Source organism: Actinomadura sp. NPDC023710, from assembly GCF_040639875.1.
GTDB lineage: Bacteria > Actinomycetota > Actinomycetes > Streptosporangiales > Streptosporangiaceae > Spirillospora > Spirillospora citrea.
In genome coordinates, this window is sequence record NZ_JBFAGB010000001.1 from 115,344 (window position 1) to 173,014 (window position 57,671).

The following is a 57,671-nucleotide window of genomic DNA, read 5'->3' on the forward strand; positions in this document are numbered from 1 at the left end:
CGCCACGTTGCGGTCCGCGCTCAACAAGGCGATCCAGCAGCGCCTCATCGAGGTCAACGTCGCCGCCCTGGTCGAGCTGCCGTCAGGGAAGGCGCCCAAGGCGCTGGTGTGGACCGACGAACGCGTCACCGCGTGGGAGAGCGACTTCGTCGCCCACATCGAGAAGATGAACGCCCGCCGCAAGCACATGTCCAAGCTGGAGCCGCACAAGCGGATCGGGGAGAAGATCAATCGGCTGGACGCCTACATCGGTGCCCCACGCCCATCTCCGGTCATGGTGTGGACCCCAGCGCTCACCAGAAAGTTCCTCGACCGGGCACGCGGTCACCGGCTGTATGCCCAGTACCACCTGATCGCGTTCCGCGGCCTACGACGAGGCGAATCCTGCGGCCTGCGCTGGGTCGACCTCGACCTGCGCAACGCAACCGCGGCGATCCGGTGGCAGATCACCCAGATCGGCGCCGAGACCTTCGAGGGCAAACCCAAGACCGAGGCCGGAGAGGCTTCCGTCAGCCTCGACACCGCCACCATCAGAGAACTACGGGCCCACAAGGCCCGGCAGAACACCGAGCGCCTCGCAGCCGGAGACGCCTGGACCGAAACCGGATACGTCTTCACCGCACCCACCGGAGAGCCGGTCAACCCGGCCGAAGTCACCGAGCAGTTCGAGCAACTGTCCATGGAAGCCGGACTGCCGCCGATCCGGCTGCACGACCTACGCCATGGCGCCGCGACCTTCCTACTCGCCGCCGGATACGACATGAAGGTCGTCCAGGAGACACTGCGACTGTCCTCGATCACCATCGCCGCCGACACCTACACCAGCCTGCTCCCGCAACTGGCCAGGCAATCGGCCGAAGACGCCGCCGCCATCATCCTGAACGCCGACCGGCCTACGCCCAAGCGCCACTGCAAGACCGTCGTGGTCCTGCCCGACCACATACGGTCCGGCACCGAACCCGGAAGGGCGCGATCCGGCGACTCCGCACCCCCGCGTTCGGACTAACACATCCGCTGATCGATGTTAAGACCGATCATCAGAGGCTTGCGGTCACTTGAAGTAGCCCTTCAAAGCGGCGACGCAGGCTGACTGGCGGGTGCCGTCGTGCGGGAACCGGCGACGGCACTCGCCAGTGACCCACGCCGGCGGCTGGTGCACCTTCCGGGGCTTACGAGTGTGTTGCGGAGCGTGCGAGCGCCCGTGCTGCGGCCTACCGTGTTCGTGATGTTCAGTCGGGCGCGGCCGTGGGGCCCTGGCCTTCGGTGTCTGCTGGGCCGCTATCCCAAGGCGTGGTCTGGCAGCAGGCTCATCTACGGCGCGCGGGCCCCGGCCATTACCGGAAGGTTTCCGGCGAGGAGCGGCATGCCCTGATTCCGCAGGCGCCGGTCGCTGGCCAACGGCGGACGGAGCCGGACTCGCGCCGTGCTGCATCCCGGCATCTCCCGCCCCCGTGCCCTGCGTCGGGTGCGTCGGCTCTGAAGCTGACGACCCCCTGAACTGCAGTATCGCGACAGTGCAGGCCGCGCCAAGGACGCCTGCCACTAGCGGGAACAGCCACCGGCGGCACCGTTCCGGACGGCGTCGATGCCTACGGCGGGGCTTCACGCGCCACGGTTCGTCCGGATCTGCGGGGGCACGCGCCCCAGTGGCTGATGAGAGATCGTTCATCACCCACCGTGACTACCAAGAGTAGTGTCAACGTCGCAATCAGCCCCGCCGTCATGGGGGAACTGAAAGATGGAACGGACAGCGCCAGCTGCGACTGCTCGACGAGAAGCTCTAGCCGCAGCCTGTGCGTGACGGTGCGACGCAGTCTCGGGGAGAGCTTTTGTCGTTATGAAGGACTCGACCAAGCTCGTCATCTCCACCGACCAGGGCCTTACGCCCGGGCTGCGGGGGCGAGACCTACGATCGGCAACGTCGTCGAGGATGGACGGCCTATCCGAGGCGGAGTTCGCCGGAACCTGCCTAATCCTTCGTTGCGCCGTTCTGTGTCGGCCCCCTCCGCTACGGTGCGGGCAGGCCTAACATTCCGCTTGACTCACCGCCTACGTGAGACCGGGGCGCGCGAGGATGGCTTCATGACGCCCCGTCAGCGGACGTATGTTGCCTTGTGGGGGAGTGACTACCCAGTAGGGCTGGCGTAGCCATGCATGTTGAGTGATTCTCGTGAGGAGCCTTGTGAGCACGCTCGGTAGTTTTATTTGGTCGATCGCTGACCAGCTTCGGGGTCCCTACCGCCCCAACCAGTACGGGAACGTGATCCTGCCGTTCACGATCCTTCGGCGGCTAGACTGCATCCTGGAGCCGGACCGCGAGACCGTCCGGGACCTGGCTGCGGCATACGAGAACCCGAACCGGCTCCGGATCGAGGTCAAGAAGGCCACCGGCCGTCCGTTCTACAACACCTCGAAGTACAGCTTCGCCAACCTGCTGCAGGACGCGGACGGGCTCGAAGACAACCTCGTCGACTACGTCGACCGGTTCTCCGCTGACGTCGATGTATTCGAGTACTTCGACTTCAAGAAGGAGATCATCGCCCTGGAGAAGGCCGGTCTCCTTCGCGAGATCGTGAAGTCCTTCGGCGCCGTCGACCTTCACCCCGATGTCGTGTCCAACGCCGACATGGGGGACGCGTTCGAGTACATCATCCGCAAGTTCAACGAGGCGGCGAACGAGACCTCCGGTGATCATTACACGCCGCGGGATGCGATCCGGCTGCTGGTCGACCTGCTGTTCGCCGAGCAGGACGCCGACCTGACTGAGGCCGGGATTGTCCGCACGCTCTACGACCCCACTGCCGGCACCGGTGGCATGCTCGCCCTGGCTGAGGAACACCTGCTCGCGCAGAATCCGGACGCTCGGCTGAGGCTGTACGGCCAGGAGTACAACCCGCAGTCGTACGCGATCTGCAAGTCCGACCTCCTCGCCAAGGGCCACGACGCATCCAACATTGCCTTCGGCAACACGCTCACCGACGACGCCTTCAAGGGCCGCCAGTTCGACTTCTGCATGTCCAACCCGCCGTACGGCGTCGATTGGAAGCAGTATGCCAAGGCCGTCACTAAGGAGCGTGACGAGGCGGGGCCGTACGGCCGATTCGCGCCGGGCTTGCCCTCCACCTCGGACGGGCAGATGCTGTTCCTGCTGCATTTGGTGCACAAGATGCGCGCCCCTGAAGATGGCGGCGGCCGGGCCGGAATCGTCATGAATGGCTCGCCACTCTTCAACGGTGCCGCCGAGTCCGGTCCGTCCAACATCCGCCGGTGGCTGCTGGAGAACGATCTGGTCGAGGCGATCGTTGCGCTGCCGACCAACATGTTCTTCAACACCGGCATTGCCACCTACATCTGGATCCTCGACAACACCAAGCAGCCCGACCGCAAGGGCTTGGTCCAGCTCATCGACGGCACCTCGTTCTGGACAAAGCTGCGCAAGAACCTCGGCAATAAGAACCGTGAGCTCAGCGAAACTGACCGCGCCGAGGTCCTCCGACTGCACGCCGACTTCACCAACGCCGACCTCGACTTCTCGAAGGTGCTGCGTAACGACGAGTTCGGCTACTGGGCGATCACTGTTGAGCGCCCCTTGCTGAACGAGGACGACAAGCCGGCCGTCGACCGCAAGGGGAAGCCGAAACCGGATTCGAAGAAGCGCGACACCGAGATCGTTCCGTTTATGTACGGCGGCTCAACGGCCGGTGTGACAGGCAAAGTCGAGGTCATCCAAGCCTACTTCGACAAAGAGGTGAAGCCGCACGTTCCCGACGCCTGGATCGACTGGGGCAAGGTCAAGACCGGCTACGAAATCCCCTTCACCCGCCATTTCTACAAATATGTCCCGCCGCGGCCACTTGCCGAGATCGACGCTGACCTGGAGAAGCAGGTCGCCAAGATCCTCGATCTGCTGCGGGAGGTCGAGCAGTGACGGACAGGTCCTGGCCCATAGAGAAGCTCGGGCGCACGGCTCGCATCGGCAATGGGTCGACTCCAAGGAGGGATAGCGTCATCTATTGGGGCAGCGGGAACGTCCCATGGCTGAACAGCTCCGTCGTCAACGAGTCTCGTGTCACTCAAGCCGAGCAGTTCGTGACTGACGTGGCGCTCCGGGAATGCCACCTGCCCGTTGTTGCTCCCGGCTCTGTTCTGGTAGGTCTGACTGGCCAGGGGAAGACACGCGGCATGGCAACCATCCTCGACATCGAGGCCACGTTGAACCAGCACGTTGCGTACGTGACTCCTGATCGGAGTCGGTGGTTTCCGGAATATCTCTTGTGGTCACTCAGGGCGGCTTACAGCGAGCTTCGGTGTCTCAGCGAGGAGAACGGAAGTACGAAGGGCGGCCTTACGTGTGAAGCGCTGAAGCAGTTTCGGCTCATCGTGCCTCCCGTCGGGTATCAGCGCGCTATCGCCAACTACCTCGACCGCGAGACTGCCCGCATCGATACGCTCATCGATGAGCAGCAGCGCCTGATCGAGATGCTCCGCGAGCGACGGAGAGCGCTGGTCACCCATGCCGTCTGCTTTGGAGTCGATGAAAGTGTCGAACTCCGTGACAGTGGGGATCCCACGCTTGGCCGAGTCCCGGTGCACTGGACTGTAAAAGCGGTCCGGCGGTGGCTGGAAAGCCTCGACAGTCAGCGAGTGCCTCTGAGCGGCGAGGAACGCGCTAATCGCCGGGGCGAGATCGACTACTACGGGGCGTCAGGGGTCATCGACCATATCGATGATTACCTGTTTGACGAGCCGCTTGTGCTGGTGTCCGAGGACGGCGCGAACCTACTGATGCGCTCTACGCCGATCGCTTTCGCGGCGAAGGGGCGCTACTGGGTGAACAATCACGCTCACGTTCTCCGCCCGTTGTCCGGCGGTGACGTTGATTTCTGGGCCAATCGTCTGGAGGTGCTAGATGTGACTACGGTTGTTTCCGGAGCTGCGCAGCCCAAGCTGACAGCCGGGGCGCTTATGAGCCTTCGGGTAGCTGCCCCGGACGACACCGACGAGCAGCGTCACATAGCCACCTATATCAACGAGAAAACCTCGAAGATCGACTCGCTGATTTTCGAGTCCGAACGGCTCATTGAACTGTCAAGGGAGCGTCGCTCCTCACTCATCACGGCAGCTGTTGCGGGTCAGGTCGACGTACGTGAGGTCGCGTGATGGCCGATCATAATGAGGTCGTCTTCGAGGCTGATATCTGCCAACACCTTGCGCATCATGGATGGTTTTATTCGGCCAATGACAGTGGTTACGACCGGGAGCGAGCGCTGTTCCCCGAGGACTTGTTCACGTGGCTCGAGACGACGCAGAGATCGGCGTATGAGAAGGCGTTAAAAGCGGCGGGGTCGCAGGCAAAGTTTCTCGACGTACTGTCGACGGCTCTGGACAAGCCGCTGGAGCACGGCGGTGGGATGCTGAATATCCTACGCGGCGGGGTGCAGTATATCGGCGGTGGCCGGTTGAAGATGGCGCAGTTCCGGCCCGAGACGACGCTGAACGAGACGACGAACGCCGAGTATGCGGCGATGCGGGTCCGGGTGATGCGTCAGGTGCACTTCTCGACCGCCGACCAGCGCAGCATCGACCTGGTGTTCTTCGTCAACGGGCTCCCGGTCGCGACGGTGGAGCTGAAGACCGACTTCACCCAGTCGCTGAACGAAGCGATTCAGCAGTATCGCAAGGACCGCAACCCGCTGACGAACGGTCGGCGTGAACCGCTGTTGTCGTTCGGTCACCGGGCGCTGGTCCACTTCGCGGTCTCCAACGATCTTGCCGCGATGACCACTCGCCTGGAGGGCGAGAAGACGCAGTTCCTGCCGTTCAACACCGGCTTCGATGACGGTGCTGGGAACCCGCCCGGTGTGGACGGGAGGTCGGCGACGGCGTACCTGTGGGAGCGAGTCTGGGAGAAGCACGCTTGGCTCAACATCATCGGCCGGCTGATGATCGTGGAGTCCAAGGAGGAGTGGGACGTCGCCACCGGCACGTCGGTGCGCCGTACGAGCATGCTGTTCCCCCGGTTCCACCAGTGGGAGGCGGTCACGAACATCGTGTCCGCAGTGGCCGTGGAGGGGGTCGGCCAGCGCTACCTGATCGAGCACTCCGCTGGGTCGGGGAAGACGAACACGATCGCTTGGACGGCGCACCGTCTCGCCCGTCTACACGTCGACGATGAGAAGGTCTTCGACTCGGTTATTGTGGTCGTGGACCGCACGGTGCTCGACGGGCAGCTCCAGGACGCGATCCGGCAGATCGACGGCAGCAAGAAGATCGTCGCGACAATCAGCCCCGAGGACGTGCGCAAGGCCGGTGCGAAGTCCAAGTCCGGCCTGTTGGCCCAGGCACTGAAGAACGGCGAGTTGATCATCGCGGTGACGGTGCAGACCTTCCCGTACGCGATCGATGAGATTCGGGCCGATTCCGGCCTGAAGGGCAAGCGGTTCGCCGTCATCGCCGATGAGGCGCATTCCTCACAGTCGGGGCAAATCTCCTCGAAGCTGAGGCAGGTCCTGACCGCCGAGGAGATCACGGAGATTGAGGAAGGCGGCTCGGTCGACGTCGAGGCGGTCTTGGCCTCGGAGATGGCCGAGCGGGCCGAGTCGGAGAACATCTCCTACTTCGCCTTCACCGCGACCCCAAAGAACAAGACCCTGGAGCTGTTCGGCCGCAAGGGGCCGGACGGCAAGCCGGTCGAGTTCCACCTGTACTCGATGAAGCAGGCGATCGAGGAGGGCTACATCCTCGACGTGCTCAAGGGCTACCAGTCCTACGACACCGCGTTGAAGATCGCCGGCAAGGCCGAGAGCGGCGACGGCGGCAAGGTCGAGGAGTCGGCAGCGCGCAAGGGGCTGATGCGGTGGGTGCAGCTGCACCCGACCAACATCAGCCCGAAGGTGCAGATCATCGTCGAGCACTTCCACGCCAACGTCGCCCACCTGCTGGAGGGCAAGGCGAAGGCGATGGTCGTCACCGACTCCCGCAAGGCCGCGGTGAAGTACAAGAAGGCGATCGACGCCTACATCGCCAAGCGGGCCGCCAAGGACACGTCCTACAACTACCGGACCCTGGTCGCGTTCTCCGGGTCGGTGCCGATGACCGAGAACGACCAGTGGAGCAAGGACTGGGGGCCGGCGCCCTCGGAGGGCGACGAGTTCAGCGAGGCCACCATGAATTCCGGAGCGGGCGCCGACCTGGCCGCGGCGTTCAAGGGCGACACGTACAAGATCATGCTGGTCGCCAACAAGTTCCAGACCGGCTTCGACCAGCCGCTGCTCTCTGCGATGTACGTCGACAAGAAGCTGTCCGGGGTCACCGCCGTCCAGACGCTCTCCCGGCTCAACCGCACCCACCGCACCGCCGGCGGGGAGCAGAAGGCCAAGACGTTCGTCATCGACTTCGCCAACAAGCCTGAAGAGATCAGGGCCGCGTTCGAGCCGTACTTCACCAACGCCACCCTGGAGACCGAGACCGACCCGTACATCGTCGTCCACCTGGCGAACAAGCTCGCCCAGGCGGGGATCTACACCGAGGAGCAGGTCCGCCAGGTCGCCGAGCTGTGGGTTACCCGCAAGGGCAACAACGTGCTCTCGGCGGCGATCAGCCCTGCCCAGCACGACTTCCGGCGCCGCTACGCGGCGGCGATCGAGGCCGAGGACAAGGTCACGCTCAACACCCTTGACCTCTTCCGCAAGGACGTCTCCACCTACGTGCGGCTGTACGACTTCATGAGCCAGATCGTCGACTACGGCGACCCGTACATGGAGATGCTCTCGATCTTCCTCCGGCTTCTGGAAAAGGTCATCGCCGAATCCTCTTGGAGCGCCGACGTCGACCTGTCCGACGTGGTCCTGGTCGGGGTGAAGCACACCAAGAAGATCGCCGTCGACATCTCCCTGACCGGCGACGGCGAGTTGAAGGCGATCAGCTCAGCAGGCACCGGCACCAAGAAGGAGCCGAAGTACGTCGCACTCCAGGTCGTCATCGACAAGATGAACGATCTCTTCGGCGCCGATTCGTTCGCCGAGTCCCAGATCCGGGAGTTCGTGCAGGGCCTCGTGCAGCGCCTGCTCGCTGACCCTGACCTGGTCCAGCAGACACGGGTGAATTCGAAGAAGCAGTTCATGGAGTCACAGGACTTCCAGTCCGCCGTCACCCAGGCCATCACCGACAACCAAGAAGCGCACAACACCATGGCTGACTACTTCTTCACCGACGGCCCTGCGATTCCCGGAGTCATCGTGGCACTAGCCGACGCGTTCTACGAGGCCGCGATCGACGAGCAGGTCGACTCTGAGCTGACCACAGAAAGTGGCGGTGAATAGGAGAATTCCCCCATGCCTGATGAACATGTGAGCTCCGACGACTCGGGCTCCGAGCGCTCCGCACTGGACACCAGGATGGTCCCTCTCGGGGAGCGTGCCCTCCGGAGCATCCTGGGCCACGTGATCGCTGTCGGCGACGAGGCCGAGACCACCTACCTGGAGGTCAAAAGCGGCCTCGACGTCAAGAGCAAGATCGGCATTGCGAAGGTCGCCAAGTTCCTGCTCGGCGCTGCCAACCGTCGCCCGCAAGAGGCCGCTCGGCACTTCCACGGCTATGCAGTGCTCGTCATTGGGGCAGAGAAAGGCAAAGCGTCTGGGGTGGCCCGAGGCGCCGAGGCCCATGAACTCGAGGATCGACTCCGCCCCTACCTCGGGCCGCAGTTCCCGGCGTTCGAGTTCGGGAGGATCGGCGTGGGCGCCGACAAAGAGGTGTTGTTCGTCATTGCCCAGCCACCGCAGGAAGGTCAAATGATCTTCCCATGTCATAAGAACTTCCAGGGAGAAGACCGCCGCGACAACCTCGAGGACGGCGCGATTTACGTGCGGGGCTCCAGCAACACGAGGCCTGCTCGCTCCGGAGAAGTCTTGGGCCTTGTCGAACGCGCCCGCGGCGGCGGGAAGCCGCCGATCGATCTCGAGGTTGAAGTGCTCGGCTCGATCTCCAGGATCTATCGCGTGGAAGAGATCTTGAAGAGCATGCGCGACTGCGAAGAGGAGCAGTTCAGCAAGCAGCCGGAGCCCGCCGAGGAGGCCTTCGCCTTGACAACGCTCCGGCTGGCAGGCGTCTTCGGAAGCTCAGGAGCGCTGTCGGCTAAGGACCGGGAGGAAGCCTTGGTCGCGTGGCGGAATGGGAAGACCGAGCACATCGCGAAAGGTCGCGAGCACTTCTTGGGCGTCGGGCTGTCGGGCGCTGGTGTCCGCGTGGTCAGCCGGGACAGGTTCGTCGCCAAGCCGCACCTGATCGTGACTTTCCACGGCTGCGAACTGCTCGATCACCTCGATCCGGACGACGCCGACTTCGAGAAGGCAGTCGAACCCGTACTGCGATCGCATGATCCTTTTCAGCCCGCGTTCGACTACTCCACCCTCCGACCCCTCCCACGCGACTACCCCGTAGCTTGGAGCAATCGCGGCGAGGACGCCGAAGTCGTGCTCACTCCGGAGTCGTTCCGTCCGAACGTGCCATGGACGAGCGACCAGGACGACTACGTGATCACCACGAGAGATCCCCAGGCCAGCTCAGTGGAAGTCACCTGGGCACTCACCGAGGACGGCAACGATGCCGTGACCAGCGGCGAGTTCCGGGTGCCGACTGGGGAACTCATCGACGCAGTCGACCTGTTCAAAGCGGTGTTCCTCAGCGGAGACTGACGCCACGAACCTGACCGTCCAGTCAGCCGTGGACAGGAGAATGGGCGGTGAACGCCGACGACAAGATCCGCTTCTTCCGAGAGGGATGGCGACTGCTCGGCGGCGACCTCCAGGCGGAACGCTCTCGCGCGGCGGGGCCGTCACGGCCTCGAGGTCAGCGATGACGAGCCGCTGGCGTTTTTCTGGCAGCCCACGGTCCCTGTCGACCACGGCGGCCACACGGCGTCGACCGACGAGGCCACACGAAAGCGACCGCGGAGGCACGGCCACCACCAGACGCCTGGACGCGGCCGACCCGGATCGCTCGGCCAGGGGCGTCATGAACGGTCGAGTGCGGAGGCGATCGCCCAGCAGGCTGACCCGCTGCGGGAGCACGCGGACGACGAGTCGCTGCTCGCCGACCTCGAGCGCATCGAATTCCAGCCGACTGACGTCGAGGAAACGCACAGGATCCGTGCGGCGAGGATCGTCGAGTTCGTTGTGGTGATGGCGCACGACCAACACTACTGGGCGCGTTCCCGACGGAATCCTACGCGTGCCGATTGGGGCCGAGGAGCCAGCCAGGTGGTTCCACCGCCCGGGCCGGAGGCGAGGCTGGGGTACCGACGCCCCGAAACGAGGGACGAGGCTACGTCCCCCTCGTGTTGCTGATCGGCACGTCGATGCGGTCGCGAGCGACGACGACGCCGTCCTTGACGACGAAGCACTCCACGACGTGGTCGCCTCTGAAGTCGGAGTGCTCCACCCGGGTGTTCGGACGGCTCGCGTCGACGATCTGGCCTCGGACCATGTTCCGACGCTCGGCCTCCGGGCCGCGGTTCAGCACCTTCCACTTCAGTGTGTATGGCGGCTCGACGCTGCAGCTGGTAACGATGAACTTCAGGCTCTTGTCCGCCCTGAGCGGCGCCCTGGTGCGCAGCATCTCCCGCAGCCTGGTCGGCCTCCAGCCGCTCTGCGTGACCTCGCAGTCGATGTCGACCGACTCCGTGATGTCGACCGGGTACAGGTCCTCAATGAACTGCTCGGTGTCCCTGAACGCCCGGGACGCCTCGCTGACGGCCAGCGGCACGGACATCCCGAAGACCTCGCGCCACTTCTTGTTGGCGGCGGCCTTGCCCTCGTCTGCGATCGCCTCAAGGACCTTGTTGTACGCCTTCTTGGCCTTCGGCTGGAACCGGGCCTTGACCTTCACGCGCTGGTTGCTGCCTAGCGCGAGGTAGTACTCCTGGTCGGGCTCGTCCTTGAGGAGCTCGAAGAAGTCGCGAACCATGAGGTCGAACGAGCCCGTCCCCGCCGAGTCGTAGTCGTCGGTCTGTGAAAAGAACCTGTGTACCAGGGTGTCGATGAGCAGGCCGCCCATGTTCACTCCGTTCGCGTTCTTCCACGCTCGGGTCAACCTCGCCAGGTGGCGCATGTTCGTCGAGGTGCGGTCGTTGCACTCCTTGGTCGCGCTGATCTCGGCGCGCGGCTTGGTGACCTTCCAGCTCTCGGCGACCGTGTCCGGGTAGTCGAAGCTGCCGTCGTCGTTCTGGAAGGCCGGCTGGACCTCGAACTTGAAGGCGTTGCTGGTGAACTTCACCCGCACGACGCACTGGTCGACGCGGATGTCAGTCTTGGGGTAGCGCGCCTTCAGGTCGTCCCTGACTCTGTTGAGGATCCTCCGCGGGCCTGTGTCGCTGGCGTAGGCGGAGCGGAGCCAGGGCGGGAGTATGAAGATCATGTCCAGGTCCGACACGCCCCTGACGGCGGTGTGCCTGCCGTATGAGCCCACCATGAGTCTGTAGTCAGTGCATCCGTCCTTGGCCCTGAAGTCCTTGTTCAACGCTTTTGTGATCTCGTCCCTGCGGGAGGCGACCGCGGCGACGGCATCGCCGACCTTGAGGTTTTCGAGCAGCGTGTCGAAGATCTCCGAGGTCTTCATGATCAACCCTCGCCTTCGTCGAGCCGGAGCACCTCGGGGAGGAAGAGGTCGATCTCGCGGGAGGTGAACGTCATCTCCTCGTGGCGCTGCAGTCCCTCGCTGGCCCGCTCGAAGGCCTTCGGGCTCGTCCTGGGCGCGTCGGTGTAGGCGTCGCGCGTGGCCCGCTGGAGCTTGTCGCGGCGTTCCCTGGCCTCCGCGTCGGAGGCGGTGCCGGACATCAGGTCGGTGATGAGCGAGATGTAGGACTCCCGGACGTCCCACAGCCGAGAGGCGATCCCGCGGTGGGCGTCGGACTCCTCCTCGAACTTGAAGGTCTTCGCGCCGAGGCTCATGGCAGTGACCAGGAGCGCGATGAACGAGGTCGTGAGGCTGGTCAGCGCCGGGTTCCCCAGTGCGCCGACCACCGCGGCCAGGAAGGTGCCGGAGCCGATCGCCGTGAGGACGGTCAGCGCGGCATGCTGCAGCCTGTGGCGGCGGAAACAAATGTCTGCCTGCTTCTCGTGCGTCTTGTGGCTGTACACCACTCGCCCGAATGCTTCGCGCACTTGCGCGAGCAGGTAAGGATCGCAGTCGGGCGCCGCTTCCGGCTCCTCGTTCAACACGCTCCGATCACTCGACTCTCGGGTAGGTGCACCAGTCAGCAGTCAATCGGCCTGCCGACTCCGCAGTGCACAGGCTCTGAGTATGACGGTGACCTCCGACAATCGAAGCGGCGCGAACGTCGGCTCACCGAGGTGCAGGCTCAGGTCAGATCCCGCATTGCCTTGCGTCCTCGGAGCGGGAGCCGGGCAATCTGGCCACGCGCCGGAGCCGTGCCATCACCAGTGTCACGTTCTTGATTGCGACTGCTCCTTAGGGCGGCTTGGTGGGAAGCGCTCGATGGTGCCGCCTGCACCGGGATACGTGCCTGCGGACTCACGCCGACGGCAGTGCGTTGCTTACTGCTCTGGTGGGTCTGATCGCCGGCTCTGTGGGCGCCATGACCGGCTTGAGGGGGTGACGAGTCCCCGGTTTCGGAGCACTACCAGGGCGGATCTAGAGCCCGGATCGGGCCGCCGAGCAGCTATCGAGCAGCCACGGGGACGAACCGGGGCATGTCCGGCAGGGGACGAACCAGGCATCTTTTGTGTTTGCCCTGGTCGGGCTAGGTGGGTCGCGTGGGACTCGAACCCACAACCTACGGATTAAAAGTCCGAAATTGTCGTATCAGGATGGTGTTCTGGGTGTCATTTTGTGCCAGCCTGTCCGCATCGAGCCCAACTTATATGTCGGCAAATGCCGCCGCGTGTCGATCCGTTTCGAAACCGCCGAGCCGACAACGAGCCGACACGGTCTTTGACGATCTTGCGCTCCCTCGTCGGGGGCCTGCCCGCCCTGTGCGTATGGGATCATCGGGATGCGCAGGCCCGGGTTCAGGTGCCAGAGCAGGGTCTCTGATGCCGGCCTGACCGGACGGCGCTTACCGTCGGGGCAGTCGCCGTTGAAGATCGGTGAACGTGACCGCCAGCGAGACCGGCTGGGTCAGCACGAGGGCATCACGGTGCACCTGATACGGAGCGTAACGGACACCCGACCAGTCCAGACGTAGTTCCTCGACCTCGCTGATCGTTTCCCAGTCCTTGTCGAAGTAGACGATCAGGTAGGTCGGGATTCCCGCTCGGGCGTACAACCGGCGCTTGATGGTCGTGTCGGCGTCGATGGTTCCTTCCGAGGTGACTTCGACGACCAGTAGCGCTCCTGAAGACACCGTTGCGGCGTCATAGGGTTCAGAGGAGTCACGCACCATCACGTCCGGGAAGCGGACGTTGAGCCTTCGGGAAGCGTCAACCGAACCGCCGTCCGCCAGTCGCACGGCGGTGTCAGAGTTGACCTCACGACAAGGCCCGTCCGGGTCGATCGCTCGCTCCAGCGCATCCGCCAGACGGCGCACCACCCGGTCATGCGCAGGAGACTGCGCCATCGCGTGCACGACCAGACCGTCGACGATCTCGTACCGCGCCCCGAACGCGTGCGGATCAGTCGCCAGAAACTCCTCCAGGGCGACATGTCGCGAAGGAGAAGGCTCAGCCGTGGTCATCGACTTCCTGCCAGGTCCGGCCACCGGACGGTGGCGGGGGTCGGTGGACTCAACCAGGTCATCATACTTGCTGGGCGAAAGCCGGGAGTGTCGAGTGGACCGAGGCCTTCGATGCCGCACTCGCGGTGATTCGTGATGGTCTGGGGTTGCTGGCGCACTGCGAACTCACCCCGGATTTGCACTCGATGCTCCTGTACGAGACCGGCCAGTTCTTCGTCACCCACCAGGACTCCGAGAAGGACGACACCCAGGGTCCGGACCTTGGTGGTGACGCTGCCATCAGTGCACACCGGCGGCGAACTCGTCATCGAGCACCTCGGCGACACCGCTGAGTACCGAGGATCGAAGGTCGCGGTCTCCCTTCCTGATCCCGCGCACCACAGGTCACCACTTGACCGGCCCCGCTCCTTCAGGATGACCTGCCCAGTGTGCTGTACTGCATCTGTCTCTTTCCGTGTGCGTCCGTGCCATCTCGCTATACCGTGCCCGTCGGCCAACGGCGGTGCCGCCGTAGGTAGTTAGGCAGTGGGTGTGCCGAAGTGCGCCCCAAGGTTGTAGCGGACCCAGGTATTCGAGATGGTTTGGCACACCTGATGGTGATGGCCAGGACCGAATCGCACCAGCGCCACATGTCCTTGGATCGGGTAGGCGATCTGAGCGGCGCCGCTGTTTGCCTCCACCACCAGTTCCCCTCCATCGCCCAGTGTCCAGCCACCAGACAGGAAGAAGATCATCGCGAAGTGTCGGTCGTCGAAAATGTCCGAGTGCCGTCGCAGGAAGTGGCCCTTGGAGTAGCGGTTCATACCGACGCCCCTCGCACCGAGTGGCGCCCCGTACGCCTGGCCTAGGGCGGCAGCCACCTCAGGGCTCTCCACCGCGGAGAACAGCGCTCGCACTGGGTAGGCGTCCCGCGGCAACTTACGCAGGCAGTCGTTATAGGAGAAGCGTTGTTCCGGCGGCGCCGCTGCAAACTCCTCGTCGTTGCATATGCGCACAGATTCGTCAGGCAGGATCAGCCACTTCTCCATTGCCCAGGCCTGCTGTTCCTGCATGCTGAGGTGAAAATAGGCAGCCAACTCCGGCGACAGCAGAGGAATAGTGGTGAGCACGCTCTCGCCGCCGGGCCGCATTTCCGCGACTGCGGTACGGATGGCGTCACCTGTCAGGAGGTCGATGACCCGCCTGCGGTACGCCACGGCCTCCGACTTCGCAGCGTCGGCGGTGTTCTGCGCATTGGTGGTTGGCATTTTGAATCCTTCCTTTGTCGGTTGGGTGAAGCTAGTTTGGTGTGGCAGCCAACTCCGGTTCACCGGGGCCTGATAACTCGCGTCTCATCCCAAACGGGTTCGGCAGTCTCATAGATTCGACCGTCGGATCCGAACACCACGAATCGGTCAAATTCCCGCGCAAACCAGCGGTCGTGAGTGACGGCGAGAACGGTACCTTCGAATGCGCGTAGACCCGCTTCGAGGGCCTCCGCGGACACCAGATCCAGGTTGTCGGTCGGCTCGTCCAGCAGGAGCATCGTGCAGCCCGAGAGTTCCAGCAGCAGAATCTGAAAGCGGGCCTGCTGTCCTCCGGAGAGCGACTCGAAGCGCTGGTCGGCGGCTGCGTCCAGTTCGTACCGGCGCAGCCCTCCGATGGCAGCCCCGCGGTCCATGCCTTGCCGGCCGCCGTCACCGCGGTTCAGAAGCTCGACCAAGGTACGGCCGAGGAGTTCGGGTTGTTCGTTCGTCTGCGCGAACCAGCCCGGCACGACGCGGGAACCGAGCCGGGCGGTTCCCGTGTGGTTCACCGGTTGTCCGGCGAGCAGGCGGAGGAAGTGCGACTTACCAGATCCGTTGGAGCCGATGACGCCGACCCGCTCGCCGTAGTCCACCGCCAGATCGAACGGCTTCATCAGGCCGGTCAGTTCCAAGCCTTCACAGACCAGGGCCCGCACACCGGTGCGGCCGCCACGAAGCCGCATGACGACCTTCTGGCTGACGGGCAGCTCCGCCGGCCGCGGCCCTCGCTCGAAGCGGGCCAGCCGGGTCTCGGTCGCAGCGAGCTTGGCGCCCATCGCTGCACTGATCTTGGCCTGCTCGCGCAGGGTGAAGACGAGCTGCCGGAGCCGTTCGTGCTCCTCGTCCCAGCGCCGGTGAAGCTCGGCGGTGCGCTCCAGCCGGGCCTGGCGGGCCTCCGGGTAAGTCGACCAGGTGCTCTTGCTGTTCGCACCACCATGAACCCAAGCTCCGTGCGCCTCAAGGGTGACCAGGCGGGTGACCGTGTTGGAGAGCAGCTCGCGGTCATGACTGACGAGCAGCACGGTCTTGGACGTGCTCGCCAGCTCCGTCTCCAGCCACCGCTTGCCGGGTACATCAAGGTAGTTGTCCGGCTCGTCGAGCAGCAGGACGCCATGCGGGCCGCGAAGCAGCACTTCCAGCGCCAAGCGCTTTTGCTCGCCACCGGACAGCTCCGCGACCTTCCGATACTGGCAGTGCTCGAAGGGCATGCCGAGTGCTTGGACGGTGCACTTGTCCCACATGGTCTCGGCTTCGTAGCCGCCGGCGTCCCCCCAGTCGACCAAGGCTTGAGCGTAGGCCATTTGTGTCGATTCCTCGTCGCGCTCCAGCATCGCCATTTCGGCTCGAGCGAGGGCTCGACCGGCGTTGCGGACGGCAGGCGCGGAAAGATCCAGCAGCAGGTCGCGAATTTCCGTCTCGTCCCGCACTGAGCCGATGAACTGGCGCATGACGCCAAGGCCGCCCTTGTGCGTGACAGCGCCTTCAGTGGGTTTGAGGTCGCCGGCGATCATACGCAGCAGCGTGGTCTTGCCGGTGCCGTTAGCGCCAATGAGGGCGGTCTTACTGCCCTCGCCCACCTGGAAGGAGACCTCCTGGAAGAGGACTCGGCCATCGGACAGGGCGTAACTCACGTTATGCACATCAATGAACCCCATGTCAGAGCTCCTTGCCGGTGGTAGGGACCGGGAGGGGGGCGCCTTGATCGGGCTCTGCCGGAACGGCCACCTGGCGCAGCCGGTGCACTCCGGCGGCGATGACCCACAGGCAACTGGCGCCGAGGCCGACCGACGCCAGGAGCAGGGTGCCGGCAAGGCCCAGGCCCAGTGCGACCAGCCCGGAAGCGACCAGTGCGCCGATGGGCTCCACGCCGAAGCTGACGAACTTGATGATGGAGGTAGCGCGGCCCAGATAGGCGTGGGGCACCACGGCTTGCTTGACCGATTCGCTGAGGATGAGGTTGATCACCACGGCCCCTGACCACACGGCATTGGACAAGGTGACGAAGACTGCGCCGGGCACGAGGTCTACCTGGCCGGCCAGCGGAAACAAGAGCCCGGCACCGCCGGGCAGCGCGTAGGTGACGGCGAGCACCGGACCGTAGCCGAAGCGTCCGGCGAGCCGGGCGCTGATCGCGGCGCCGGCGAGCCCGGCCGCCCCGCCCGCGACGTTGAGCAAGCCGATCAGCAGGGGGCTGAATCCGAGCGAGCGAACCAGGTACAGGATGTAGAGGGTGAAGAATATCGCCGTAAAGAAGTTGAAATGGGCTGCGGCCAGAACCAGCGGGCGCTGCACCGGGTCCCGGAGCACCGTCCGCAGTCCATGCCGGATGGCCTGCCAGTGGCCCTCCTCGCCATGTTCGTCGCCGCCTTCGCCGACCTTGCGGGGAGAGGTGACGAGCGCGAAGGTGCTGGCGAGGTAGCTGAGTGCGTCCACGGCCACGGCCAGAGGCGCACCGAGGATCTGGACGATGACGCCGGCGAGGCCCGGACCGGCGGTCTCGGAAACCGAGGCACTGCTCTGCATCCACGAGTTGGCTGGTATCAGCCGGTCCTTGCCGACAAGCGCCGGAACGTAGGACGCCATGGCGCTGTCGAAGAGTAAGGAAAGACCGCCGACTCCGAATGCGACCACGAGCAGCAACGGCAGGCTCAGTTCGCCGAGGAGCCAGGCCGCGGGTACGGCGGCCAGCAGGAGGCAGCGGACGAGGTTCGCGACGATCATTGTTGTGCGTCGTTCCCACCGGTCGGCCCATACCCCGATCGACGGACCGAGGAACAGTACGGCCAGCGAGCCGCAGGCGCCGAGTAGGCCCATGTCGAAGGCGTCCGCGTGCAGGGAGATCACGGCCACCAATGGCAGGGCGAAAAAACTGATCTGGGTGCCCGCCAGGGAGACCGACTCAGCAGCCCAAATTCGGTGGAAGCCCGTTCCCGCGAGGGAGGACCGGCGCATATCAGAGTTCCTTTGCAATCGCGTGCGCAACACCCGCTGTGGTGCTCTGGTCGTACGGTGCGGCGCCTAGTCTTCCATCTCGACCACCAGGTCGAATAATTCACCCTGCACGGCGCGGACGACGGGGTACTCGCCACAGGCCAGCCGCCTGGCATCCGCGAGTCTGCGCTCTGCCCAGTCGTCCCCGCCGCATGGCCATCGCACTTCGATCCGATTGACGCCGTCTCGCAGGAGCCCGGGGCGCACCGTCAGGTCGGCGGAGGCCCAGGACGGGACGGGCGGCAGGTCGCCGAGGTGGTGTCCGTTGAGGACGACGGCCACCGAGTCGCTGGAGCGGATCCCCGCGCGGACGCGGTACGTCAGCCGGACGACCGCCGTGCTGGCCGCCGCCCGGAACCCCAGGTGCGTTACTGGGCCGAACCCCTGGAAGAAGGCCCGTTCCGGCCGGTGGTCCACAGACTGGAAGGCGCCGTCGATCAGACCTTGTTCCGCGGTGCGCAGGACGTCGACCGTACCGCGCACGGCCGCGGCGGCGTCCCGCGGGCCGACCACCTCGTGCAGCGTCTCCTGCAGGCTCCACATGCCGAGGGTCTCGGTTGACCGGGACAGCATCGGGGCGAGGTAGCGGGCGGCGTGGGGGCGGGCGGTGAGCTCCGGCACGGTCGCGGAGGCCCAGACCGGCCCGGTGCCGTCCAGAAGCCGCAGCAGAGACGTGGCGAACGCACGGCCTTCGGGCACCGCGACGGCCGTGTCGACCAGCGCCGCGACCCGTTCCCGCCGCTGGCCGTAGTAGCTGTTGTGGACCGCGGCGAGGATGTCGCCGATCGCCCGGTCGGCGGCCGGCAGATCGTCCTGCGGCGGGGTGTGACCTGGAGCATGCCCGTTGATGACGTCGGCGACCGCGGCGGCCGTCTTCTCAATACCGCTCGAACTGAGGTGGCAGTAGTCGAGGAAGTGAGCCGTGTCAGGAAGCCCGTCGTCCGCGCGTAGCAGTTCGGCGAGATCCAGGATACGGAACCCGCGCCGGGCGGCGGCCTCGGTGAGGACGGTGCGCACGCCCGTGGTGATCCGCGGGGTGTGAGTGGCGAGGAGGCCGCAGACGGCGTCACGGGAGTGGAGCAGAGCGGCGCGAACGGTTTCCCGGTCGTTGACACGGCCTGCGGCCCGGGCCCGCAGGTATCCGGTGACAGGGCTGGTGCCGGCGTCGAGTCGGGCCATGTCCGCGGTGATGGCGAGGACCCGCTCGTCGTCTCCGGCGGCGAGGGCGGCCTCCGCCTCGGACCGCAGGTCGGACCAAGCGAGGAGGTCCTTTGCGGGCAGCGGGGGGAGTTCGAGCTCTGGATCGTGAGTCCAGTCTCGAAGGTTGAACTCGGGGATGACGATGACTACGTCACTGCCGCACGCGTGGGCGGTCTGGGTCAGACGGTCGAGAAACTGCTCGATTCGGGGAGTGACGATCCGGTCCAGATAGGTGCGGCGCATCTCGATGTAGTCGCCGGCTCGCAAGGCTCCGGCCAGCAGGTCAAGGGTCGCCGGGGTGTGGCGGTAGCGGACCCAGTTGTTCCCGGCGTAGACGACCACGATGTCAGGCTCAGCCTGCGGGAGCTGTTGGAGCGTCTGTGTCAGGTCGCGCAGGTCGGCGCCGGTGTGTGCAAGGTCCACGACCTGGTGGCGAGCGCCGGTCGCGTCCAACTGCCGCTGGAGCGCGGAAGCAGGTGTGAGCAGCGGATCGAGGAGGAAGCCCCGGGCGCTGGACTCGCCGAGCAGCACCACCCGGGAGGCATCGCGGGCGGCCGGAACGTGCTCGACGTCCGCCCAGCTTCGCAGTTCCTCCGGGGGGAGGTCACAGCGGTGCAGTTCTGGACCGTCGGCGGTCGGTTCTACCCGCCAGGCGCCCAGCACGCCGCCGGCCAACGCCGCGGCGTGGACGGCGGCGGCTGGCGGGGTGACGGCGGCGGTCTGCGTGGCGCCACGGGTCTCCAGAGCGAGCTTCTGCAGTTCGGCGAGGATCTCGGTGCCTCGTCCGTCTGCGAGGAGGCGCGCCAGGCTGTCGGCGCGGTGTCGCAGGGAGTCCTTGGGCATGGTCGGCTCCTCGCTGATCTCAAAGGAAGGTGTAGACGTCGCGGCTGATGGCGGGGCGGCGGAACGGCTGCTGCCGGTCGACCTCGGCGAAGAAACGTTCGGGGAGGTCGGAGGAGCGGACCGCGATGTCGTCGAGAACGAGCACGTCCAGCCGTGAGCGGACGAAGCAGGCGAATGCGTCCGCCGGGCTGGACACGATCGGCTCGCCCCGCATGTTGAACGAGGTGTTGAGCAGGATCGGGTAGCCGGTGCGTCGGCCGAAGGCGGTGAGCAGGCCATGGAAGCGCGGGTTGTCGGCGCCGTCGACGGTCTGTACCCGGGCGCTGCCGTCCACGTGGGTGACGGCGGGGAGGGCGGCGGGCTCCCGGACTGACGCGGTGTCGAGCATGAACGGAGAAGGGACGGGCAGGTCGAAGAAATCGCCGCACCGCTCGACGGTGACCGCGGGAGCGAACGGACGGAACGCTTCCCGCTTCTTCACCAGGGCATTGATGTGGTCGCGCATGTCCGCACGCCGTGGGTCGGCGAGGATCGACCGGCCGCCCAACGCGCGCGGACCGAACTCCATGCGCCCCTGATACCAGCCGAGGACGAGACCCTCGTCGAGCCATTCGGCCGCCTGATCCAGCAGGTCTTGCTCACTCCCCGCGAAGTCGCGGTATGACACACCTGCTGCGTCCAGCCAGCACCGAGGGTCGGTGGTCTGCGGGCGCGGGCCGACCCGCACATCTCGCACCCGCCGTGGCGTGTACGCCCCGGTGAGGCGGTGATCAATCAGGGCGGCCGCGCCGATCGCGCCGCCGGCGTCACCCGCCGCGGGCTGCACGAATATTTCGCGGAACGGACCGGACTCGCGGATACGCCGATTGGCCACGCAGTTAAGGGCAACGCCTCCCGCATAGCACAGCCGATCACTGCCGGTGGCCTCCCGCAGACGGGCCAGCTTGGCGAGCAGCAGTTCCTCCAGCAGCGCCTGGACGCTGGCGGCAAGGTCGCAATGGTGGCTACCGATTTCCGATTCAGGTTCTCGCGGTTCGACGCCGAGGAGTTCGCCGAGCGCGGCCGTGTACATCGGAGAGGCGCCGCTGACGTCGAAGTACGTGAGATCAAGGCGGAACTGTCCACCCGGCAGATCTGTGACGAGCTGGCGCAGCAGATCGAGGTGGTTCGGAGTGCCATAGGGCGCCAACCCCATCACCTTGTACTCGTCGCTGTTGACCGCGAAGCCGAGAAAGGACGTGATAGCGCTGTAGAGGATGCCGAGCGAGTGAGGGAATGAGACCTCCTCGAACAGGTCGATCCCGTGGGATCCGCCGCGACCATAGCTGGTCGTGGTCCACTCGCCGACCGCGTCCGCGGTGAACAGTGCCGCATCGGGGAATCCTGACTGGTAGAAAGCGCTCGCGGCATGCGCCTCGTGGTGCGTGACGCAAGTGGTAGTGCCTTCGAAGCCGAGAAGTTCGCGAATCTGCCGCAGCGGCCGTTCGGCGTCGAGTCGATAGAGCGTCTCGGGCGTCGCGGAGGGCAGCGCGGGAAGCCCCATCCACAACTGGCGCCCGAGCTTGCGCACCGGGTCCTCGTAGTAGGCGACGTGATCGACGTCATGGATGCGCACACCTGCGTCGCGCAGGCAGGCGCGGACCGCCCGGACAGGCAGGGCGGAGTCGAAGCGGCGGCGGGTGAATCGCTCTTCCTGTGCCGCGGCGACCAGTGCGCCGTCGATCGTCAACGCGCACGCCGAATCGTGGTAGAGCGCCGACAGGCCCAAAACGATCACGAGAGTCCCCCAGTGTGGAGACGGCAGCCTTCTAACGGCGCACTCACCGCTGGCGAGTCGTATGTGGTTCTCTGGGGCTCGGGTTCCGGGCTGGCCACCAGGTCTATCCCCACGACATTGAGAACCTGTCGGCGGCCCAGACTCGCGCAACGGCCGACGGCGAGCCAGAGCATCGCGTCACGGGCGGTCAGGTCGGCGATGAGCGCGTTGGTGGGGCCGAACGAGTAGGGCGTGGGGGCGGCTTCCGCCTCGAGGCGGCGTTCGTCGGCGGTCAGCTGGGAGCTCCGCTCATCCTCGATGCAGAACCAGCAGTGCCCGCGGCGAGGATCGAGCAAAGGCCCCCAGTAGCCGCTCTCGAGGCCGACGCCGGCGCCGAGCATCGGCGTTGACCGCTTCCGGGCCCAAGTCCAGACGGTGTCCACCAGGTCAGGGGGAGTGTCGGCGGCGACGATCAGCAGTTCCAGCGGCTCGGTCAGCACGTCGAGGTCGGTGGGGCGGTCCACACGGCAACGGACTGGTCGTAGATCGAGGTCATCGGCGATGCCGGCCAGAGATGCGGCGGCAGCCTCGACCTTGGGGCGGTCCACGTCGGAGCGACGAAAAAGATACTGGCGGTTGAGGTTGTGTAGGGCTACGGTGTCGTGATCCACCAGCCAAAGGCACCGCACCCCTCCGGCGACGAGATGTTGGGCGACGAGAGCGCCCACTCCTCCAACGCCGATCACGGCGACTCTGGCAGCCGCCAGCCGTCGCTGGGCAGCCACAGGTTCCGTGGTCACCGTGGACCACCAGCCCACTTGCCGGTCCCAGGTTTCTCCAGTGGAGCGGTGTGCAGACTCGCGGGTGAGCCAGCCCAACTCGTCCAGTGTGGTGAGTAGGCGCCGCACTTCGGGTTTGGCGTCGTCCCCGCGCAGGATGTGCTCATCGGCACCCTCGCGGAGCCGGGCGAGGGCATCCCCGACAGCCTGCTCCTTATTGCGGATGCGCAGCATGTGTGGGCCGCAGGTGACAAGGGTTGGTTCACCTGGAGCGGTCGGCGCGGCAACAGTGACGGCGTCGAGCAGCCGGACAAGGTCAGTCATCGGTGACCTGCCCGGTTCCGGAGGCGGGGGTGAGCATGGCGGAACGTCCGAGGTTGGTCAGCAACCGGGTCCCCACGTCCTCAGTGAGGGCTTCCTTGAGCGTGCGTGGAGTGAAGGGGGCTCCGTCGAGGTAGGGCTGGAGCAGGTGGGCCGCGCGTACCGGGATGACGGCCCGTCCAAGGGTCCGCATGTTGGTACACACCAGGCCGGACTCCGCCTCGAACAGGTCGAGATCCTCCACCGGGACCCGAAGCGCCTCATCGGGCGCATAGACGCGGGCGGTGTCGGGGGTGAGAGCGCGGCTGTTGAGAGCATGAACGTGGTCGGCGAATGCCCGGTAGCGGGCGTGCACCTCGGCGCGCTGCTGCGGTGTCATGGCCGGGTCAGTGCTGACCAGGTGGTTGAGGGCGTACTGGGCCTGCCCTGTGGTGGTCGAGGGGACATTGATGTCCAGTCCGAATGCTTCCGGGGTGCGGCCGACATTTGAGGAGCGCGTGGGTTCGAAGGGGAACACCGACACGGACCGCATGCCGTCGGCGAACTCCTCTAGATCGGCGAGGGCGGTCAGCGCCTCCTCGTAGGTAGTTGTAGGTAGGTCCGGGATGAGGTTGACGACGAGTGGCAAGCTCACGTCCCGGGCGTCCCGCAGGAAACGCAGGTTCTCCTCACGATCGGCAGACTTGTGCACCAGCTTCAGGACGCGGGTGATGGTGGTCTCCAGACCGACGACAAGAAACTCGCAGCCAGCCTCCACCATCATTGCCAGTAGCTCCCGGTCGAAGCGCCGATCGATCATGGCGAAGGAGGTCCATCGCAGGTCGAGCCCGTCCTCGACAAGGGCGGTGCAGACTCGGCGGGCGAAGGCGGGCGGGATGGACTCGGTGATGAAGCTGAACCGAGAAACACCATGTGAGTGGGAGAGATGCCGCAGTTCCTCCACGAACTGGTCAGGCCGACGCCCACGGAATGGTGGGCTGCCGTCGTACAGCTCAATGAAGTCGCAGTAGTCGCACTTGCCCCAGTAGCAGCCGCGGGCCTGGGTGATACCGATGACCGGGTCGTCGAGCTTGGCCAGCGCCTCGGGCGGGTACAGGGGCGCGGGTAGGGAGTTGATCGCCGGTCCAACATCGGGGTCGTTGTGTCGTACCCCGTCGACGGTCTGGCAGGACACGCCCTTGACGGCTACAGGATCCCACTTCTCCTCGCGGGCCTGCAGGGCCAGTTCTCGCAGGGGGAACTCGCCGTCGAAACGGATAACTGCGTCCACAGCGGGCCAGGCCAGAAGGAGCCGGTCGAGTTCGCTCGGGTGCATCAGGCTTAGCGCCGGGCCACCGAAGACGATCGGAACCTCGGGATGGAGGCGCTTGAGGTGCTCAGCCAGCACCAGGGCTGGAAGTAGTTGGGGACCCATGGGCACCGAGATGCCGAACAGAGTTGTGCGGACCGGGGCCCGTTCGACCAGCCCGGCTTGATCATAGAAGTCGCGGTAGGGCAAGGCAGCTTGGAGAGCCAATTCGCCGCGCTCCAGCACATCTTCGCCGGGGTCTACGAGGTACTGCTGGGCCATGAGTTGGAGGACATGGCCATAAGGCGAGGTGGGGCCGAAGCGGTGGCGACCGTCGGACCTGAACATGCGGTCGCGTGATTTGGCCAGCCAGCGGCCTGCGGCCGCTACGGAAGAGTCTGGAGCGGGTCCTGGGCCTGTAGCGCTCCACTCAGACGCCTGGGAGTTCAGCAGCCAAACCGCGAACTCCTCGTTTAGGTCGGTTTGGGCGGTGCTGATCCCTTGCTGCTCCAAATATGCGGCGAGAACCGCCGTTGAGGGGTAGAAGCTACCGAAGTTCGTCTCGACTAATGGAGGGAACACCAGCCACACATCTGCGTCATCGGGAGTCACTCGTGTTCCCTTCACTCCGGCTCGCACGCGACGAGCTCCACTGGTGGGGATGGGTGGTGCTGTGATGGTGTGATGCGGTAGATCGGTCTGCGGCACAGCCGCGGCGGATATCAGCCTGGGCCGAGGCACATCAGGCCGGCCCGGGAAAGGGTGAGCCCGCTGAGGCATCCACCGCGCACGTACCAAGCACGCACCCGGATCAGGGGAATCTTTGGCAGGAGCGTGCACCAGCGCTCCGAGGCGCGTGCCCACAGGCACCACGCCTCCCCGGGGTCGGGGCACGCCTCGGCGGCGTCCAGAGCAGCATCCAGGACCGGGTCGGCCAGCCCGGAACGTCGGGCCGTGCGGCCGGTTGACCGCCAGTCGGACAGCGAGCCAGCCGGGTGCGAAAAGGCCGGGGTGGTCAGCGAGTACAAGAGACAGAAATCGCGGGTGGCCGAGGCCCGTACGTATTCGTCGAAGGACAGCCTGCGCGTGATGATTTCGACCCCGAATCCCCCACGGAGTTGCGCGGCGACCTCCTCCGCAATCTCGGCGTTCGGGTCGAAAACGGAGTAGGCGATATCGAGCGGTCCGACGATCCCCTCCACAGCGCAGCGCTGATCGCCATCGTCGGTGAGTGGACCGCTAGGGGCGCCCGCCCCCAAGACGTCAGAGGTCGGCCACCGCCAGGATTCCGCGAGGCCAGCCGTGACAGTCTCCAGCCGGGCACGGTCGAACACGGCCGAGACTGCGCGCCGGGCTGCGGCCGAGGTGAGCCACGAGCGCGGAGCCCGCCGACCGAAGTCGAGACTGCCGAAGATGTCCACCGGCTCTCGCACCGCCCCGGGGTGCGTGTGCAACTCCGCCACCTCGGCGACGCCAAGGCCTGTAGGCGAGGTGGCATCTAGTTCTCCCGCGCGGAAACGGCGCACCGCTTCAGCGGCCAAGGGGACGTGCTCGAACCGCACCATGTCGAGAGCGTCGGTCGGCAGTGGCTCCGAGCGGCGTTCCAGCGCCACCACGTCGGTGTCCCAGCGGGCCACGGTGTAGCCGCCGAGGACGGGGGCGTAATCGCCGTCGGCGCTACGCCGCAAGGGAGCAAAGGCTGGGAGGGAGAGCAGAGCAGGGGCAAACGCGACTGGCCGATCGAAACAGAACTCAACCGTGTCGTCACTCACTGCGCGTGCAGGTGGACTATCCCTCAAGTGGGCGTCTGAATCCGACAGGAAGAGGGCCGCGCTGTTGGAGCGGCCGACCAGGGCGTGAGTGGCGGCGTCGACGACATCCTGCGCACACAGGGGATGACCATCGGACCAGCGGCGGTCCGTGTCGAGGACGATACGCCAGCGGCGCCCGTCGTCGAACATCTCCGCCTCCACTGCACATCCTTGATTGGGCGCGTCTTTCTCGACGAAAAGACGACATAGTACGAGTTCCGCTATCACCCGGCCGCTGTAATCCACTGGAAGGCGGAGGTCCCGATGCAGCGGCATTGCATCGAGGGAGATTTTGGCCGTAACGATAACGTGCTCCTTGAATTTCATTGCGCCACCGCAGCCCTGGCAGCCATCGTGCAGAAGCCAGGGCTGCGGCACACACGAGGCGATCAGCAGCGGTTGACGGCCACAAGTTCCTCGTTCAGGTTGACCAGGTCGAAGTCAAGCTCCTCCGACTCGGCGTTCTCACCCATGGTGCTGTTCTCGGCCATTACGGACTCCTTTCCTCTTCTCGCAGTGAATAGTCGTGAGCCCGCACAGAAGAATAGGAGATGCAAACACCGGCGCCAGTAACCCTGGAAGCACAGATGCTTCTTGTATCTCCGCGATCCATACCGCTCGAACCATGATCTTACGGACGCAGACGGAAGTGTGTCAATTGTGGATATACTCTGGGCCGTGTCCGCTGAGGTCTCTGCGCGAGTTGACGCACACGGCAGGGAGGGCATTGTGAGTTACGGACACATCATCCGGAAGCTACCGGTACGCCCGAAATGGTGCACGCAGTGATGGACGCCGAACACCGACCCTGCGTCGTCGAGGGCGTTTCCGGACAGCCTCGGAGGCGTAGCATCGAACGAGAAGGATAAAGATGAGAACTCTGACGGATTCTGCCACTCACGCCGACGACCCGGACACTCTCCGAGCCAGGCTGGCAGTAGATGGCTACCTTTACTTTCGTGGTCTGCTGCCGCCGGACGTAGTCGTTGCGGCCGGAGCCGAGGCGCGCGCGATGCTGGCGGCCCGTGGCTGGGCCGACACCGAGGAAAGACACTCAGGTGCCACACCGGGTGCGGTCGACGCGCGCGAGGCGGTCGGAGACCCGGCCGATAGGCGCGCCGCGGGTTGGCCGGAGTTCAATCGGCTCCCGTACCTCAGGCCCCTGCGCTCGCTCGTGCGGAGCCTGCTGGGCGAGGACGCGTTCTCCTACCCCCTCAAGGTACTGCGCGCCGTCCACCCCGAGGGCGACCGGATACCGCAGGGCCGGTACGTGCACCAGGACTACATGGGCCTGGTGGTCGACGACATGCTGACTAGTTGGATCCCCCTGATGCCGATCCCGCGGCAGCTCGGGGGCCTCGCCGTGCTGCCCGGCAGCCACCTCGGCGCCCCGCCGCCAGTCCACGTGCTGGACGTTGATCGAGCTGAGGCCGAAGGCTGGGCGAGCACCGACTTCTCGATCGGCGACGTGCTGTTGTTCCACTGCCTGACCTCACACGCCGCGTTGCCCAACCTCGGCGACCAGCTGCGCCTTTCGCAGGACTGCCGTTGGCAGTCGGCGCACCACCCCGCCCCCGAGCGGGTGATCTACGGGCCGAGGGCCGAGCGCGACGGCGAAGCCATGCACCGACTCTTGGGCTCGCAGCCGTGGTGGGAGCCGGTGCCTGCCACGTTGCGCTTCCAACCAGACGACCTGCGCGACGGTCGGACCGTGGCATCGTCGAGGTTCTTCCCGGTCGCCTACCTCGAACGTTGGGCCGAGGGTGTGCGCACACACCGCCTGTAAGTGCAATGTGATTGCTCGTCAGCCCTCGGTACTCCGCACGCTACGGCGTACGACGCAGTCACGGTCTCGGCCTGATTGCCCGGTTCGGCGAGTAGGGTTGAAGGGCTCGGAGGCACGTAGAGGCACGGTCTTCGCGCTCAGAAAGTTGTCTACGCTTCCTGATCACAAGAGAAGCCCGTGCCTGCCTGTTCATCATCCCTGATCTGTGCTGTCCTCGGCGACCTTGCGGGGGGCTGCCGGCCGCTGACCGTGACGTTGCGGGTGCCGAAAATGTCATCCATGCTGTGGCGCTCGATTATTGGGTCACGTGGTCTGAATTGAGCCTTTTCCGTGCGCCCAGCAGAACGGGAGGTGATGCCGCGTGAGCGGCTGATCTTGTTCGTAAGCTCGTCGTCGCTTGCCGGTGTGAGTCCGGTCCGGGTAGCTGCCAGGAGGCCCGGTAGCAGGCTGGCGGTTCCGTCTGGAAACGGGCGGGGTCGAAGCCCAGTGTCAAAGGCCCTGATGAGGGAGCGACGGTGCGGTCCGTAGCGTGAAGCGAAGCCTGCGGCGTCGTTACTCACCCGCCCGTGAGGGTGGGGCAAGGGAGTGCCGAGCCCTTCGGAATCGGGGTGAAGGCCATGGAAGCGGTGAAGAGCCTGGAAGCAGCCGCGAGGAACTCCCCAGCGTATGGGGCGCGGAACGTGCCGATAGTGGCGGCGGGAACTGGGGAGGCCCGCCCCGGCCCAGTGACCTGCGGAACTTGTTGCTGGAGCGTCGCACCCTATAACCGATGACCTCGGGAAGTGGGTGGCGTGCCGGAAGGGCGTCGGAGGTGGCCGTAGTACTGATCGAGTCGACCGGACAACACAACCGGCGGTGAGGGAAGGGCCACTGCTTCGTCGATGCACGTGATGTTGAGGAGGAGGCCCGGTGAGTGCCGGTCAGGCTATTACCGCCGCTTCGGGATCGCGTCGGCCGTCGGTGCCGCGTGATCCGGTCCGAGCCTTGCAGCATGTGCTCTACCGGGCGGCCAAGGCCGATCCCGGACGCAGGTTCCACGCGTTGATGGACAAGGTCTATCGGTGACTGGTCAGCAGGTCTGGGGCGCGTGTCCGATTTGATCTTGATGGCTTGACTGTCGATCATGGTGAGATGTCTCCCGGGCCGCCGTCGTATGAGGAGCTTGCGGCGCTGATGGTGGAGCTGTCGGCTCGGCTGGCCGAGGCGGATGCCCGGATCGCTGAGCTTGAGGCGCAGCTGGGGAAGAACTCTTCGAACTCCTCCAAGCCGCCCTCAGTAGACGACGATCGCGGCCACGTTCGGGCCGTACTGCACCGGCGCGTCCACCCCTTCCGGGGCGTCGGCGGTAGTGACACACCCGCACCCGCACCGGCGGCGGACCAGCTCATGCTCGGTCACCCGCACCTTGATCGGCGGGATGTCGAACACCTGCCGCCGCTCGGATCCCGCCCCGGCCGCACCCGCCAGTCCCGCGCCGCACCCCCGGCACCGCGCCGGCACGTGACGCCGGCGCCGGTCAGGATCGGCGACCTGGCACAGCGTCTGCTCGCGATGCCCGGCCTGCCCGCCCGGACGACGGCCACTGCGGCCTCGCAATGACTTCGGCGACGGCTTGACCAGCCCGTCCGACGTTTTAGGGGCACAGACCGACATTACGGGGGGACTTGAAGACGGACCTTCCCCCCGAAGTGGGACACTACGAGCACCTGGACCGGGGATGCGGGCCTGCGGATTTACGCCCGCGGAGGTGCGTTGCTGACTGCTCTGGCCGCTGGTTCTGTGGGCGACATGACCGGCTTGGGTGGGCGGAGAGTGCCCGGTTTCGAGGCGCTGCCAGGGTGGACGCAGGGCCCGGATCGAGCCGCCGAGCCGCCACCGAGCCGCCACGAGGACGAACCGGGGCATGTCCGGCGGTGGGCAAACGGGGCAATCTCGCGTTTGTGCTGGTCAGGATGGGTGGGTCGCGTGGGACTCGAACCCACAACCTACGGATTAAAAGTCCGGAGCTCTGCCAATTGAGCTAGCGACCCGTCCTGGCAAGGGTACCGAGATCGGCGGGGGGTTCGCGACGGGGTTAGGGGGTGGGGGTCAGGTGGACGGGGAGGTGCTTCAGGCCGTTCTGGAAGTTGGAGGCCAGGCGGACGGGGGTGCCGGTGAGGGTGACGTCGTGGGGGAGGAGTTCGCGGAAGACGGCGCGCATCTGGGTGCGGGCCAGGTGGGCGCCCAGGCAGAAGTGGGGGCCGAAGCCGAAGCTGACGTGGTCGTTGGGGGTGCGGGCGACGTCGAAGCGGTCGGGGGAGGGGAAGACGGTCTCGTCGCGGTTGGCGGAGGCGTGGTAGACGACGACCTTGTCGCCGGCCTCGATGGTCTGGCCGCCGAGGTCGAGCGGCGCCGTGGCGGTGCGGCGGAAGTCCATGACGGGGGGCCAGTGGCGGAGCATCTCCTCGACCGCGGACGGCAGGAGGGACGGGTCGGCGCGGAGGCGGGCGAGTTCGGCGGGGTGGTCGAGGAGGGTGAGCAGGCCGCCCGGGATGCCGTTGCGGAGGGTCTCGTTCCCCGCGACGGCGAAGAGGAAGAACATGTTCTCGAACTCGTGGACGGTGAGCCCGCCTTCGAGCATGCGGGACATGATGTCGCCGGACGGGCGGGAGCGCTTCTCGGCGGCGAGGGCGTGGGCGTAGGAGAACATGTCGGCGAGGGCCGCGTGGGAGCGCGGGTTGATCGGGCGGCCGTCGGGGCGCACGGTCTCGGACGGGCGGTGCTTCATCGCCTCGCGGGCCATGGGGCTCATCGAGGCGGCGTCGGCGGTGGAGCGGCCGGCGTAGTCGGGGTCCTGGTAGCCGATGACGCGGGACGCCCAGTCGTAGAGGAGGCGGCGGTCGGAGTCGGGGACGCCCATGATGTGGGCCAGCGTCCAGACGGGGAGGTCCGCGGCGAGCTCGACGAAGTCGGTGTCCTCGCCGAGGGCGGAGGCCACGAGGGTGCGCGCCCGCTCGTTGATCGTGTCCTCCAGGGCGCGGACGGCGCGGGGGGTGAACGCGGCGGCGACGATGCGGCGCAGGCGGGAGTGGTCCGGCGGGTCCTGGTTCAGCATCATCGCGCGGACGAAGGCGAGGTCCTCGGGCGTGTCGGGGTCGCGGATCTGGGTGGCGCCGAGGCCCGAGGAGAACAGGTCCGGGGAGCGCAGGACGTGCTTGACGTCGGCGTGCCGGAAGACCGCCCAGAAGCCGGGGCCCGCGGGCCAGGGGCCGACGGCCGGTTCGCCGATCCAGGCGACCGGTGACGCGGCGCGGAGCTCGGCGAACGTCGCGTAGGGGACGCCGGCGGCATAGGTGGCGGGCAGGAAGATCTCCTCGTGCATGCCCTCAGCGTGCATCATGACGGGGTGAAGCCTGAAGAGATCCTCCGTGACAACTTCGCGCCGTGGGTGCTCGACCTGGGCCTGGTTCCCGAGGAGGTCGGGGACGGGACGGCGGTGCTGCGGCTGCCCTGGTCCGACCGTCTCGCCAGGGAGGGCGGCGCGCTGTCGGGGCAGGCGCTGATGGCGGCGGCGGACACGGCGGTGGTGCTGGCGGTGTCGGGGGCCAGGGGCTCGTTCGTGCCGATGACGACGGTGCAGCTCAGCACGACGTTCCAGCGGCCCGTGGTGGGACGGGACGTGCTGGTGAACGCGGAGCTGTCGAAGCTGGGCCGGACGCTGGCGTTCGCGGAGATCGACATGACCGCGGACGGACGGACGGTCGCGCATGCCAGCGCGGTTTACGCCATCATCGGCTGACATGACGCGTACAGAGAAGGTCGTCGTCGCGGACGGCGAGTTCGACCTGCGGGTGTGGGGGACGCGCGGTCCCGGGATCCTGCTCCTCCAGGAGATCTTCGGTGTCGGCGAGTACATGGAGGCGGTCGCCGAGGACCTGGTCGCGCTGGGGTTCGTCGTGGCGGCGCCCGACATGTTCTGGCGGATCGAGCCGAACTGGACGACCGTGCACAACGAGGAGGCCCTGCCCAAGGGGATGTCGATGGCCTCCCAGTTCGACTGGGAGAGGGGTGTAGAGGACGCCGTGGCGGCGCTGGGGGTTCTCAAGGGGCTGCCAGGGGTGGGCCGGGCGGGCGTCCTGGGGTTCTGCTTCGGCGGGACGTTGGCGTACCTGGTGGCGGCGAACGCCCAGGTCGATTCGCTCGTCTCGTACTACGGGTCGGGTGTGCCGGACATGCTGGACAAGCTCGACGCCATCCAGGCGCCCACGCAGTTCCACTTCGGCGGCGACGACGCGTACATCCCTCGTGAGGACGTCGCCAAGGTGGAACGTGCGGTCGAGCAGAGGGACCACATGGAGATCCACGTCCAGGAAGACGGCGGGCACGCGTTCCACAACCGTAAGGCGCCGATGTTCTACCAGCCGGAGCCTGCCGCGCGCGCTTGGCGGCTCACAGAGGAGTTCCTGCGGCGGACCCTGCCGGCTTAGCGCCGCGAAGGCCCCGCGCCGGGCGGGCGGCGCGGGGCCTGGCGTGCGTCCGGGGTCAGATACCGGGCCGGACGGCGCCGTGGAAGTTGCGCTTGTAGTAGCCGTTCAGCTTGATCTTCTTGACCCGCTTGCCGGAGCTCGGCGCGTGGATCATGTAGCCGTGGCCGGCGTAGACGCCCATGTGGGTCCTGCCGCCGTAGAAGAACAGCAGGTCGCCCTTGACGGCGCCCTTCCAGGAGACCTTCTTGTGCACCGCCTTGTAGATCTGCTGGGTGGTCCGGGGGAGCTTCACCCCGGCCTTGCGCCAGGATCCTCCGGCCAGCCCGGAGCAGTCCCACGAGCCGGGGCCCGTCCCGCCGTAGCGGTAGCGGTCGCCGATCTGCTTGGCTGCGTACCTCACGGCGTAGGCGGCGCGCTTCTTCTGCTTCGCGATCCGGGCCTGCTTGGCGGTCACGGGCTTGGTGGTGACCGTCGCGGCCGGTGCGGCGGCGAGGGTCGCCCGCTGCGGCGCCGCGGCCTGCACGGGCCCTGCCGCCAGGACGGACGCGCCGAGCGCGGAGGTCGTGGTGAGCACGAGCCCGCCCACGGTGAATCCGGCCTTGAGGGGGTTTCGAGGGGTATGCAGAATGTCTCCAGACCTCGCGATTGATGCCTACCGGGGCAGCCGTCACCCGCCGGATTTCTTGGAGGGTTCGAGATGCCGCAGCCGATTCCGCAGCGTCATTGAGGGGGGACGCAGAGAAATGCCGGCTTCTTCCGGTTCCGTGCTTCTCGTCTGCACGGATTCGGCGTCCGACGACGGCTTCCGGGCGGGGTCCCTGGAGGGGACGACCTGGGGGTCCGCGCCGGCCTCCCGTGGGAGACCGTGCGCGCCGCCGCCGCGCGTCGGGGTGCGTGTTCTGTTGTCCGGGCGGCTCGGGCGCCGCATGAACCGAGCAGGAAGCTAGCCAGCGCCGGGCGAGGCTGGCAAATCACCCGCCATTTCTCCACGGTGCCGGCGGTCCGTTTGAGACGGTGGTCCAGCGCCCTGCCAGCGGCGATCGGCAATCCCTTTCCCGAATTGTGAAGTGAGTCACAAGGGGCCGGGAAATGGTGGTTCATTTATTGATCTGTGATGCGCGGCACAGCTCGGGGCGGGGTGGAGGTTGCCGGATCCGGCCGTGTCCGGCCATTGACGGGGGCCCGTGCGACCCCTGTAGTGCGAAGGAGATTCATGTCCGTCTCCGGAGGGAGTCCCGTGTTCGGCAGGCCCCGCAGAGCACGCCCCGTCCACCTCCTGTCGGCCCTCGCTCTGGCGGTCGTCCTCACGCTGACCGCCGGGTCGCCGGCCGCCGCGGAGACCGCCGAGCCCGCCACCGCCAAGTTCCCGCCGGGCTTCCTCTGGGGCGTCGCCACGTCCGGCTTCCAGAGCGAAGGCTCCTTCCCCGACAGCAACTGGACGAGGTACGCCGACCGCAAGGCCACCGGCGTCACCGACCCGTACGGGAACTCCGTCGACTTCCGGCACCGCTACCCGAGTGACCTGAAACTCGCCCGGGGGCTCGGCGCGAACGTGTTCCGGACGTCCGTCGAGTGGTCCCGCGTCGAGCCGCGCCGCGGTTTCCGCGACCCCAAGGCGATCGCCTACTACGACGACCTCGTCCGCCGCATCAAGGCGGCCGGGATGCGTCCGATGCTGACGCTCGACCACTGGGTGTATCCGGGCTGGGTCGCCGACCAGGGCGCCTGGGACAACCCCCGCACGCAGGACGACTGGCTCCGCAACGCCCGCTTCGTCGTGGACAGGTACAAGCGCCAGGGGGTCGTCTGGATCACGTTCAACGAGGCCAGCGCCTACATCTACAAGGAGCTGACGGCCCGTCCGATGGACCTCGGCCAGATGCTGAAGATGCGCGACGCCCTGGTCAGGACGCACCGCGACGCCTACGACATGATCCACGCCGTGGACCCGGGCGCTCCGGTGTCCAGCAACGTCGCCTACGGGTCACCCGTCAACGGCATCTTCGACGCGGCCCTGTTCAACGAGGTCACCGACAAGCTCGACTTCATCGGCATCGACTACTACTACGGCGCCAACCTGCAGAACGGGACCGCGGCCTACGCGCTCACGGGCGAGTTCTGGAAGATCGACCCGGAGCCCGAGGGCCTGTACTACGTCCTCAAGAACTACCAGCGCCGGCTGCCGGACCTCCCCGTCTACATCGTCGAGAACGGCATGTCCACGGACAACGGCAAGCCGCGCACGGACGGCTACACACGCTCGGACCATCTGCGCGACCACATCTACTGGATCCAGCGCGCGATGGCCGACGGCGTGAAGATGATGGGCTACAACTACTGGAGCCTTACCGACAACTACGAGTGGGGCAGCTACCGGCCGCGGTTCGGCCTGTACACGGTGGACGCGCTGACCGACCCGTCCCTGGCGCGCCGTCCGACCGACGCCGTCCCGACCTACCGGTCGATCATCGTGGACCGGGGCGTTCCCGCCGGGTACGTGCCGGTGCGCAAGCCCGGCTGGTGCTCGATCGAGGACCCCGTCGCCACCTGCCTCGGCACGACGCCCACCCCGCCCGCCGGCTACCGCCGCGCGGAATGAGGAGCCGGGCGCGACGCGCCCGGAACGGCGTCAGGAGGCCGCGCGGAGCAGGTCGAGGACGGCCTGTTCCGCCGGCCCCTGCGTCGCCAGCTCGCCCTCGGCGACGTCCACGCCGAGCCGTCCGAGGGCGGGCGCGATCGTCGTGCCCTCCTCGTACAGGTCGACGATGCGCGGGTCGATGTAGGACGCCCGCGCCACGGCCGGGGTGTTGCCGAGGTAGGACGCGACCTCCTTGACGACGCGGACGACCGCGCGGTTGCGGGCGGCGTCCCTCCTCCCGGCGTCGCCGTCCCCGGCGCGCACCGACACCGCCAGCCCGACGGCCGCGAGGACGGTGGCGTGCCACGTCCGGAAGTCCTTGGCGGTGAAGTCGCCTTCGGTGACCTCGCGGATGAACTCGTTGATGTCGGACGTGGTGACGTCGTGCCAGCCGGTGGGCGTCCGGTAGGCGAGCAGTTCGGGCGAGTCGTCGTCGCGGCGCTTGAGCCCGCTCACCACCTTGCGCACGTTCTCTTCCGCGACGGCCTGGTACCGGTCCTTCGAGCCCTTGGCGGGGTAGTCGAACGTCACCCGGTCGCGCCCGCAGCCGACGTGCTCGCGCAGGACGGTCGCGAGCCCGAAGGTGCCGTTCTCGGCCGCGTACGCCTCCCCGCCGATCCGGAAGAACCCGAGGTCGATGAGGCGGACGGCCGCCGCGAGCACCCGCTCGCGCGTGTAGCGCCGTCCGGCCAGGTACTCGGTGAGCGTGTGCCGGACCTCGGGCAGCCGCTCCGCCAGATCCAGGACGTGGTCGTGCTTCTCCCGGTCGCGCTGCTCCCGCCAGGCCTCGTGGTAGAGGTACTGGCGGCGCCCGGCGGCATCCGTCCCGACGGCCTGGATGTGGCCGTCGGAGTCGGGGCAGATCCAGACGTCCTTCCACGCGGGAGGGATGACGAGCGACTTGATCCGTGCCTTCTGGGCGGGGTCGGCCAGGGACCGCCCGTCGAGACCGAGATACACGAACCCCTTGCCGCACTTCCGGCGTCCGTAGCCGGGCTCGGTCAGCTCGCTGCGTTGCAGCTCCGTCATCGGGAACTCCGTCAGCCCGGGTGGATCTCACCGCCGGCGGGCACCAGGGTCTGTCCGGTGTAGTAGGACGACTGGCGGCCGGAGGCGAAGAACACGTAGGACGGCGCGATCTCGTCCGGGTCGGCGGCGCGTCCCATCGGCGCCTGCTTCCCGAAGCCCTCGACCTTCTCCTCGTCGAACGTGGCGGGGATGAGGGGCGTCCAGACCGGGCCGGGGGCGACGCAGTTGACCCGGATCTCGCGGTCCATGAGGTTCTGGGCGAGGCAGGTGGTCAGCGCCATCGCCGCCGCCTTGCTGGCGGAGTAGTCGATGAGCGTCTTGTTGCCGCGCAGCCCGTTGATGGACCCGGTGATGATGACCGACGACCCGGGCCCCATGTGGTCGAGGGCCTCCTGGACGGTCCAGAACAGCGAGAACACGTTCACCTCGAACGTCCGCCGCAGCTGGGCGTCGTCGATCTCGCGGACGTCCTTCACCGGCGTCTGGGTGCCGTGGTGCAGGACGAGCAGGTCGAGTCCGCCGAGGTCGCGGACGGTGTGCCGGACGACCTCGCGGCAGTGCCGCTCCTCGGCCAGGTCGCCGCCGAACGTCACGCACCGCCGTCCGGCGGCCTCGACGAGGCCCGCGGTGTGCCGGGCGTCGTCGTCCTCCTCCAGGTAGGTGATCGCGACGTCCGCGCCCTCCTTGGCGAACGCCACGGCCGTCGCGCGGCCGATGCCGGAGTCGCCGCCGGTGATCAGCGCGCGGCGCCCGTCCAGCAGGCCGCTGCCGGTGTAGTCGCGCATCTCGTCGCGGGGCTCGGGCGTCATGTCCTCGGTCCGCCCGGGGTAGGACTGGCTCTGTGCGGGACGCTCGCTCATGGGGGTTCGCGTGCCCTTGCCAGGGGGGAGCAAACGTTCTCTATTGTGACTCCGGAGTAACTTTGCTCTTCCTGTGCAGGACCGCGCCTCCGCAATCCGCAGGGGTGTGAGCAGAGCGCGCGACGTCGTCTGGATAGCATCACCCCGAACCACATTCGGTCCCTCACGTAAGGTGTCGCTTATGGACCTGAACGGAGTTTCCGCCGTCGTATCCGGTGGCGCGAGCGGCCTCGGTGAGGCCACCGTCCGCGCGCTGGCCGCCGAAGGCGCCAAGGTGGTCATCGCCGACCTGAACGAGAACAGGGGCAAGGCCCTCGCCGACGAGCTCGGCGGCGTCTTCGTCAAGACGGACGTGTCGAACGAGGAGCAGGTGCAGGCCGCGGTGCAGGCCGCCGTCGACTCCGGCGCACCGCTGCGCGTCATCGTCAACAGCGCCGGCATCGGCTGGGCGTCGCGGACCGTGAACCGCGACGGCAGCCCGCACGACCTGGCCTCCTACGAGACGGTCATCCGGGTCAACCTGATCGGCACCTTCAACCTGATGCGCGTCGGCGCCGCGGCCATCTCCAAGACCGAGCCCGCCGACGAGGACGGCCTGCGCGGCGTGGTGATCAACACCGCGTCCATCGCCGGGATCGAGGGGCAGACCGGGCAGATCGCCTACTCCGCGTCCAAGGGCGGCATCATCGGCATGACGCTCCCCGCCGCCCGCGACCTCGCCGCGATCGGCGTCCGGGTCAACACGATCTGCCCCGGCATCATCGACACCCCGATCTACGGCGAGGGCGAGGCCGCCGAGGCGTTCAAGGCCAAGCTCGCCGCCCCCGTCCCGTTCCCGAAGCGGATGGGCAAGGCGTCGGAGTTCGCCCACCTGGTCAAGTCCCTGATCGAGAACGACTACATGAACGGCGAGACCATCCGCTTCGACGGTGGTATCCGCTTCCAGCCGAAGTGAGGCCCGAATGACCGACGCTGTCCTCACCGAGGAAGACGGCGCTGTCCTGATCATCACCATCAACCGCCCGGAGGCCCGCAACGCGGTCAACGGCGAGGTGGCGAAGGGGATCGCGGCGGCCCTCGACGAGCTCGACTCCCGCAAGGACCTGTCCATCGGCATCCTCACCGGCGCGGGCGGGACGTTCTGCGCCGGCATGGACCTCAAGGGCTTCCTGACGGGCGACAACCCGACCGTCGAGGGACGCGGGTTCGCCGGCATCACCGAGCGCCCGGCGGCCAAGCCGCTGATCGCCGCCATCGAGGGCTACGCCCTGGCGGGCGGCTGCGAGGTGGCGCTGTCCTGCGACATGATCGTCGCGGCGCGGGACGCCCGGTTCGGGTTGCCCGAGCCGAAGCGCGGTCTGGTCGCCGCGGGCGGCGGGCTGCTGCGGCTGCCGCAGCGCATCCCGTTCCACATCGCCATGGAGATCGCCCTGACCGGCGACAAGTACCCCGCGGAGCGGATGGCCGAGCTCGGGTTCGTCAACCGGCTCGCCGAGCCGGGCGGCGCGCTCGCCGCGGCCAAGGAACTGGCCCTGAAGGTCGCCGAGAACGCCCCGCTGGCGCTCGCGGCCACCAAGAAGGTCATCGTCGAGTCCGCGGACTGGACGTCCGACGAGGCGTGGAAGAAGCAGCAGGACATCACCCTGCCGGTCTTCATGTCCAAGGACGCCCAGGAGGGCCCGGCGGCCTTCGCCGAGAAGCGCAAGCCGAACTGGAAGGGCGAGTAGCCCTCGGCGCGAGCAGCCCTCCGGCCGAGTGGCCCTCCGGCACCGCGTCGGCACGCAGAGCGCCCGGAACTTCATAGTTCCGGGCGTTTTGCGGTTTACATGGCGTCCTGATCCGGTCGCCCAGAAGGTTCCACTTACCCAGTAGTAAGTAATGCCGTACTCTGTGGCGCACGCTTGCTGTGATCTTGGGAGCTGTGGATCTTGCGACAGATGAGACGGAACGCGGTGCCGGCGACGATCGCCGCCCTCGCCTGCGTCGCCGGGACGGTCGCCGTGGCCGCCCCCGCGCACGCCGCCGGCTGGAAGAGCATCGGCAGTACGGCGCTCGCCTACAACGGCAGCCTGGACAAGGTCGACTTCGGTGCGAAGAACGCCGGATGGGCCGTCGGCGGAGCCGGCTCCTTCTTCGGTCCGGAGGCCAAGCTCGTCAAGTGGAACGGCTCGGCCTGGGTGGCCGACAAGAGCCCGGTCGGCTTCACCCCCACCGACGTCGCCGTCTCCAGCGCCAGCAAGGCGTGGGTCATCGGCTACAACCTGAGCGGCACCCTCGGCCTCTACTGGAACGGCACGAAGTGGAGCCAGGTCGCCTACCCGATGGTGGGCTTCCCGACCGCCGTGTCCGCCGCCGCCGACGGCACCGCCTACTCCATCGCGGGCGTGGACGCCGCGGCCGGCGGCCCGAGCGCCATCCTGCGCTGGACGGGCACCGCGTGGGTCGACCCGAAGGTCCCGCTGCCGCCCTCCTCCTCCATCACCGCGGTGGACGTCCGGGCCAAGAACGACGTGTGGCTCGCCGGCACGACGTCCGCCACCGGCACGTCCGTCACCGGCCTGGTGATGCACTTCGACGGCACGTCCTGGAAGAAGATCGACGTCCCCGGCTCCCTGGGCGTCCCCGGCTACCAGGGCACCCTGCACCGCATCGTCGCCGACTCGCCGACGAACGTGTACGTCCTGCGCGTCCGGCAGAACGCCCAGATCACCAACGCGATCCAGCGCTACGACGGCAAGGCCTGGAAGACGGTCGACACGCCCCTGAACGCCGCGGGCATCGGCCTGTCCTCCGACGGCAAGGGCGGCGTCGTCATGCTCCCGATCACCACCGGGACCAAGACCCAGTACATGCACTACAACGGCACCGCGTGGACGACTCTCAACGGCCCCGCCCGCACCGGCACCGTCCAGGCCTCCGACATCGACGCCCGCCCCGGCACCACCGGCATCGTCAGCACCGGCACGGCGTCCCAGCCCGACAAGAAGACCCCCTTCATCGAGTACTTCAGCTGACCGGGGCATCCGGGCCGAGCGGCCCCGCGCACGCCCGTCCCGCCCTCGGTGGGACGGGCGTAGTGCCGTCCGCCCTCGCGGGCGGGTGAGGCGAACCCGGGCGGGGTAGAGATCGGGACGCGATCATCGGCACGCTCGTCCGGGGGAGAACAGGGAGCAGCGTCATGCGTTCGGGCGCCATGCGGGTCACGGTCCTCTCCTCTGTCGCGGTGCTGGTCGCGGCAGGTCTTCATGCTCCGCGGGCGTTCGCCCAGGGCACGGAGGATCCCTGCCGGGCGCTCGCCCAGGGGAAGACGCGCTACAGGGCGGGTGCGGCGCGGCACGTGGTGTTCGCCGTGGCGGCCCGTTACGGGACGACCGAGGTGGTCGTCACTGAATGCGCCAGGACGGGACGGTCCTGGAAAGCCGTTCTCACCGCACCGGGACATGTGGGACGGAACGGGTACGCCGAACCGGGCGCCAAGCGGGAGGGCGACGGCATGTCGCCGAGCGGCTCCTACAGCATGACCGAGGCGTTCGGCGAAGGGGATCCCGGTACCCGCCTCCCCTACCGGAGGCTTCGGGAGAGCGGCGACTGCTGGGGCTCGACGATCGGCGACCGGCGGTACAACCGCTACTACCGGGGCGCGTGCCTGCCCGCCGACGAGGATCTCTCGCAGATCATGGAGAACGGGCCCTACCGGCAGGCCGTGGTGATCGACTACAACCGGCCTCCGGACTCGCCCGTCGTCCAGGGGAACGGGTCGGCGATCTTCATGCACGTCGGGGTGGGGCAGACCGCGGGGTGCGTCTCGATGGCCCGGCCGGTGCTGGAGTCCGTCATGCGGACGCTGCGCCCGCGCGATCGGATCATGATGGGGACGAGCCGGGCCCTGTTCCGCCGCTGAGGGGACCGCGGGGTCGAGCGCGCCGGGCACCGCGGCGCCGCGCTCGCTCATCCGCTGCGCCGCGCGCCGGCGGGTCCCTGGACGATCAGAGGTAGTCGGCGGTGTTCCTGACGGTGCCGAACCTCGGGAACGTGCGCCGCACGGCGAAGTCGTGCTCCTCGGCGGTGCGGTCGGACATCGCGTCCGCGACGAACTCCAGGTCGTAGCCGTGGTCGCTCGCGGCCCGCGCGGTCGACTCCACGCCCATGCTCGTGACGAGCCCGCCGAAGACGAGCGTCGTCAGGCCCCGCTCCCGCAGCCGCGCGTCCAGGTCGGTGTCGTGGAAGGCGCCGATCGTCCGCTTCACGACGACGATGTCGCCGGGCTCTTCGAGGCCGGGCGCCAGCTCGCTGCCCGCGGGCTGCCGGGCGACGTTCGGACGCTCGACGCGCACGAGCACGACCGGCCGCCCCTGCGCGCGGAACGCGGCGGCGAGCGCCCGGCAGCGGTCGAGCACGTCCTCTCCGGGGTGGGGGGCGAGCGGCAGCGCCACGATGCGCGGCATGAGATCGATGAGGACGAGCCCGGATGACATGAAGATCATTTTAGGGCGGTCCCGGGGACGTCGGGGGTCAGTCCCACCGGGCGCTGCGCTGGCGCTTGACGCTGCTGCGGCGCTTCTTGTTCTCCAGCCGCCGCTCGTTGATGCCGCGGGGGACCTTCTTGGGGACGCGCTTCTTCGGGGGAGGGGCCGTCGCCTCGGCCAGGAGGGTCGCCAGGCGGGTGCGGGCGGCGTCGCGGTTGCGCTGCTGGGAGCGGTACTCCTCGGCGCGGATCGTGAGGACGCCGCGGACCAGGCGGCCGGAGAGGCGCTCCAGGGCGCGGGCGCGCAGCGGTTCGGGGAGGGACGGCGAGTTCGCGACGTCGAAGGAGAGTTCGGCGGCGGTGGCGCTGGTGTTGACGTGCTGCCCGCCCGGCCCCGAGGAGCGGGAGAAACGCCAGCCGAGCTCGGACTCCGGGATGGAGACCGAGCCGCGGACATGGATCTGGGCGGGCATGCCCCCATTGTCGCAGGGAAGGCTCGGCGGAGTCGCTTCAATATCGTCCCCGTGGCTCCGGCGGCTCCCGCCCCGCGTCCCGACTGGCGACCACTGAAAGTACTTACTTACACTGGGCGCCATGACCGTGCTTGCCGATGAACAAGGACTCTTCCAGGACGGCGACCTCATCCGCGTCATCACGCGGGAGGGCGTGCTGATCGCCGCGGGCGGGGCCGCGTCGTTGCTGCAGACCGCGCACCCGAAGGTGGCGCAGGGCGTCTACGACCACAGCTACACGGCGGACGACCCGCTGCGCAGGCTGCGGAACACGATGGGGTGGCTCTACGCGGTGCAGTTCGGGACGCGGGAGGAGGCCGAGACCTTCAGCGCCCTGGTCACCAGGGGGCACGCGGCCGTCACGGGCCCCGACTACGAGGCGAACGACCCGGAGTTGCAGGTGTGGGTCGCGGCCACCCTGTTCGCGGTGGCGGTGCAGTTCTACCAGATGGTCTTCCGGCGGACGTTCACCGATGCGGAGCTGGAGGAGTTCTACCGGCAGACCAAGGTCTACGCGACGATCCTCGGCTGCCCGGAGGAACGGATGCCGGGAACCTATCCGCAGTTCCGCGAGTACTACGCGGGCATGCTGCGCAGCTTGAAGATCACCGACGCGTCGCGGGCCATCGCCGGGCAGGTGCTCAACCCGAGGCTTCCAGGCGGGCCGCTGCACGCGCCCGGCCTGGCGACGATCCGGCTGCTCACCGCGGGGCTGATGCCCGCGCCGATCCGCGAGCAGTACGGATGGGAGTGGAACGCGCGGCGGGAGCGCAGGTTCCGTCTCCTGGTCGGCGTGATCGCGCTCGTGTACCCGCGGCTCCCGCTGCGACTCCGCACGCTGCCGCGCGAGTACTACCTGCTCACGACGCGACGCATGCTGGCCAAGGCGAAGCGGCGCCCGGCCGTCAAGGTCAGGGGCACGGCCCCGGAACAGGGCTGATTCCAAGCCCGGGTCGGTCAGGGCGCCGGGCTCATGGGAGGCAAGTGAGCGGCCGCGTGACCCACAGGCAGGTCACGCGGCCGCTCTCCCTTGCTCGGTCCTTCCGCCCGGCCCGGCCGGAAGGACCTACCGGCCCGGGTCGCCGTCCGCCGCCCGCTCCCCCCAGAGCCCTGGCCGGACGGCGTCCCGGGTCAGACCGATGCGCCGGCGATGATCGCGTCGGCGGCCTTCTTGGCGGAGTCGACGGGGATGGCGAAGCCGACCCCGATGCTCCCCTCGCTGCTCCCGGACGTGGCGATGGCGGTGTTGACGCCGATCACCTGGCCCGCGGCGTTGACCAGCGCGCCGCCGGAGTTGCCGGGGTTGATGGCGGCGTCGGTCTGGATCGCGTTCTTGATCACGGTCTGCTGCTGCTGCGACAGCCGGCCCTGGAGCCCTGGCGGGAGCTGCTGCTGCTGGTCGCCGCCCTCCTGGATCTCGCGGCCGAGGGCGCTGACGATGCCGGACGTCACCGAGCCGTCCAGCCCCAGCGGGCTTCCGACGGCCAGGACCTCGTCGCCGACCGAGACGCGGCCGCTGGCGCCGAGCGTCGCGGGCTTGAGGCCCGACACCCCCTGCGCCTTGACCACGGCGATGTCCTCCGCCTTGTCGGTGCCGAGGACCTGTGCCGACGCGGTCCTGCCGTCGCTGAACTTCACCGCGACCTGCTGGGCCCCGGACACCACGTGCGCGTTGGTGAGGATCACCCCGTCGGAGCGCAGGACCACGCCCGAGCCGCCCTCCACGCCGGATGAGGTCTGCGCCTGGATCGACACCACGCTCGGCTGCACGGCGGCGGCGACCTGCGCGGTCGTGCTCTTGGACGCGATCCCCGAGACGGCCGTCGGGCTCGCGTAGACGGTGCTCTCGTGCGTCAGCGCCAGCACCACGCCCGCGCCGGCGCCGCCCGCCCCCAGGGCCAGTGCCAGCGCGGCGCCCACGGCGGCGAGCCTGTGCCGCGTCGTGCCCAGCACGCCCGAGCCGAACACGCCGGGACGGGACGGCGCCTCCGGCTGCGGCGGCGGGACGTTGCCCGTCCACTGCGGGTAAGGGTCGAAGCCGTGTCTGCTGGGCTCCCAAGGCTGCTGCTGCGGCCGGTCGGCGTTCATCGGATCCCCCTGTCGCTCTCTCACCATGAAGAGTGCGCCCCGGGTCTGCAGGCCGCCTGGAGCCAACCTGAAAGTGTGCTGAACGCCTACATGTCATGAAAAACGGCCGAAGGGTCGTCCCTCCGGCCGCTGTGCTGGTCGTTCTGAAGCGTGCTGGTCGTCCTGAAGCTGGCCAGGGCGCTGCCTCCCGCTCCCCGTCGGGACCGGGGCGCGCCCTGTGGATCCATTGGAACCCACGATCCTGAACGTTTCCTGAAAGCCGTGGCATTTCCGGAATGAGGGTGTGTCTCCGGGATGCCGCTGCTCTCCCGATCGCCGTCTCTAGTCGTCCGCGAGGGGCAGGACGACCGAGAACGTCGAACCCTCGCCGGGCGTGGAGTCGGCCCGGACGACGCCCTCGTGGGCGGCGACGAGCGCGGCGACGATGGCGAGGCCGAGACCGGCGCCGCCGTCGTTGCGGGAGCGGCCCTCGTCGGAGCGGTAGAAACGCTCGAAGACCCGCTCCACCTGCTCGGGAGCCAGGCCGGGCCCCTGGTCGGCGACCGCGACGACCGCCGCCGGCTCGTCCCGCAGCGAGCCCGGCGACAGCCGCACCTCGACCGGCGTGCCCTCCGGGGTGTGCGTGATCGCGTTGGTGAGCAGGTTGCCGAGCACCTGCCGCAGCCGCGGTTCGTCCCCGCGCACCTGGTAGGCCAGCCCTCCCTCGACGGTGAGGTCGATCGTGCGCTCGGGTGCCAGGACTCTCGCCTCCTGGACAGAGTCGGCGGCGACGGCGAGGAGGTCCACCGGGCGCCGCTCGATCGGGCGCTGGCGGTCCAGCCGGGCGAGCAGCAGCAGGTCCTCCACGAGCAGGCCCATCCGGGACGCGGTCTCCTCGATCCGGCCGATCAGCCGGTCCAGTTCCGCGGGGGAGCGGGCCGCGCCCTGCCGGTAGAACTCGGCGAACCCGCGGATCGCGGTCAGCGGGGTGCGCAGCTCGTGGCTGGCGTCCGCGACGAACCGCCGCATCCGCTCCTCCGAGCGCAGGGCGGTCTCCTCCGAGCGCAGCGCCGTCTCCTCCGAGCGACGGGCCGCCGCCTCCGACTCCGCCCGCGCCCCGAACGCCGCCTCGATCTGCCCGAGCATCGTGTTCAGCGAGCGCCCGAGCCGGCCCATCTCCGTGCCCGGGTCCGCCTCCGGGACGCGCCGGGACAGGTCGCCCGCCGCGATCGCGCCCGCCGTCTCCTCCACCGCCGACAGCGGCCGCAGGCTGGCCCGGACGACGCCCACGCCGACCACCGCCAGGACCGCCAGCACGGCCAGCCCGACGATCGCGTCGATCACCACCAGCCGCTGCACGGTCCGGTCGATCTCCTCCAGGCTGAACGCGAGCACGATCACCGCGCCGCCCGGGATCGGCTCGGCCAGGATCCGCCAGGTCGACCCGCCGGTCCCGGTCACCGTGAACGGCCGGTCGACGTGCTTGTTCAGGTCGGCCGGCAGTCGCGGATGGCCGGACTCGCTCCACGCCTCGTTCTGCCCGAGCGAGCGGCCGTCGGTGGTGCGGACCTGCCCGTACATCTCGCTCGGGATCCGCACGGTGATCCGCGTCTGCCCGCTCTCCAGCTGCGGGACGACCTGGTCGATCGCCCGCCCGACCGAACCGCGCAGCTGGTCGTCGGCCCGTCCGACGAGGTACTGCCGCAGCACGGACGCGCCCGCCGCGCTCATCACCGTCATGCCGAGCGTGACCAGGACGAGCATCCCGGCGATCAGCTTGACGCGCAGCGACGTGCGCGCCCACAGCCGCGCCAGGCCCCCGGCGGGCGCCGTGCCGCCGGCGCCCCGCGCCGCGGGAGCGGCGGCCGCCGGGGCCCGCGTGGCCATCAGCCCGTTCTCGACGGCTCGCGCAGCACGTAGCCGACACCGCGCAGCGTGTGGATCAGCCGGGGCTCGGTGTTGTCGACCTTGCGGCGCAGCGCGGACACGTACGACTCGACGATGCCGGCGTCACCGCGGAAGTCGTAGTTCCACACGTGGTCGAGGATCTGCGCCTTGGACACGACCCGGCCCGCGTTCGCCATGAAGTAGCGCAGCAGCTTGAACTCGGTCGGCGACAGCTGGACGGGCCTGCCGCCGCGCCACACCTCGTGGCTGTCCTCGTCCAGCTCGATGTCGGCGAAGACCATGCGCGGCGGAGGCTCGGTCACGCCGCCGCGGAACCGCCGCAGCACCGCCCGGATGCGGGCGATGACCTCCTCCAGGCTGAACGGCTTGGTGACGTAGTCGTCGCCGCCGATCGTCAGCCCCTTGATCCGGTCCTGGACGGCGTCCCGCGCGGTCAGGAACAGCACGGGGGTGTGGTCGCCGCCGGACCGCAGCCGCCGCGCGACGTCGAACCCGTCGATGTCGGGCAGCATCACGTCCAGCACGATCAGATCGGGACGGTGCCTGCGCGCCGCCTGCACCGCGTCCGCGCCGTTGGTGGCGGTGATCACGTCGAAGCCGGTGAACCGCAGGCTGCCGGCGAGGAGCTCCAGGATGTTGGGCTCGTCCTCGACGACGAGCAGCGTCGCCTCCGTCGCCCGGCCGCCGTTCGCCGTACGTTCGATCACTGGCACAGTCCCCCTCCACATCATCGCAGAGGCTTCCATCCCAACCTGAACGTCCCCTGAATGCGGGCAGAGGAAAGGCTGAGCGCCGGCGCCGGACAGGTGGGTCGCGCGGGAGCGCGCAGTGCCCGGCTTCCTTCCAGGCGGCTACTCGCGGAGGGCGCGGATGGCCCGCATCGCCTCGCGGCGGGCGTCCCCGGACAGCACGTCGATGTAGACCTCGCCCGCCAGGTGCCCGCATTCGTGCTGGAGGCAGCGGGCGAAGTACCCGGTGCCCTCGACGCGGACGGGCCTGCCCTTCACGTCCACGCCCTCGACGACGGCGTGCTGGTAGCGGGGGGTGTCGAAGCGCAGGCCTGGGACCGACAGGCAGCCCTCCGACTCGACCACCTGCTCGCCGTCGGCGGCCACCAGCACCGGGTTGACGACGTGGCCGATGTGGCGGCGCCCCCGGTCGTCCTCGCAGTCGTAGACGAACAGCCGCAGGCCGACACCGATCTGGTTCCCGGCGAGGCCGGCGCCGTCCTCCTCGTACATGGTGACGAACATGTCGTCGACGAGGCGCTCCAGGGACGCGTCGAACGTCCGGACCGGGTCGCACTCGGTGCGCAGGACCGGGTCCCCGAGAAGCCTGACGGGGCGGGCGGTTCCGCGCGGATGGGTCCGATTGCTCACGATCAAGATCCTATATAACGCGAGATCCCGGAGAACGCGACGGGCGGTGCGCCCGGCCTGCTCAGGGCCCGGCGCACCGCCCGGCGGCGGCGTGCTCGCTCTACAACTCGATGGGGCCGCGCTGCTGCGGCGGGATGGGGGTGGTCGCGGGGCCGCCGGAGTCCTCGTCCGGGCGGGTGGGCTTTGCCTGCGGCGCGGGGGCGTCGGCGGCCGGGGACGGCTCGGGCTTCTTGACCGGCGGCGCGGTCTGCGGCGGGCTCGCCTGCGGCGGGGCCGTCTTTGCCGGGCTCGTCTGTACCGGGCTCGCCTGTACCGGGCTCGCCTGTGCGGGGCTCGCCTGTGCGGGGCTCGCCTGTGCGGGGCTCGCCTGCGCGGGGCTCGCCTGTGCCGGAGCGGCCGGAGCTGCCGGAGCGGCGGGCGGCGTGGCGGGCTTGGCCTGGGCGGGCTTGGCGGCGGTCTGCACCGGCCTGGGCCCCGTCGCGGACGCGGGCTGCGCCGGGCTCGCCTGCGCGGGCTGCGCCTGCTTGCTCTGGGCGCGCGGCCCCGGGCTCTGCCGGACGGCGTCCTCGACCATCTTCTCCAGCGGACCGGCCTCGTTCTCGGCGGTCAGCAGCCGGTGCAGCGTGTCGCTGATCTCGGTGAGGCGCTGGAGGGCCTGGGTGTGGTTCTTCGTGAGCGCGGTGAGCCGCTGGGTCGCGCCCTCGTTGATCACACTGGCCCGGCGCTCGGACGCGGTGAGGGTGCGCTCGGCCTCCAGCCGGGCGCTGGTCACCGTCTGCTCGGCCTCCTGCTTGGCGGACGACAGGACGCTGTCGGACTCCTTCTTGGCGGAGGCGAGCACGTGGTCGGCCTTCTCCTGCGCCTGGGCGAGGTTCCGGTCGGCGTGGGCGCGGGCCTCGTCGATGACCCGCTTGGACTCGTGCTCGGCGTCCTTGCGGATCTCGCCGCCCTTGGCCTCGGCCTCGGCCAGCTTCTCCTGGGCCTCGTCCTCGGCGAGATTGATGATCTGCCGGAGCCGGTCGCTCAGGTCGTCGCCGGTCGGCTTGCGGGCCTCCCGGACCTCGGCCATCTCACGGCGGATCCGCTCGACCTCGTCCTGCGCGCGGGCGAGCCGCGCCTCTAGTTCACGGTGCTTCTGCTGGGCGCGGGCGATGTAGTCGTCGACCTGGCGGCGGTTGTAGCCGCGCATGACGATCTCGAAGGACTCTTCTTGGAGGAGGTTCGGCAGGATTTCGGCTTCGTTGCTCATGATGCCTTGGGGGTCGTTGGCGGGGGTCGGCGCCCCGTCAGGGTCGGTTGAGATGCGATCCTCACCCGCCGGTGAGCGGCCCACGGTGGGAAACGTCAGGACGACTCTTGTCCGGTCCACCCCATTCGCGCAACCGGAACGCACTTCTCGCTGCCGTTTCGTCACACGGACGTGCGCGACAAACTATCCAATCTACGGAGAAATCGCTTCATCGGGGGCGGCTACCATCGGCGCCATGAGCTACCTGGGAGCGTTGGGCGAGGACCGGCCGAAGATCGATCCCACGGCGTGGGTCGCGCCCGGCGCGGTCGTGGTCGGACGGGTGACGCTGGGCCGCGCGTCCAACGTCTGGTACGGCTCGGTGCTGCGCGGCGACGACGAGGAGATCATCGTCGGCGAGGAGTGCAACATCCAGGACCTCGGCTGCATGCACTCCGACCCGGGCATGCCGGCCGTCCTGGAGGACCGGGTCAGCCTCGGCCACAAGGCGATGGTGCACGGCGCCCACGTCGAGACCGGCTCGCTCATCGGCATCGGCGCCATCGTGCTGAACGGCGCCCGCATCGGCTCCGGGACGCTCATCGCGGCCGGCGCGCTCGTCCCGCCCGGCAAGAAGATCCCGTCCGGGGTGCTCGTCGCGGGCACGCCCGGCAAGATCGTCCGAGAACTGACCGACGACGACCGCGCCGTCCTGCGGTACACGCCCGAGGTCTACGTGCAGAAGGCCGAACGGCACCGCACCGCCCAGTGGGACTGAACCCCGCGATCCCGGGCAAACGGCGCGGCGCGGACCGAAACGCGTGGCGGGGGCGGAGTCAAAGTGCTCCGGGCCATGCCTGATCCGGCGTTTCCTCCCCTCTGATAATCCCCTGACCTGCGGGAACGCGGGGAACCGGCCGCTGGGGGGAGCCTCGGCCGGATTCTGCTGACTACGATGACCATCGTGGTGTGGGGACCGGGCTATGGCAGCGCTCCGCCGCCCAGCCCCCCGGCGGGGCACGATCCGTTCACGGAGGCGGAGCGCGACACGAGGGCGATGGTGGCCGCCGCGTGGTGGCCGTCGGCGCCTCCGCAGCAGCGCCATCACGCCATCGCCGGGCGCATGCTCGTCCTGCCGGACGGGACGTGGTGGCTGTTCGGCGCGTGGGCCCGCTGGTACCGGCTGCACCCGTCCGACGGGCAGTGGTACCTGTGCCCGCCGCCGCGCATCCCCTCCGTCCGGATGGCCGCGAGGCCCGCGCAGCAGGGGGCCGGGCAGGTCCCGGCGCTGCCGCCGCACGTCATCCCGGCCGGTCCCGACTTCTCCTACGACCCGCCGTCGGGACTGCCCTTCGTCGCGCACGGGTTCGCGACGGAGCTGACCTCGCGGGTCCGCTCGACCGTGGAGTCCGCCGCCACGCTGGCCGCGCCCGACTACCCGCACTGGTGGCGGGAGTTCACGAACGAGACGCCGTCCACCGTCGCCGTCGCCTGGGGCGTGATGCTGTGGTGCTCCGCCGCGCCCGCGTTCGACTCGCGGCTGGACGCCCAGATGCTCGACCTGTGGAAGCCCTACCGCGCCAGGCCCCTCCCCGACGTGGACGGCCCGCGCTGGCTCACCCCGCCCGCCCTGGAGTCGCTGGTCGCGCTCTACGCCGAGCGGCTGCGCGCCAGCCGGGTGGACGCCGCGGTCGTCGTCCTGCGGACGATGTGGGCCGTCGCAAGCGCGCTCCGCGACGACGTCCGGTTCCAGGTGAGGGCGGACGCGCTGCTCGCCATCCTCGGCGCCACCCTGTCCAACCCGACCGTCGACTACGGGGCGCTGCCCTACGGGGACCAGGCGATCGTCCAACAGTGGCTGACGCGGTGCCCGCCCAACCTGGTGCCCGCGCTGAGGAACGAGAGCTCGCCCGGGGACAACTTCCGGCACGCCTTCTACACGCTCAGCGAGCTGATCGCCGACCTGTCGGGCGATCCCGCCGAACCGGCCTACATCGAGCCCCGGCTCGTGGCCGCCGCCCTGCTCGCCTCCGATCTGGACGTCGTCCGCAAGGACATGGTCGGCACGATCGTGCCCTGGCTGGACCCGGAGATCCGCTACACCGTGCAGGCGGTCTCGCAGCAGAAGGGGCACCCGCTGCGCCGGCTGTGGCCGCAGGACATGCGGCTCCCGGAGCCGTTGCGGTCGGCCGCCGGATCGGGTCCGGGCGCCGAGTCGCTGCTCGCCGCCATGTACGAGGTCGACCTGGCGTGGTGCCGGCTCGGCGGCATGCCCGCCCGTCCGCGCGGCTTCCCCGTCCCGACCGCGGTCGTCGCCGGGATCATCGGACGCAACCGGGCCCGCGCCACGGCCGCCGCCCCGACGACCACGCCGCCGCCCAACCCGGCGTCGCCGCAACCGTCCCCGTTCAACATGCCGAGCCAGCCCGGCATCGCCCCCGGCGCGTCGCCGCAGGAAGCGTCCGGGGCGAACTTCGCGCCGTCCGGCCCCGACCGCCCGTTCGTCCAGCCGCCCGCGCAGCCCGGCTGGGAGAACGCGCCCGGCCCGGCCGCCGGGCACGCCCAGGGCCCCGTGCCGGGCCAGGGCCAGCAGGCCGCGTTCGCCTCCCCGCCGCCCTCGGGGTCCCCGGGGTTCGCGTCCCCGGACCCGATGGCGGGCGGCCACTCGCCCGCCGAGGAGGACAAGGACGACGGCAGCGTCGCGCCGCCGTACACCGAGCTGGGATTCCAGCGTCCCGGTGCGGCGCCGCAGCCCGCGGCTCTGCAGAATCCGGCGCCCCCGGCGCCGATGCAGAGCCCGGCGCCTCCGGCACCCATGCAGAGCCCGGCGCCGCCCGCGCCGGTGCCGAGCCCGCAGCCGCCTCCGCTCTCGCCACCGGCCCAGCCCGCCGCGCCCGCGCCGGTCCAGGCGAGCCCTACGCCCGCGCCCCCTCAGGAGCTCGGCGGCTTCTCCCCTCCGGAGGAGGAGCAGCAGGACGAGAACTTCGTGCCGCCGTACACGGTGCTGGGGTACCAGCCGGCGGGCTCCGCCCCGCCGCCTCAGCCGAGCGCGCAGCCGAACGTCCAGCCGGGCCAGGCGAACCCCGCGCCTCCCGCGCCGGAGCCGCAGCCTCAGGCGTTCGACCCGTACGCGACGCGCATGGAAGACCAGGGCGGCCCCCCGCAGCAGGGCCGGCAGAACCAGCAGGGCCAGCCGCCGGGGACGCGCATCCTCGGCCCGGACGACCTCGAAGACGCCCCGCCCGGCCCCGTGCCTCCCGCTCCCGTGCCTCCCAGTCCGGGGCAGCCCGCCCCCGGGGGCGGCCCGGGGACGAAGGTCATGTCCGGCACGATGGTCGGCGGCTTCGACTTCCTGGACGACACGCCGTCGCCGGACCAGCCCGTCGAGGAGATCCCGCCGCCGAGCGACCGCAGCACCCGCCGGGTCCTGGAGCGGTTCGGGTTCGGTTTCCTGTACGGCGAGCACGACGCGGCCGTGCTCCTCGGCGACCTCAAGAAGCAGGCCGAGGAGTGGAACGCCCCGGCGGGCGAGGACATCGAGCGCACCCGCGTGGACGGCGCGCCCAGCTCGATCAGGTCGGGCGTCCCCGGCGTGCTGCTGGTCGGCGCCCCGCACTCAGGGCAGCGGCGGCTCGCCCGGATGATCGCTCTGACGCTGGCCAACGCGGGGCTCGGCGACGGGTCGATCCGCGCGCACGACGCCGAGGACGTCCGGAACGCGCCGCCGGAGCGGCTCGGGCAGCTGCTCGGGCAGCCGGGCCCGGTGATCCTCTTCGAGCGGCTGGACGTGGCCGTCGCCGGCGCGTCCGATCCGGCCGCGCTCGTCGGCGCGGTGCGCCGCGCCCGCCGCGACCCGGTGAGCACCACGCCGGTGATCGCGACCTGCGAGCCGCGCGCCTACAAGCGGCTGCTCCAGGACCACCCGAAGCTCGTGCAGGCGTTCCGCGTCCACCGGCTGCCCGACTTCGGCGACCTGGACAACCGGATGACGCTGCTGCACCTGCTGGCGGAGGAGCGGCGGGTCACGATCGGCGCCGCGGCCCTGGAGGTGGTCCGCGCCGACCTGGAGCGGCTGCGCGGGCCGGGCGACCTGGTCAACGCGCGGCTGGTCGAGGCGTACCTGGACCAGGCGGCCCAGCGGAACATGGAGCGCGCCGGGGCGTCCCACGACCGGCTCGTGCTGACCCCGGACGATCTCGCGGGCGTCGCCGAGGGGATCGAGCCGGCGCTGCGCCCGCCCGGCGACATCGACGGCTACCTGAACCGGCTCGACCAGCTCACCGGTCTGGAGGACGTCAAGGCCGCCGTGACGGAGCTGGCCGAAGAGGCGGGGCTCGCCGCCGACCGGGCCCGGTACGGGATGTCCGGCGGCGACGCGCGGCACCTGGTCTTCGCGGGGCCGCCCGGCACCGGCAAGACGACCGTCGCCGGTCTCGTCGGCGGCATCTACGCCGCGCTCGGGCTGCTGAACTCCGGGCACGTGGTCGCCTGCCGCCCCGTCCACCTGGCGGGACGCGACCGGGTCGACACCGAGAACCGGGTCGCGAGCATGGTCGAGCAGGCGCTCGGCGGCGTGCTGCTCATCCAGGAGGCGTACCTGCTCGACCGGTCTCCCGCCGTGGTGGGGGAACTGCTGCGCCACATGAAGCGGGGCGCGGAGGGCCAGGGCAGGGCCCGGTTCATGGTGGTCTGCTCCAGCCCGGCGGCGGAGATGGAGGGCTTCCTCGCGGGCAACCCCGCCTTCCGCGCCGAGTTCGGGCGGACCCTGGAGTTCACCGGGATGGGCGACCGCGACATGGTCCGGCTCTTTCAGAGCTACGCCGAACGCGACCTCTACATGCTGGACGAGGAGCTGCGCGTCGAGCTGCTCAACCGGTTCTCGCGGCTGCGGGACGACCCCCAGTTCGCCTACGCCCGGACGGTCCGCGCGCTGTTCGACCAGACGGTGGCGCGGCAGGCGGCCCGGCTCGCCGGGGCCGACGTCAACGCCGCGACCGTGGCCCGGCTGACGGTCCGCGACCTGCCCGAATCGCCGCTGGAGCAGATGCTCGGAGGCTTCCACCAGGGGACGCAGCAGGGGACGCAGGGGACCCGGGAGGGTTTCCAGTAGGAGCGGTGACCGGCCCGTTCGTCCTATGGGGAATGGGTCATGTGCATCAGACGGGCACTACCTGGGAAGGCTAGCCAATCCGGGGTGCGGCTCCTGAAACCGGTGTGTGCGGCCGTCCGGCGGCGCACGCGGACCTCCCCCGGACGGACAGGGCCGAGGTGGCCCTCGAATGGCCCTCTTGGGTCATGTGCCCGCCGCGGCGAGACGCGTAGCCTCGACGACGGGTGTGGGGAACGAACGGAGGTGGACGCGGTGCGCCAGAACCTCGATCTGCGCGTCCACGACCGCGTTGCGCTGGACGAGATCGAACTCTATGCCGAGATGCTCGGCGCGGTGGCGGCGGCTGAGCGGCCGCTGACCGTCGCCGAGATCGACATGGTACTAGGAGTCCGGTCCGGCGACGCCGGTCGACGTGAGCTGACGCCACGAGATTGAAGCACCGTAACCGGGGACGCCGTTTCGGGGCGTCCCCGGTTCGTCATTTCTGCCCGCCCTAGCTCGGCGCCCAGGTCGCGGCACTGTAACGAATCTCACTCATGATCGCCCTTGTCGGCGTGCTCAGGCCCCTGGAACGGGCCGAAACGGCGAACGTTCCTCCAGATAGGGGGCTTCTCGCGGGGTATGTACCTCGTGATCTAGGGCAACCTTGTAGGTGAGAGGATGGCGGACAGCAGCCGAAGCCGGGGCAAAGGTTCTTTTTACGGCTGGTTGCGCCTACGATCCTCAGCGGACTGTTCCGGCACATCAGGAGAACGACGTGCGCTTGCGTCTCACGCCGCGTGAGGACAGCTTCTACGACATGTTCGCCGACTCGGCGAACAACCTGGTCACCGGCGCCAGGCTGCTCGTGGAACTCATCAGCGACGGCGCCGACCGGGCGGCGATCGCGGAGAAGATGCGCGCCTGCGAACATGCGGGCGACGAATGCACCCACGCGATCATGCGACGGTTGAACGAAACGTTCATCACGCCCTTCGACCGCGAGGACATCTACCGGCTGGCCTCCACGATCGACGACGTCATGGACGAGATGGAGGAGGCCGCGGACCTCGTCGTGCTCTACAAGATCGACGAGTTCCCGAAGGGCATCGTCCACATGGTCGAGGTCCTGGAGCGCGCCGCCGAGCTGACCGCCGAGGCCATGCCCCGCCTGCGGTCGATGAAGGAGCTCAACGAGTACTGGATCGAGATCAACCGCCTGGAGAACCAGGGTGACCAGGTCTACCGCAAGCTGCTGGCCCAGCTGTTCAGCGGCGAGTACGACACCCTGACCGTGCTGAAGCTGAAGCAGGTCATCGACCGGCTCGAGGACGCCGCCGACGCTTTCGAGCACGTGGCGAACACGGTCGAGACCATCGCGGTCAAGGAATCATGAGCGCTGCCGAGGACCCCGGCGCCACCCTCACCCGAGAGTCCCCGGCCACCGCCGAGACGCTGGGCGAGCAGGCGACCCGCCGGGTGTCCGGACGCGCCTGGCTGCTGCTGCTGGCCGGCGTGCTGGTCGTCATGATCGCGGGCGCGCTCGGGCTCCGCTCGGGCGCGCAGACGGCGGTGCTCATCCTCGTCGTCGTGGTGGCCCTGGTGTTCGACTACACCAACGGGTTCCACGACGCGGCCAACGCGATCGCCACGGCGGTCTCGACCCGGGCGCTCACCCCGCGGGTGGCGCTCGGCATGGCCGCCGCGATGAACATGATCGGGGCCCTGCTCGGCGTCGGCGTCGCCAAGACGATCAGCGAGGTCATCACGCCGCCGAGCGGCCTGCACGGCCTCACCGTCGTCGCGGCCGGCGTGCTGGGAGCGATCACCTGGAATCTGATCACCTGGTACTTCGGGCTGCCGTCGTCGTCCTCGCACGCGCTGATCGGCGGGGTCGTCGGCGCCGGGCTGGCCTCGATGTCGGAGGTCAACTGGACCAGCGTCGTCGACAAGGTCGCGGTGCCGATGGTGGTGTCGCCGGTGGTCGGGTTCTGCCTCGCCTACCTGGTCATGGTCGCGATCCTGTGGATCTTCAGGCGGTCCAACCCGAGCCGCGTCGGCCGCCGCTTCCGCATCGCGCAGACCATGTCCGCCGCGTCCCTCGCGCTCGGCCACGGGCTGCAGGACGCCCAGAAGACGATGGGCATCATCGTCCTCGCGCTGGTCACGACCGGGCACTCGGACGGCAGTTCCGTCCCCTGGTGGGTCATCATCGCGTGCGCGGGGGCGCTGTCGGCCGGGACCTACGCGGGCGGCTGGCGCATCATGCGCACGCTGGGCCGCAAGGTGATCGAGGTCGATCCGCCGAAGGGCTTCGCCGCCGAAGCGACCGCCTCCATCGTCCTGTACGCGACCGCGTTCATCTGGCACGCTCCAATTTCCACCACCCACACGATCACCTCGGCGATCATGGGGTCGGGCGCCACCAAGCGGCTCTCCGCGGTCCGCTGGGGCGTGGCCGGCAACATCCTCGTCGCGTGGGTGCTCACGATGCCCGCCGCGGCGGCGGTCGCGGCGGTCGTCTACTACGTCGTCCACTTCTTCGGCGCGTGATCTCGGGGGGCTCGCCCCCGATCGAGGCGCCGGGCCGACAGGCGCGTGGCCCGTGCGCCGGACGCCCCGAGGCGCCCCGGCACACGGGCCACGCCCGTGCTCACCGACCCGAGATCGTGCTCACCGACCCGAGATGCGGTTCAGCGCGGGCGGGGAGATCGTCCCCTGGGCCGTGAAGTAGGCCACGAACGCGTCCAGGTCGATGGGGCCGAGGACCTGGTCCTCGCCCTCGGTGAAGACGGAGAAGCCGTCACCGCCGCCGAGGAGGAAGTTGTTCGCCGCGACCTTGTAGGTGGCCGCCGGGTCGACCGGGGTCCCGTCGACGGTGATCGCCGAGACGCGGTCGCCGACCGCCCTGCCGCGGTCGATGGTGAAGCGCAGGTTCGCCGACGGCTGGAGGATCTTCTCGCCCGCGGCCGTCCACTGCTGCTCCAGGAGGGCGTCGATCTGCGCGCCCGTCAGCGACGTCACGCCCATCACGTTGCTGAACGGCTGCACGGCGAACGCCTCGCCGTAGGTGACGACCCCGTCGCCCTCCGAGCCGCTCGCCTTGTGGACGAGGTCGGTGCGGACGCCGCCCGGGTTCATCAGCGCGACCTGGGCGCCGAGGTCCTTGGTCCCGGCGAGCTGGCCGTCGGCGATGACGTCGCCGAGCGCGGTCTCGCCCGCGGCGGACGGGGCGCGGGTCAGATCCGCGGTGATCTTGCCGATGGGCTTGTCGGCGATCGTGGAGACCCGGTCCTTCCAGGTCTGCACGAAGGTCTGCGTCGCCGGGTCCGGCGGGACGTCCCGCGTCACGACGTGGTTGTCGGCGTTGACCGAGGACCGGACGATGTCGCCGGTCCGCCGGTTCACCTTGAGGTTCACCTCGGTGATGACGCGGCCGAAGGAGGAACCGGAGGAGAACAGCCGCGCGTTGCCCGCCGGGTCCTCGACCGAGCAGAGGTACTGCTGGTGGGTGTGGCCCGACAGCACCATGTCGATCTCGGGGTCGGCCTGCTGGGCGATGCGCGTCCCGGCGCCCGGCACGACGCCGCACTCGTCCGGCCGCTCGCCCGACTTGACCTGGTCGCCCTCGTGGACGAGCACGACCATCGCGTGGACGTGCCGGCGCTTCAGCTCGCGCGCGGCCCGGTTCGCGGCGTCCACCTCGTCCTGGAACTTCAGGTCCTTGATGCCCTCGGCCGTGACGATGCTCGGCGTGGTCTTGGTGACGAGGCCGATGAAGCCGATCCGGACGCCGTTGACGCGGCGGATCGTCCACGGCCTGATGGCGGGCCGGTCGTTCTTCTTCAGCAGGACGTTCGCACCGAGGTAGTCGAACTTCGCGCCGCGCCACCTGCCCGCGGGGGAGCAGCCGTCGACGGGGTGGCAGCCGCCGTTCTGGATGCGCAGCAGCTCCTGGTAGCCCTCGTCGAACTCGTGGTTGCCGACCGCCGACGCCGTGACGCCGGAGTCGCCGAGGAACTGCACGGACGGCTCGTCGTGGTAGGCGGCCGAGATCAGCGGCGAGGCGCCGATCAGGTCGCCCTGCGCGACGGTGAGGGTGTCGCGGTTGCGCAGCTGCTTGAGGTGGGCGGCGATGTAGGCGGCGCCGCCGGCGGGGACGGCGTTGCCGTTCTCGTCGATGGCCGTCCCCGAGCTGCCGGACGGGGGTTCGAGGTTGCCGTGGAAGTCGTTCAGCGCGAGGAGCCGCACGGACGCGGTCGGCGCGGGTCGCGCGGCG

Annotated in this window: 42 protein-coding genes, 2 tRNA genes and 2 pseudogenes (2 of these 46 cut by a window edge); 21 read left to right on the forward strand and 25 right to left on the reverse strand. The window is 68.6% G+C overall.

Annotation, left to right across the window (positions count from 1 at the left end; translation table 11 throughout):
• The 5 genes from AB0H37_RS00575 to AB0H37_RS00595 all read left to right on the forward strand — a co-directional run.
• A protein-coding gene (locus AB0H37_RS00575; protein ID WP_360610335.1) for a site-specific integrase crosses the window boundary here: on the forward strand, positions 1-1,006 show its 3' portion. Its footprint begins 665 nt before the window's first position; the window shows 1,006 of its 1,671 coding nt (coding positions 666-1,671); the start codon falls outside the window, past its left edge; it ends in the stop codon at positions 1,004-1,006.
• Between the two features lie 1,176 nt (positions 1,007-2,182).
• Positions 2,183-3,928, forward strand: a complete 1,746-nt coding sequence (locus AB0H37_RS00580) for a class I SAM-dependent DNA methyltransferase (protein ID WP_360610336.1) — start codon at positions 2,183-2,185, stop codon at positions 3,926-3,928.
• Positions 3,925-5,160, forward strand: a complete 1,236-nt coding sequence (locus AB0H37_RS00585; RefSeq protein WP_360610338.1) for a restriction endonuclease subunit S — start codon at positions 3,925-3,927, stop codon at positions 5,158-5,160. The genes AB0H37_RS00580 and AB0H37_RS00585 overlap by 4 nt, the downstream gene beginning before the upstream one ends.
• Entirely contained in the window at positions 5,160-8,321 is a 3,162-nt protein-coding gene (locus AB0H37_RS00590; RefSeq protein ID WP_360610340.1) for a type I restriction endonuclease, read from the forward strand. Before AB0H37_RS00585 ends, AB0H37_RS00590 begins: the two co-directional genes overlap by 1 nt.
• Before the next feature lie 12 nt (positions 8,322-8,333).
• Positions 8,334-9,692, forward strand: coding sequence for a hypothetical protein (locus tag AB0H37_RS00595; RefSeq protein WP_360610342.1), 1,359 nt, complete (start codon positions 8,334-8,336; stop codon positions 9,690-9,692).
• 628 nt (positions 9,693-10,320) lie between these two features.
• On the opposite strand, the gene AB0H37_RS00600 is transcribed toward AB0H37_RS00595, so the two are convergent.
• The 12 genes from AB0H37_RS00600 to AB0H37_RS00655 all read right to left on the reverse strand — a co-directional run bounded on the left by AB0H37_RS00600 (position 10,321) and on the right by AB0H37_RS00655 (position 26,292).
• The gene (locus AB0H37_RS00600) at positions 10,321-11,613 is read right to left on the reverse strand and encodes a nucleotidyltransferase (RefSeq protein WP_360610344.1); all 1,293 of its coding nucleotides are present in this window, start codon (positions 11,611-11,613) and stop codon (positions 10,321-10,323) included.
• Between the two features lie 2 nt (positions 11,614-11,615).
• A complete protein-coding gene (locus AB0H37_RS00605; protein ID WP_360610346.1) occupies positions 11,616-12,215 on the reverse strand; it encodes an SLATT domain-containing protein in 600 nt (199 codons plus the stop codon).
• A gap of 547 nt (positions 12,216-12,762) precedes the next feature.
• Positions 12,763-12,871 (reverse strand) — tRNA-Lys (locus AB0H37_RS00610).
• A 201-nt stretch (positions 12,872-13,072) separates the two neighbouring features.
• Positions 13,073-13,690, reverse strand: coding sequence for a Uma2 family endonuclease (locus AB0H37_RS00615; RefSeq protein WP_360610348.1), 618 nt, complete (start codon positions 13,688-13,690; stop codon positions 13,073-13,075).
• 518 nt (positions 13,691-14,208) lie between these two features.
• Entirely contained in the window at positions 14,209-14,937 is a 729-nt protein-coding gene (locus AB0H37_RS00620) for a 2OG-Fe(II) oxygenase (RefSeq protein ID WP_360610350.1), read from the reverse strand.
• A gap of 59 nt (positions 14,938-14,996) precedes the next feature.
• Entirely contained in the window at positions 14,997-16,631 is a 1,635-nt protein-coding gene (locus tag AB0H37_RS00625) for an ATP-binding cassette domain-containing protein (protein ID WP_360610352.1), read from the reverse strand.
• Between the two features lies 1 nt (position 16,632).
• The gene (locus AB0H37_RS00630; RefSeq protein WP_360610354.1) at positions 16,633-17,928 is read right to left on the reverse strand and encodes an MFS transporter; all 1,296 of its coding nucleotides are present in this window, start codon (positions 17,926-17,928) and stop codon (positions 16,633-16,635) included.
• Positions 17,929-17,994: 66 nt separating this feature from the next.
• Positions 17,995-20,010 (reverse strand): hypothetical protein, encoded by a 2,016-nt coding sequence (locus AB0H37_RS00635; protein ID WP_360610356.1) that lies wholly within the window; start codon positions 20,008-20,010, stop codon positions 17,995-17,997.
• Positions 20,011-20,029: 19 nt separating this feature from the next.
• Entirely contained in the window at positions 20,030-21,787 is a 1,758-nt protein-coding gene (locus AB0H37_RS00640; RefSeq protein ID WP_360610358.1) for a carbamoyltransferase C-terminal domain-containing protein, read from the reverse strand.
• Entirely contained in the window at positions 21,784-22,869 is a 1,086-nt protein-coding gene (locus AB0H37_RS00645) for a ThiF family adenylyltransferase (protein WP_360610360.1), read from the reverse strand. The genes AB0H37_RS00640 and AB0H37_RS00645 overlap by 4 nt, the downstream gene beginning before the upstream one ends.
• Positions 22,862-24,436, reverse strand: coding sequence for a radical SAM protein (locus tag AB0H37_RS00650; protein WP_360610362.1), 1,575 nt, complete (start codon positions 24,434-24,436; stop codon positions 22,862-22,864). The genes AB0H37_RS00645 and AB0H37_RS00650 overlap by 8 nt, the downstream gene beginning before the upstream one ends.
• Positions 24,437-24,876: 440 nt before the next feature.
• Complete coding sequence (locus AB0H37_RS00655; protein ID WP_360610364.1) at positions 24,877-26,292, reverse strand: ABC transporter substrate-binding protein; 1,416 nt, start codon at positions 26,290-26,292, stop codon at positions 24,877-24,879.
• Positions 26,293-26,836: 544 nt separating this feature from the next.
• Between AB0H37_RS00655 and AB0H37_RS00660 the strand changes: the two genes are divergently transcribed.
• Together AB0H37_RS00660 and AB0H37_RS00665 are read left to right on the forward strand one after the other, a co-directional pair.
• Entirely contained in the window at positions 26,837-27,751 is a 915-nt protein-coding gene (locus tag AB0H37_RS00660) for a phytanoyl-CoA dioxygenase family protein (protein ID WP_360610366.1), read from the forward strand.
• A gap of 1,173 nt (positions 27,752-28,924) precedes the next feature.
• Positions 28,925-29,058, forward strand: a pseudogene (locus tag AB0H37_RS00665) (DUF6444 domain-containing protein); the annotation flags it as partial.
• 112 nt (positions 29,059-29,170) lie between these two features.
• Here the strand turns inward: AB0H37_RS00665 and AB0H37_RS00670 are convergent.
• The 3 genes and pseudogenes from AB0H37_RS00670 to AB0H37_RS00680 all read right to left on the reverse strand — a co-directional run.
• Positions 29,171-29,656 (reverse strand): annotated as a pseudogene (locus AB0H37_RS00670) (hypothetical protein); the annotation flags it as partial.
• A gap of 52 nt (positions 29,657-29,708) precedes the next feature.
• Positions 29,709-29,781, reverse strand: a tRNA-Lys gene (locus tag AB0H37_RS00675).
• 44 nt (positions 29,782-29,825) lie between these two features.
• The gene (locus AB0H37_RS00680; protein WP_360610368.1) at positions 29,826-31,112 is read right to left on the reverse strand and encodes a cytochrome P450; all 1,287 of its coding nucleotides are present in this window, start codon (positions 31,110-31,112) and stop codon (positions 29,826-29,828) included.
• Between the two features lie 24 nt (positions 31,113-31,136).
• Between AB0H37_RS00680 and AB0H37_RS00685 the strand changes: the two genes are divergently transcribed.
• Together AB0H37_RS00685 and AB0H37_RS00690 are read left to right on the forward strand one after the other, a co-directional pair.
• Positions 31,137-31,529, forward strand: coding sequence for a PaaI family thioesterase (locus AB0H37_RS00685; RefSeq protein ID WP_360610370.1), 393 nt, complete (start codon positions 31,137-31,139; stop codon positions 31,527-31,529).
• Position 31,530: 1 nt separating this feature from the next.
• Complete coding sequence (locus tag AB0H37_RS00690) at positions 31,531-32,217, forward strand: dienelactone hydrolase family protein (protein WP_360610372.1); 687 nt, start codon at positions 31,531-31,533, stop codon at positions 32,215-32,217.
• A 55-nt stretch (positions 32,218-32,272) separates the two neighbouring features.
• On the opposite strand, the gene AB0H37_RS00695 is transcribed toward AB0H37_RS00690, so the two are convergent.
• Positions 32,273-32,803, reverse strand: coding sequence for a C40 family peptidase (locus AB0H37_RS00695; RefSeq protein WP_360610374.1), 531 nt, complete (start codon positions 32,801-32,803; stop codon positions 32,273-32,275).
• Between the two features lie 627 nt (positions 32,804-33,430).
• On the opposite strand from AB0H37_RS00695, the gene AB0H37_RS00700 reads away from it, so the two are divergent.
• Positions 33,431-34,816 (forward strand): family 1 glycosylhydrolase, encoded by a 1,386-nt coding sequence (locus AB0H37_RS00700; RefSeq protein ID WP_360610376.1) that lies wholly within the window; start codon positions 33,431-33,433, stop codon positions 34,814-34,816.
• 30 nt (positions 34,817-34,846) lie between these two features.
• Here the strand turns inward: AB0H37_RS00700 and AB0H37_RS00705 are convergent, their stop codons facing one another.
• Together AB0H37_RS00705 and AB0H37_RS00710 are read right to left on the reverse strand one after the other, a co-directional pair.
• Entirely contained in the window at positions 34,847-35,884 is a 1,038-nt protein-coding gene (locus AB0H37_RS00705) for a DNA topoisomerase IB (RefSeq protein ID WP_360610378.1), read from the reverse strand.
• A gap of 11 nt (positions 35,885-35,895) precedes the next feature.
• The gene (locus AB0H37_RS00710; RefSeq protein WP_360610380.1) at positions 35,896-36,744 is read right to left on the reverse strand and encodes an SDR family oxidoreductase; all 849 of its coding nucleotides are present in this window, start codon (positions 36,742-36,744) and stop codon (positions 35,896-35,898) included.
• 181 nt (positions 36,745-36,925) lie between these two features.
• On the opposite strand from AB0H37_RS00710, the gene AB0H37_RS00715 reads away from it, so the two are divergent.
• From AB0H37_RS00715 to AB0H37_RS00730, 4 genes are all read left to right on the forward strand, one after another.
• A complete protein-coding gene (locus tag AB0H37_RS00715; RefSeq protein ID WP_360610382.1) occupies positions 36,926-37,699 on the forward strand; it encodes an SDR family NAD(P)-dependent oxidoreductase in 774 nt (257 codons plus the stop codon).
• Between the two features lie 7 nt (positions 37,700-37,706).
• On the forward strand, positions 37,707-38,471 hold the full coding sequence (locus AB0H37_RS00720) for a crotonase/enoyl-CoA hydratase family protein (RefSeq protein WP_179832246.1): 765 nt from the start codon (positions 37,707-37,709) through the stop codon (positions 38,469-38,471).
• Between the two features lie 210 nt (positions 38,472-38,681).
• Positions 38,682-39,758 (forward strand): hypothetical protein, encoded by a 1,077-nt coding sequence (locus AB0H37_RS00725; RefSeq protein ID WP_179832247.1) that lies wholly within the window; start codon positions 38,682-38,684, stop codon positions 39,756-39,758.
• A gap of 164 nt (positions 39,759-39,922) precedes the next feature.
• On the forward strand, positions 39,923-40,645 hold the full coding sequence (locus AB0H37_RS00730) for a L,D-transpeptidase family protein (RefSeq protein WP_360610385.1): 723 nt from the start codon (positions 39,923-39,925) through the stop codon (positions 40,643-40,645).
• An 85-nt stretch (positions 40,646-40,730) separates the two neighbouring features.
• Here AB0H37_RS00730 and AB0H37_RS00735 read toward each other — a convergent pair whose 3' ends face one another.
• Together AB0H37_RS00735 and arfB are read right to left on the reverse strand one after the other, a co-directional pair.
• Positions 40,731-41,219, reverse strand: coding sequence for an isochorismatase family protein (locus AB0H37_RS00735; protein ID WP_360610387.1), 489 nt, complete (start codon positions 41,217-41,219; stop codon positions 40,731-40,733).
• A gap of 37 nt (positions 41,220-41,256) precedes the next feature.
• On the reverse strand, positions 41,257-41,682 hold the full coding sequence (arfB, locus tag AB0H37_RS00740) for an alternative ribosome rescue aminoacyl-tRNA hydrolase ArfB (protein ID WP_179832250.1): 426 nt from the start codon (positions 41,680-41,682) through the stop codon (positions 41,257-41,259).
• A 121-nt stretch (positions 41,683-41,803) separates the two neighbouring features.
• Here arfB and AB0H37_RS00745 point away from each other — a divergent pair, with 121 nt between their 5' ends.
• Positions 41,804-42,661, forward strand: a complete 858-nt coding sequence (locus tag AB0H37_RS00745) for an oxygenase MpaB family protein (protein WP_360610389.1) — start codon at positions 41,804-41,806, stop codon at positions 42,659-42,661.
• A 191-nt stretch (positions 42,662-42,852) separates the two neighbouring features.
• Here the strand turns inward: AB0H37_RS00745 and AB0H37_RS00750 are convergent, their stop codons facing one another.
• From AB0H37_RS00750 to def, 4 genes are all read right to left on the reverse strand, one after another.
• Entirely contained in the window at positions 42,853-43,809 is a 957-nt protein-coding gene (locus AB0H37_RS00750) for a trypsin-like peptidase domain-containing protein (protein ID WP_360610391.1), read from the reverse strand.
• Positions 43,810-44,130: 321 nt separating this feature from the next.
• Positions 44,131-45,675: an ATP-binding protein gene (locus AB0H37_RS00755; protein WP_360610393.1), complete on the reverse strand. Its 1,545-nt coding sequence runs from the start codon at positions 45,673-45,675 to the stop codon at positions 44,131-44,133.
• Positions 45,675-46,403 (reverse strand): response regulator transcription factor, encoded by a 729-nt coding sequence (locus AB0H37_RS00760; RefSeq protein ID WP_360610395.1) that lies wholly within the window; start codon positions 46,401-46,403, stop codon positions 45,675-45,677. Before AB0H37_RS00760 ends, AB0H37_RS00755 begins: the two co-directional genes overlap by 1 nt.
• 144 nt (positions 46,404-46,547) lie before the next feature.
• Positions 46,548-47,075, reverse strand: coding sequence for a peptide deformylase (def, locus tag AB0H37_RS00765; protein ID WP_360610397.1), 528 nt, complete (start codon positions 47,073-47,075; stop codon positions 46,548-46,550).
• A 91-nt stretch (positions 47,076-47,166) separates the two neighbouring features.
• Between def and AB0H37_RS00770 the strand changes: the two genes are divergently transcribed.
• The 6 genes from AB0H37_RS00770 (at position 47,167) to AB0H37_RS00795 (ending at position 55,945) form a co-directional block, all read left to right on the forward strand.
• Entirely contained in the window at positions 47,167-48,198 is a 1,032-nt protein-coding gene (locus AB0H37_RS00770; protein WP_360610729.1) for a pentapeptide repeat-containing protein, read from the forward strand.
• Positions 48,199-48,559: 361 nt separating this feature from the next.
• Complete coding sequence (locus AB0H37_RS00775; RefSeq protein ID WP_179832257.1) at positions 48,560-49,081, forward strand: gamma carbonic anhydrase family protein; 522 nt, start codon at positions 48,560-48,562, stop codon at positions 49,079-49,081.
• Between the two features lie 177 nt (positions 49,082-49,258).
• On the forward strand, positions 49,259-53,413 hold the full coding sequence (locus AB0H37_RS00780) for an AAA family ATPase (RefSeq protein WP_360610399.1): 4,155 nt from the start codon (positions 49,259-49,261) through the stop codon (positions 53,411-53,413).
• Between the two features lie 243 nt (positions 53,414-53,656).
• Positions 53,657-53,848, forward strand: coding sequence for a hypothetical protein (locus tag AB0H37_RS00785; protein WP_089314034.1), 192 nt, complete (start codon positions 53,657-53,659; stop codon positions 53,846-53,848).
• A 322-nt stretch (positions 53,849-54,170) separates the two neighbouring features.
• A complete protein-coding gene (locus AB0H37_RS00790; protein WP_132199943.1) occupies positions 54,171-54,788 on the forward strand; it encodes a DUF47 family protein in 618 nt (205 codons plus the stop codon).
• 131 nt (positions 54,789-54,919) lie between these two features.
• Positions 54,920-55,945: an inorganic phosphate transporter gene (locus tag AB0H37_RS00795; protein WP_329098414.1), complete on the forward strand. Its 1,026-nt coding sequence runs from the start codon at positions 54,920-54,922 to the stop codon at positions 55,943-55,945.
• Positions 55,946-56,065: 120 nt separating this feature from the next.
• Here AB0H37_RS00795 and AB0H37_RS00800 read toward each other — a convergent pair whose 3' ends face one another.
• A protein-coding gene (locus AB0H37_RS00800) for a bifunctional metallophosphatase/5'-nucleotidase (protein ID WP_360610402.1) crosses the window boundary here: on the reverse strand, positions 56,066-57,671 show its 3' portion. Its footprint extends 74 nt past the window's final position; the window shows 1,606 of its 1,680 coding nt (coding positions 75-1,680); its start codon lies beyond the right edge, outside the window; the stop codon is at positions 56,066-56,068.

Bases quoted from the DNA above. Each gene is read 5' to 3' on its own strand.
- AB0H37_RS00710 (WP_360610380.1), bottom strand. From the start codon at position 36,744: ATGAGCGAGCGTCCCGCACAGAGCCAGTCCTACCCCGGGCGGACCGAG.
- AB0H37_RS00780 (WP_360610399.1), top strand. From the start codon at position 49,259: ATGACCATCGTGGTGTGGGGACCGGGCTATGGCAGCGCTCCGCCGCCC.
- AB0H37_RS00745 (WP_360610389.1), top strand. From the start codon at position 41,804: ATGACCGTGCTTGCCGATGAACAAGGACTCTTCCAGGACGGCGACCTC.
- AB0H37_RS00650 (WP_360610362.1), bottom strand. From the start codon at position 24,436: ATGGCCCAGCAGTACCTCGTAGACCCCGGCGAAGATGTGCTGGAGCGC.
- AB0H37_RS00705 (WP_360610378.1), bottom strand. From the start codon at position 35,884: ATGACGGAGCTGCAACGCAGCGAGCTGACCGAGCCCGGCTACGGACGC.
- AB0H37_RS00615 (WP_360610348.1), bottom strand. From the start codon at position 13,690: ATGACCACGGCTGAGCCTTCTCCTTCGCGACATGTCGCCCTGGAGGAG.
- AB0H37_RS00635 (WP_360610356.1), bottom strand. From the start codon at position 20,010: ATGCCCAAGGACTCCCTGCGACACCGCGCCGACAGCCTGGCGCGCCTC.
- AB0H37_RS00795 (WP_329098414.1), top strand. From the start codon at position 54,920: ATGATCGCGGGCGCGCTCGGGCTCCGCTCGGGCGCGCAGACGGCGGTG.
- AB0H37_RS00725 (WP_179832247.1), top strand. From the start codon at position 38,682: ATGAGACGGAACGCGGTGCCGGCGACGATCGCCGCCCTCGCCTGCGTC.
- AB0H37_RS00655 (WP_360610364.1), bottom strand. From the start codon at position 26,292: ATGAAATTCAAGGAGCACGTTATCGTTACGGCCAAAATCTCCCTCGAT.
- AB0H37_RS00590 (WP_360610340.1), top strand. From the start codon at position 5,160: ATGGCCGATCATAATGAGGTCGTCTTCGAGGCTGATATCTGCCAACAC.
- AB0H37_RS00735 (WP_360610387.1), bottom strand. From the start codon at position 41,219: ATGTCATCCGGGCTCGTCCTCATCGATCTCATGCCGCGCATCGTGGCG.
- AB0H37_RS00660 (WP_360610366.1), top strand. From the start codon at position 26,837: ATGAGAACTCTGACGGATTCTGCCACTCACGCCGACGACCCGGACACT.
- AB0H37_RS00750 (WP_360610391.1), bottom strand. From the start codon at position 43,809: ATGAACGCCGACCGGCCGCAGCAGCAGCCTTGGGAGCCCAGCAGACAC.
- AB0H37_RS00730 (WP_360610385.1), top strand. From the start codon at position 39,923: ATGCGTTCGGGCGCCATGCGGGTCACGGTCCTCTCCTCTGTCGCGGTG.
- AB0H37_RS00625 (WP_360610352.1), bottom strand. From the start codon at position 16,631: ATGGGGTTCATTGATGTGCATAACGTGAGTTACGCCCTGTCCGATGGC.
- AB0H37_RS00690 (WP_360610372.1), top strand. From the start codon at position 31,531: ATGACGCGTACAGAGAAGGTCGTCGTCGCGGACGGCGAGTTCGACCTG.
- AB0H37_RS00720 (WP_179832246.1), top strand. From the start codon at position 37,707: ATGACCGACGCTGTCCTCACCGAGGAAGACGGCGCTGTCCTGATCATC.
- AB0H37_RS00715 (WP_360610382.1), top strand. From the start codon at position 36,926: ATGGACCTGAACGGAGTTTCCGCCGTCGTATCCGGTGGCGCGAGCGGC.
- AB0H37_RS00700 (WP_360610376.1), top strand. From the start codon at position 33,431: ATGTCCGTCTCCGGAGGGAGTCCCGTGTTCGGCAGGCCCCGCAGAGCA.
- AB0H37_RS00595 (WP_360610342.1), top strand. From the start codon at position 8,334: ATGCCTGATGAACATGTGAGCTCCGACGACTCGGGCTCCGAGCGCTCC.
- AB0H37_RS00620 (WP_360610350.1), bottom strand. From the start codon at position 14,937: ATGCCAACCACCAATGCGCAGAACACCGCCGACGCTGCGAAGTCGGAG.
- AB0H37_RS00645 (WP_360610360.1), bottom strand. From the start codon at position 22,869: ATGACTGACCTTGTCCGGCTGCTCGACGCCGTCACTGTTGCCGCGCCG.
- AB0H37_RS00755 (WP_360610393.1), bottom strand. From the start codon at position 45,675: ATGGCCACGCGGGCCCCGGCGGCCGCCGCTCCCGCGGCGCGGGGCGCC.
- AB0H37_RS00630 (WP_360610354.1), bottom strand. From the start codon at position 17,928: ATGCGCCGGTCCTCCCTCGCGGGAACGGGCTTCCACCGAATTTGGGCT.
- AB0H37_RS00680 (WP_360610368.1), bottom strand. From the start codon at position 31,112: ATGCACGAGGAGATCTTCCTGCCCGCCACCTATGCCGCCGGCGTCCCC.
- AB0H37_RS00775 (WP_179832257.1), top strand. From the start codon at position 48,560: ATGAGCTACCTGGGAGCGTTGGGCGAGGACCGGCCGAAGATCGATCCC.
- AB0H37_RS00600 (WP_360610344.1), bottom strand. From the start codon at position 11,613: ATGAAGACCTCGGAGATCTTCGACACGCTGCTCGAAAACCTCAAGGTC.
- arfB (WP_179832250.1), bottom strand. From the start codon at position 41,682: ATGCCCGCCCAGATCCATGTCCGCGGCTCGGTCTCCATCCCGGAGTCC.